Source organism: Oceanitalea stevensii (assembly GCF_014837105.1).
Classification (GTDB): Bacteria; Actinomycetota; Actinomycetes; order Actinomycetales; family Actinomycetaceae; genus Oceanitalea; species Oceanitalea stevensii.
Genome location: NZ_JACSPO010000007.1, coordinates 1 through 56,485, shown reverse-complemented (window position 1 = coordinate 56,485; position 56,485 = coordinate 1). Strand labels below are relative to the sequence as shown.

Here is a 56,485-nt window from a genome sequence, read left to right as displayed (position 1 = left end):
CCCGCATGGCCGGAGGGGCGCCGCGTGCAGAAGCTCTTCGGCCACACCCGGTGGCCGGGGCGATGAGCCTCAGTCCTGGAGCGCGAGGAGCTCGCGGACCGCCTTGACGCGCTTGTAGGTCTGGCGCCGCAGCGGCTCCAGCCGGTCCGCCTCCCGGGCCCGCTGCATCCGCGCCTCGAGCCGCGACAGGACGACCACGTGCGCGAGCGTCAGCTGCTCGGCGAGGGAGTAGTGGCCGCTCGCGTGGCCCACCGTCCCGTCGAGGGCGTCGTCGAGCCGCTCGAGGGCCGGGCCGGCGGGGCCCGCGTTGACGTGCATCTTGGCGAGGTCGAAGGCCACCGGGCGGGTGCCGGCGTACTCCCAGTCGATGAGCACGACCCTGTCGCCCACCCGCAGGACGTTGGAGGAGACGAGGTCGCCGTGCGTGAAGCTCACCTCGAGGAGCTCGTCGCGCGCGATGAGCCGGTCCACGCGGGCCGCGAGCTTGGGCGGGACGTGCCCGTCCTCGACGACGCCGCGCCAGCGCTCGTGGAAGGCCGGGTTGACGACGGCGGACAGCGGCCGGCTCGTCACCCCCACCGCCTCCTGGAGGACCATGAGCTCGGCCGCCACGACCGTCATCGTGGCTGCGACCTCGGCGGGGGTGCGGGGGGTGCGGCCCTCGACGACCTCCTCGACGAGGTAGGCGGTGCGCCCGGAGAAGAGCGTGCCGTGGTCGCGCATCGCCGGGGCCAGGCCCGGCCGGTGCGCGGCGACGAGCTGGGCGGCCCGCACGCTGCGGCTGACCCCGTGCTCACGCTCGGGGTGGCGCGAGCCCGCCTGGATGCGTGCGCACAGTGCCTCCTCGGCGTAGAAGGACCGCATGCGCACCTGGCGGCCGCGGTCGAACTTGCCGATGAGGACCGCGTCGGCCGCCACGGGCGCGGTGACGGGGACGGCCTCCGCCTCAGCGGCGGCGGGGACGACGCCCGCCGGGAGGCCGGGGTGCGGCGGGACGCCGTGGGCGACGGCACCCGTGGCCTCGAGGCGTCGCCAGCGGACCGCGACGGGCAGGGCGGGGCTGCGTCGCTCGACCACGGCGAGCGCACCGAGGGCGCGCCGCCAGCGGCCCGTCGTCTTCCTCCACATGTCGTCCTCCGTCCTAGCCCTCGAGGCCAGGGCGCGTCGTCGGGACCCGGGTCAGCACGGCCGCGCTCATCCGAGCTGGAAGGGCAGGCGGCGCAGCTCGGCGGTGGTCGTCCTCAGGGTCTCGCGCGCCCGCAGGCCCACGGCGTACTCGCGGTCCCGGCGGGCGACGAGCACCGCCGCGAGGAACCGCTCGGGGTGGGTCCCCCACGGCGGTGGCGGCGCGACGAGCGGCTCCACCCGGGCGGCGAGCTGGCGGCCCAGCTGGTCGCGCGAGGCGGGGTCCAGGGTGCCGGTGCGGTCGAGGAAGCGGCGCGCGGCCAGCGCCACGCCGTCGGGCATGGCGCGGATGTCGGCGGTGCGGGCCCAGTCCTCGAGCTCGGGGGGCATGAGGAGCGGCGGCGCCTTGCGGTCCGCACCCCGGGTGCGCACGGCGTAGGTGCCGGCGAGGAGGTCGCCCAGCCGCTTGCCGCGACCGTTGAGGAGCGCGGTCATCACGGCGACGGAGCCGGCCGTCAGCCACAGCTCCCCGAAGCCGGTGAGCGCGCGGATGAAGGCGTGCCGCATCCGGATGGGACCGCCGTCGTCGCGGACGATGCGGATGCCGGTGGCGACCTTGCCCAGGGAGCGGCCCCGGCTCAGGGTCTCGACGACGGTGGGCGCCACGACGATGACCCCGGCGATCGTCACGATCGACAGCATCGCGACCCGGGCCTCGTTGACGTCGGAGAGGCGGCCGAGGACACCGACCGCGAGGGCGACGAGCACGGCCGCGTAGGCGGCGGCGTCGATGAGCCCGCTGACCACGCGCAGGAGGAAGGCGGCGGGACGGACCTCCAGCGCCACGGCCTCACCGGTGATGATGAGGTCGTCGGCCAGGTGCGCCGCCTGCAGTGCACGGCCCGGGGAGTGCGCCGCGTGCGTCGTCATGTGTGGCAGGGTACCCGCGTGGACATCGACGCCTTCGCGGCCGTGCACCGCCCGGAGTGGGAGCGGCTGCGGGCGCTGTCCACGCGGCACCGGCTCACCGGCGCGGAGGCCGACGAGCTCGTCGCCCTCTACCAGGCCGCGGCCGGGCACCTGTCCGCGCTGCGGACCTCCGCGCCGGACCCGCTGCTCGTCTCCGAGCTCTCCGGCCTGCTCGCCACGGCCCGGGGCCGGATCGCGGGCGCCCACGAGGCGCGGCTGTCCGACGTCGCCCGCTTCTTCCTCCTCTCGCTGCCGGCCGCGTTCTACCGGGTGCGCTGGTGGACGGTGTGGGTGGGCCTCGCCTTCGTCACCGTCGGCGCGGTGAGCGGCTGGTGGGTGGCGACCAACCCGGCGGCGCTCGCGTCCATGGGGTCGCCCGCCGAGCTCGAGCAGTACGCGGAGGAGGCCTTCGCGGCCTACTACTCCAACTACCCCGCCGGTGACTTCGCCGGGCAGGTGTGGACGAACAACGCGTGGATCGCCGCGCAGTGCATCGCGCTCGGGATCACCGGCTTCTACCCCGCCTACGTGCTCCTGGCCAACGCGGTCGGGGTGGGCTCCTCGGGGGGCGTCATGGCCGCCCACGGGCACCTCGACGTCTTCTTCGGCCTCATCCTGCCCCACGGCCTCATGGAGCTGACCGCGATCTTCATCGCCGCCGGCGCGGGCCTCAAGCTCTTCTGGGCGTGGGTGGCGCCGGGGCCGCGGACACGCTCGCGTGCCCTGGCCGAGGAGGGCCGCTCGCTGTTCACCGTCGCGCTGGGGCTCGTCCTCGTGCTCGCGGTGTCCGGCGTCGTCGAGGGCTTCGTCACCCCGTCCGGCCTGCCCACCTGGCTCAAGATCGCCATCGGCGCCCTCGTGCTCGCGGCCTACTGGGCCTACACCCTCGTCCTGGGCCGACGCGCCGTGCGGGCCGGGGAGACCGGTGACCTCGAGGAGGACCTCGCCGGGCACACCCTCGCCCAGGCGGGCTGATCACCACGCCTGGACGACGGTGATGCCCTCCCGTCGCAGGGTGCGGTGGAAGACGGGGTCACGCAGGAGCCGCAGCTCCCACAGACGCTTGCGGCCGTCCGCGGCCGGCAGCCGCGCCGCGGCCGACCGGGGCGCCGGGTGCACCATGAGCTCCGACGTCCCCGGCGGCAGGCGCCGCAGCTGGGAGAGGACCTCGGCCCGCAGCTGCGCGTAGCTCAGCGTGAGCCGGCCCGGCAGCCACGCGCTGACGAGCACCTCGGGCAGCCGCACGCCGAGCTCGTCGGCGAGGGGCACGGCTCCACGGTGGGCGGCCCGCAGCCCGCGCGCCGCCAGCCCGAGCACCGGGCCGAGCCGCCGCGGCATGCGGAAGGCGAGCCCGTGGGCGGCGCAGAAGTCGACGGCGGTGTCCGCGAGCGAGCGCCCGTGCAGCCCGTACAGCGTGCCGGAGTGGGAGTCGAGGGCGGGAGGACGCAGGCCCGCGGACCGCATCCACTCGAGCTGGGCGCCCATCTCCCGGGCGACGTCGACGGGAGTGGCCCGGTGCTCGGCCACGCTCCCCTCCACGGGCAGGACGCCGTCGGGTCCGGTGAGGGAGTCGACGCCGTGGGCGAGGGGCCGCCAGCCCGCCCACTCGTGACCGGTGGACAGGGCGACGTGGAGGCGGGGCGCGTCGAGGCCGGCGGCGCGGAGCCGGCTGACGGCGTCCTCGGCGGCCGGCGCGACCGGGATGAGGGTCGTGGCCGAGACCAGCTCGTCCCGCATGAGGTCGACGATGACGGCGTTGATGTCGGCGTCCGCCCCGAGGTCGTCCGCCGTGATGACGAGCTGGCGCTTCACGTTCTCACGGTAAGGCGGCCCCCCGGCCCCCGCACCCCGTCCCCGGCGGGGGCTACAGGCGCCCGGCCGCCTTGAGGGCGAGGTAGGTGTCGGCGAGGGCGGGCGGGAGGTCGTCCGGCGTCGCCTCGACGACCTCGACACCGCGTCGCCGCAGCCGGGCCGCGGCGGCCGCCCGCTCCAGGCCGGCGCGCTCGGCGGCCGCGGCGTCGAAGACCTCCTCGTTCGTGCCGCGCCGGCGGCGGATCTCCTCGGCCTCGGGGTCCGCGGCGGAGGCGAGCACCACCTGGTGGTCGCGGGTCATCGCCCCGACGACGGGCAGGAGGTCCGACATCACCGCGGCGGTGTCGAGCGCGGTGAGGAGGACGACGAGCGAGCGCTGGGAGAGCGTGTCCCGCACCACCTGGGTCGCCGTCGGCCAGCTCATCTGGACGAGGGAGGCCTCGACCGTCGCGAGGCCCTCCGCGAGCGCCGACATGAGCCGGGGCCCCTGGACACCCGACACCCGCGCCCGGACGGTGGCGTCGACGGCGACGACGTCCACCCGGTCACCGGCCCGCGACGCGAGCGCGGCGAGCAGGAGCGCCGCCTCGATCTGCGCCTCCAGGCGGGGCGCCTCCCCGAGCCGCGCCGCGGAGAGGCGGGAGGAGTCGACGACGATGAGGACGCGGCGGTCGCGCTCGGGCCGCCACGTCCGCACGACGACGTCACCGCCACGCGCGGTGGCGCGCCAGTCGATGGCGCGGACGTCGTCGCCGATGACGTACCCGCGCAGGGAGTCGAACTCGGTGCCCTCGCCGCGGACGAGGACGGCGGCGCGGCCGTCCATCTCGCGCAGGCGGGCCAGCCGGGAGGGCAGGTGGCGGCGGGAGGCGAAGGCCGGCAGCACCCGCAGGCGCGCCGGGGCGGGCAGGGAGCGCTGCCGGGCGGCGAGCCCCAGCGGCCCGTGGCAGCGCAGGGTGACGAGGTCGGCCTCCCGGTCCCCGCGCCGGGTGGGACGCAGCGAGGTCCGCACCCGCCGCGCCTCACCGGCGGGGACCGTGAGGCGGTGGCGGTTGCGCTCCGCCCCGGCCGAGGGCACCCACGCGTCACGGACGAGCAGCCGGGCGGCACGGGTTCCGGTGTTCACCACGGTGAGCGTCGACGTCGCGGGCTCGCCCAGCCGCACCGAGTGCGGGACCTGCCGCTCGGGGCGCAGGGCCCGCGGCGAGGCGGCGAGGACGAGGTCGACCACGACGGCCAGGACGAGCAGCGCCACCCACGCGAGCACCGTCGTCGTGCGCGGCACGAGCAGCGCAGGCAGGAGGCCGGCGGCGGCGACGAGGACGGCGCGCCGGGTCAGCGCCATGTCGCCCCCTCCGCCGTCGGCACGGCGCGGGCGGGATCCGGCTGTCGGCGTGGGAGGTCGTGGGACGCGCGGGCGGGATCCGGCTGTCGGCGTGAGGGCCGGGGGCGCGCGGGCACGATCCAGCTGTCGGCGGGACGGGGGGTGGGCACGACGGTCAGCGGGGCACGGGGACGGTGCGCAGCACGCCGTCCAGGACGGTCTCGGCGGTCACGCCCTCGAGCTCGGCCTCCGCGCGCAGCTGGACGCGGTGACGCAGGGTGGCGTGGGCGAGCGCCTTGACGTCGTCCGGGGTGACGTAGTCGCGGCCGGTGAGCCAGGCCCACGCGCGGGCGGTGGCGAGCAGCGCCGTCGCCCCGCGCGGGGAGACGCCCAGGGAGAGCGACGGCGACGTGCGGGTCGCCCGGCAGATGTCGACGACGTAGCCGAGCACCTCGGGGGCGACCTGGACGCGGGCGACCTCCTCGCGGGCGGCCGCGAGGTCCGCCGGCCCGGCGACCGGCCGCACGCCCGCCCCGGTGAGGTCGCGCGGGTCGAAGGCGTGCGCGTGCCGGTTGAGCACCTCGATCTCGTCGTGGCGCTCGGGCAGCGGGACGAGGAGCTTGAGGAGGAAGCGGTCCAGCTGCGCCTCGGGCAGCGGGTAGGTGCCCTCGTACTCCACCGGGTTCTGGGTGGCGATGACCATGAACGGGTCGGGCAGCGGGCGCGGCCGGCCGTCGACGGACACCTGCCGCTCCTCCATCGCCTCGAGCAGCGAGGCCTGGGTCTTCGGGGGCGTGCGGTTGATCTCGTCCGCGAGCATGAGGTTGGTGAAGACCGGGCCCTCGCGGAAGGAGAACTCGGCGGTGCGCGAGTCGTAGACGAGGGAGCCGGTGACGTCTCCAGGCATGAGGTCCGGGGTGAACTGGACGCGCGTCGTGGCCATGTCCAGGCTCGCCGCGAGCGTCCGGACGAGCAGGGTCTTGGCGACGCCGGGCACGCCCTCGAGCAGCACGTGCCCGCGGCACAGCAGTCCGATGACGAGGCCGGTCACCGCCGCCTCCTGACCGACGACGGCCTTGCCCACCTCCTGCCGGAGCGCGGCCAGCCGGGCACGCGGGGAGTCGGGCGCCGACGCGGGGGGCGGCGGTGGGACGGGTGCCTGCGTGGGCGGCAGGGGCTGGGGGCTGGGGGTGCTCACGACGGGTGGACCTCGCTTTCCAGGGTGTCGAGCTCGTGGGTGAGCCGGGTGAGCCCGGCGTCGGACGTCGGTGGTGGGCCGTACAGGAGTGCGCCGACCGCGGCCTCCTCGCGCCCGGTGGCGCGGGCGACGGCGGCGACGAGGACCTCGGGCCGCGCCGAGGGCGGCACGCCGAGCCGGGTGGCCACCCGGGTGGCGCAGCCGGCGCGCAGCCCGGCCGCCGCGTGGGCGTGGTCACGGGCGCGGCGGTACAGCCGCCCCCGCCCGAGGGTGGTCTCCGCGGAGCGCACGACGACGGGCATCGGCTCGGTCACCACCCGCCCCAGCCGCCGCCCGCCCCACAGGAGGACGACGACGGTGAGCACGAGCAGCTGCAGGCCCAGCACCCGGACGGTGGGCGGGACGAGCGCGGCGGTGCCACCGGCGTCGTCGTCGCCCACGGTGTCCCCGACGGTCGGCAGGTACCAGACGAGCTCCTCGTTGCCGCCGAGCAGGCGCAGCACGAGGGCGGCGTTGCCGGCGTCGGCGAGGTGCTCGTTGCTCAGGAGGGTGGCGTCGGCGAGCACGGCGACGGCGCGGCCGTCCTGCTCCCAGGTGGCGAGGGCACCGGCGCCCTCGGCGGTGGGGAAGCACAGCTCGACGTCGTCGCCCAGGGCCACGACGCCGCCGACGCTGCGGGACAGGGTGCCGGCGGCCGTCGCGTCCGGGTCCGCGCACGCGGCGGGGACGGGGACGTCGCTGCCCACGGGGGAGGGCTCGACCCGGTCGGTGAGCGGCTCGAGGTCGGGCAGGAAGGTGGGCTGGCCGAGGACGAGGTCCGCGCCGGTGTCGCGCACGGCGGCGAGCTGGTCGTCGTCGAGGCGCCCGGTGGCCGTGACGAGCAGGGTGGTGCCGGGACCGGCGACCCGGACGGCGTCGGCGGTCGTCGAGACGGTGCGGACCCGCACGCCCTGCTCGCCCAGGATGGTCGCGGCGGCCTGCGCGCCGGCCGGCTGCGGGTTGTCCGGGGCGAGCGGCACCGCGGACGTCGACCCGCGGCCGACGACGATCGCCACCACCGCGGCGACGGCGACCAGCGCGGCGACGACGAGGAACAGCACCGGCCGCCGGCTGCGGACGCGCGCCTCCGGGGTGAGGACCTCCGTGCTCATCGCACCGCCGTCCACGTCGCGCCCACGGCCACCGGGCCGACCGGCCGGCTGCGCGCGACCGCGGCGGCGAGCTCGCGCAGGCGGGCGTCCTCCGCCTGCCCGGGCGTGGCCGAGCCGTAGCAGACGTCGTCGAACAGACGCCCGGCCCACACGAGCCCGTCCGCGCAGTCGGGCAGCAGGCGGGCGGCGGCGGTGCTCGCCTCGTGGGCGGTGAACCCCGGGCGGTCGTCGAGGACGGCGCGCTCGTCGAGGGAGCGGATGACGGCGCGGAAGCGCATGAGGACCGCCTGCGCCCAGTCGCGGCGCCGGGCGGCGGCGTCGGCGGCAGCGGTGAGGTCCTCGCTCGTGGCGTCGGCGTCGTCGAAGACGGCGTGGGAGGCGCCCGCCGTGCCGCGGCGGCGGGCCCGGACGGGGCCGGCGAGGTAGAGCACGACGGCGAGGAGGACGGCGGACCCGACGACGACGACGAGCGGGACGAGGCTGGACGGCGCGCTCACGTCGAGCTCGACCAGCCGCTGGAGCTGCTCGAGGAACCAGGCCCACGCGCGCTCGAGGAGGTTCGGCTCGTCGTGGTACACGCTGCGCGAGAGCTCCTCCTCCGCCCAGCGGCGTGCCTCGTCCGCGTCCGGCTCGACGGGGACGCCCAGCCGCACGCTCATCCGCCCTGCGCCGCGCGGGCGAGCTCGACGTCCAGGCCCTCCTTGCGCATCCGCACGTCGATGTAGAGGAGGGCGAGGACGGCGGCCATGACCGGGATGGACACCGCCGAGCCGACGAGCTGACCGATCGAGGACAGGATGAGCGGCAGCGTGATGTCGCCCTGCACCGCGAAGACGGTCCCGAGCATGGAGAAGGGCACCGACAGGATGCTCACGAGGATCGTCACGAGGACGACGGTGAGGAGCATGATCCCGAAGAGCCGCCAGAAGCTGCCGCGGGTGAGACGCCACGAGCGGGCGATGGAGGCGAGGACGCCGGTCCCCTCGAGCATGATCACGCAGGTGGCGAGCATGAGCCGGACGGCGAAGAACGCGAGGATGCCCGCCAGGAGCAGGAGGAGGAGGGGCACGAGGACGACGAGGACGAGGACGCCGTCGCCCGCGACCTCGCCGAGCGCGACGGCGAGGGCGATGACGAGCGCGGTCGCGCCGACGACGGCCACCACCCCGACGGTGCCGAGGAGGAGGGAGAGGACGACGAGCCGCCACAGGCGGCCCCGCGCCCGCTGCCACACCTCGGCCAGCGTGATCCTGCGGCCCAGCACGGACTCGCTGACCGAGAGAATCGCCAGGCCCTCGAGGACGAGGGTGGCGAGGCTGACGGCGGCGGAGCTGAGGAGCACGCCGACCATGGACCCGATGCTGAAGAAGGCCTCGAGCTCGACGACGCCCGCCTGCGCGGCACGCTCGATCCGGCCGAAGGCCGCCGCGGTGAAGCCGAGCTGGACGACGGCCCCGAGGCCGACGACGATGATCGCCAGCCCGAACATCACGAGCGGGTTGCTGCGGATGGCGCGGAAGGCGCCGTCGTAGATCTCCCCGAGGGTGAGCGGGCGCAGCGGGATGATGCCGGGCTGCACCGCCGTCGGGACGAAGCCGGGGCCGTAGTAGCCGCCCTGCCCGGGCGCCTGGCCGTACTGCCCGTACTGCCCCTGCGGCGGGAGGGGCTGGCCGTACTGCCCGTACTGCTCCTGCGGCGGGAGGGGCTGGCCGTACTGCCCGGGGGGCGGGGGCGCCTGCTGGCCCTCGGGCCCGGTCGGCGGCACCGGCGGCTGGCCGTACTGGCCGTACTGCCCGTGCTCGCCGTCCTGCCCTGGCGCGGGCACACCGAACGGCTGGGACGCCGGCTCTGGCTGGCCTGGTTCCTGGCTCATCGATCCCTCCGCACTCTCAGCGGTCATCGTGCCACGGACGGGTGCCGACCCGGGGCGGTGGTGCACGACATGGCCCGGGGCTCACCGGATTCTGCGTCGTGAGTGCGACGATAGTGGGCATGAACGCTCGAATTCTCGTGGTCGACGACGACACCGCGCTCGCCGAGATGATCGGCATCGTGCTGCAGGGCGAGGGCTACGACACCGTGACGTGCCCCGACGGCTCGCAGGCCCTGGAGATGTTCCGCGCCGAGGAGCCGGACCTCGTGCTCCTCGACCTCATGCTGCCGGGCATCGACGGCATCGAGGTGTGCAAGCTCATCCGCGCGGAGTCCGGCGTCCCGGTCGTCATGCTCACGGCCAAGTCCGACACCATCGACGTCGTCGCGGGCCTCGAGGCCGGGGCGGACGACTACATCCCCAAGCCCTTCAAGCCCAAGGAGCTCGTCGCGCGGGTCAAGACCCGGCTGCGCCGCACGACCGGACCGCAGACCGAGCGGCTCGCCATCGGGGACCTCGCCATCGACGTCGCCGGCCACCAGGTGACGAGGAACGGGGAGCCGATCGCGCTCACCCCGCTCGAGTTCGACCTCCTCCTCGCGCTGGCCCGCAAGCCCTGGCAGGTGTTCAGCCGCGAGGTGCTCCTCGAGCAGGTCTGGGGCTACCGGCACGCCGCGGACACCCGGCTCGTCAACGTCCACGTCCAGCGGCTGCGCGCCAAGATCGAGAAGGACCCGGAGAACCCGGAGGTCGTCGTCACCGTCCGCGGCGTCGGGTACCGGGCGGGCAGCACGCAGCGGTGAGGCTCGAGCCGCAGGAGGAGCCCGGCACCCGCGGGTGGGCCGGTCGCGTCGTCGACCGCTGGCGCTCCTCGCTGCGGCTGCGGGTCTCGACGACGACGGTGCTCGTCGGCGTCGCGGCCCTCATCCTCCTCGGTGCGGTCGTCACCGTCACCATCCGCGACGGACTCTTCGAGGCGCGCCGCGACGAGATCCTCGCCGACGCCACCGCCCGCACCCGCTCGGCGCAGCAGAGCTTCGACGCGGCGATCGCCAACACCGCGCCCCAGGTCCAGGAGCTGGCCTACGACCTCGTCGCGGGCAGCCGCGCGGGCGGCGGCGGGGTCGTCGGCAGCATGCTGCTGCGCAGCCCCGAGGAGTCCGCCCAGGTGCTCATCAACGACGCGGTGCTCCCCGAGCGCCTCCTCGACGGCGCCGTCCTCACCGAGGAGATGCGGACGGCCGTCGCGGCCGGTGGGCAGCACTGGCAGTCGATCTCCCTGCCGCTGAGCACGGGCGGGGGACCGGGCATCATCGTCGGCTCGGAGGTGACGCTCCCCGTCGCCGGCACCCACGAGCTCTACACCGTCTACACCCTCGCCCCGGAGGAGGACACCCTCACCCTCGTCATCCAGGTGCTCAGCGCCGGGGCCGTCGTCCTGCTCATCTTCCTCGGCGCGATGACGTGGTTCATCGCCCAGCGCGTCCTCGGCCCGGTCCGGCAGGCGGCGCGGACGGCCGAGCGGCTCGCCGACGGCCTCCTCGACGAGCGGCTCGACGTCCACGGGCGTGACGAGCTCGCCACCCTGGGGCGCACCTTCAACGAGATGGCCGAGAGCCTGCAGGACCAGATCGAGCGGATGGCCGAGCTGTCCCGCCTCCAGCAGCGCTTCGTCTCCGACGTCTCCCACGAGCTGCGCACGCCCCTGACGACGATCCGGATGGCGAGCGAGGTCCTCCACGCCAACCGGGACAGCTTCGACCCGGCCGTGCGCCGCTCCGCCGAGCTGCTCCAGACCCAGCTCGACCGCTTCGAGCAGATGCTCGCGGACCTCCTCGAGATCAGCCGCTTCGACGCCGGCGCCGCCCTGCTCGACGTCGAGGAGCGCGACCTGCAGGACGTCGTCGCCCACGCCGTCGAGATGGCCGCGCCGCTCGCCGAGCGCACCGGCTCACGGATCACCGTCACCGGTCCGGGCCGGCCCTGCACCGCCGACATGGACCCGCGGCGCGTGGACCGCATCGTGCGCAACCTCCTCGTCAACGCCATCGAGCACGGGGAGGGCCGGCCCATCGACATCGCGGTGGGCGTCAACGAGGTGGCCGTCGCCGTCGTCGTCCGCGACCACGGCGCGGGGATGACGACCGAGGCGGCCGGCCACGTCTTCGACCGCTTCTGGCGGGCCGACCCGGCGCGCGCCCGCACCACGGGCGGCACCGGCCTGGGTCTGTCGATCTCCCTGGAGGACGCCCGTCTCCACGGCGGCACCCTGGAGGCCTGGGGACGGCCCGACGAGGGCGCCGCCTTCCGCCTCACGCTGCCGCGGCGGGCCGGCCTCGTCATCTCCTCCTCCCCGCTCCCGCTCCACCCCGGGGAGGCGCCGGTCGCCCCCGCCGACGACGACGCCGGACCCACCTCCGTGCCCGACCTCGAGAACCTGGGGGGCCGATGACCACCGCGCCCACGCGCCGTCGGGTGGCCGCCCGTCTCGCGGCCGCCGTCACCGCCGCCGTCCTCACCGCCGCCGGCTGCGTGAGCCTGCCCGACTCCGGGCCGGTGAACGCCGCGGACCCCGTCCCGCAGGCGGGCAGCTCGGTGGCACTCCTCGCCTACGGGCCCACGCCGGACGCGACCGCCAACCAGATCGTCCAGGGCTTCCTCCGCGCCGTGGCCGCCGGCGCGGGCGACGAGTTCGCCGTCGCCCGGGAGTACCTCGCCGGGCCGGCCGCCGAGACGTGGAACCCGCGCGCCCAGGTGCGGGTCTACACCGCCCGCGACATCACCTACGCCCAGGCCGAGGACGGTGCGGTGCGGGCCAGCGCCGTGGCGGCCGCGAGCGTCGACGCCCAGGGCCGCTACACCGAGGCCGCACCCGACTCCGTCATCGAGCTCGACTTCACCCTGGCCCGCACGGCCGACGGGCAGTGGCGCATCGTCGACCTCGACGACGGCATCCTCGTCTCGCCCGTGGTCTTCGAGGCCCAGTACGACCAGTACCAGCTCTACTTCCTCAGCACCGACGGCGAGGCGCTCGTCCCCGAGGCGCGGTGGTACCCCGACCGCAGCGCCTCCACGCTCATCGTGCGCCACCTCCTCGAGGGGCCCTCGCCGTGGCTGGCCGGTGGTGTCACCACCGCCGTGCCCACCGGGACCCGGCTGGGGGAGGACTCCGTCACGGTCGCCGAGGGCGTCGCGGTCGTCGACCTCACCTCCGAGCCGCTGGCCGCCGACCCGGCCCAGCGCGCCCTCATGGTCGCCCAGATCCAGGAGTCGCTGCGCACGGTCCCGGCGGTCCAGTCGGTCGACGTGCGGGTGGGCGGCAGCCGGCTGCCCGTCGAGGTGGAGACGCCGCAGCTGCTGCGCAACCCCTACGTCACCGGCAACCCGCTCGTCGTCGCGGAGGGGCAGGTGCAGCGCTTCACCGGCTCCGAGCTCCTCCCGCTCGCCGCCTCCGACATCGTCGGGGACCCGCGCTCGCCGGCGCTCCCGTACGACGACTCCGCGGGGAGCCCCGTGGTCCTCGACGGCACCGACCGGCTCGTCCGGCTCCCCAGCGAGGACGACGGCGGGGCGCTGCTCCTCACGGGCAGCAACCTCGTCCCGCCCTCCGTCGACCGGCACGGCTGGGTGTGGACCACGCCGCGCACCGGGGACGGCAGGCTGCGCGCCGTCCAGCCCAACGGCGTCGTCGCCGAGGTCGACGCGAGCTGGCTCGAGGGCGCCCGGGTGCTCGCGGTCCGCATCTCCCGGGACGGCACCCGCGCCGTCGTCGTCCGGAAGCACAACGACGTCGCGCACGTCGAGGTCGCCGCGGTCCTGCGTGACACCGACTCCCGGCCGCTGGCGCTGGGCGACCCGGTACGCGTGGGGGAGGCGCTCACCGACGCGCTCACGGCCACCTGGGTGGACGAGCAGACGATCGGGGTGCTCGGGACGAGCGGCGGGGAGCCGGCCGTGGCCGTCCACCTCGTGACGATCGGCGGGCCGACCACCGACCTGCCGCCCGTCGCGGACGCCACCCGGCTCACCGCCGCCACCGGTGACCGGACGATCCTCGTCGGGACCGAGGCCGGGGAGCTGTACGAGCGCAACGGCCTGGGCTGGACCCTCACCGCCAGCGACGTCCGCGACCCCGCCTACCCCGGCTGAGACTGCCGGTCCCACCCCGCCGGCCGGGCGCCGCTGCTCCACAGGCCGCGTCCGCGCAGCGGGACGCAGCCTCGGCGCCGCGCAGCCGGAAGCCCGCAGCCACCCCCGCGCATGCTGGTCCCGTGGCACGCCCCTCGTCCGGCCGTCCCGCCTCCTCCGCACGCCCGGCGCGCGCCCTGGCCGAGGCGCTCGCCCTCGTGCTGCCCGCGGACTGCGCCGGCTGCGGCGCCTGGGACGTCGCGGTGTGCCCCGCCTGCCGCGAGCTCGTCTCCCACACCCCGGTGCGGAGCGACCGGGACGCGCCCATGCTCTCCCTGCCCGGGGACGCCGGACCGCTGCTGCCGGTCTGGTCCCTCGCCGACTACGCCGGCCCGGTCCGCGGGCTCGTCGTCGCGTGGAAGCGCACCGGCCGGGCGGACGTCGCCCGGGTGCTCCTCGAGCGCGCCGCCCACGGCGCCAGGGTGTGGGCGCACGACCCGGAGCTCGTGCTGGACGGCGCCGGCGACGTCGTCGTCGTGCCCGCACCCTCCGGGCTGCGGCGCCGGCTGCGTGGGGCGCTCGTCGCCGGGGACCTCGCCGACGCCGTCGCCGCCGGGGTCGCCGCGTCCGGTGCCGTCGCGCCCGGGCGGGCGGTGCGCTCGGCGGACCTCCTGCGGCGGCGGGGCGGCCGGCGCCACCAGTCCGGCCTCGGTGTCCGGGCCCGTGCCCGCAACCGGGGCGACGCCGTGCGGGTGCTCACCGGTCCCGGTCCGGGTGACGTCGTCGTCCTCGTCGACGACGTCCTCACCACCGGCTCCACCCTCGCCGCCTGCGCGCGGGCGCTCGCCGCCGCCGGTGCCCGCGTGGCGGGCGCGCTCGTCCTGGCGGCCACCCCGCCGCCGGGCCGGACGCCGCCGCCGCCACCCGCGCGACGGAGAGTGGGACCGGCATCCCAGGTCAGCGGAGCGAACCTCGACTAACGTTCATGTATGGACGCCCTCTCGCCCCGCCGGCCACTGCCGGAGGTCCGCGAGCTCCGAGGAGAGGAGGTGCCAGACAGCTTCCTCACCCGCCGCAGCCGGCGGGACGCACCAGGAACCGACTAGGTTTCACTCTCTCTACGGAGGTCACCATGGACATCGCCGTTGTTGCCCGTAACACCGAGGTCGCGGACCGCTTCCGCTCGCACCTGGAGGACAAGCTCTCGAAGGTCGAGCAGCTCGCCCCCCGCGCGCACCGCATCGAGGTGGAGATCACCAGGGAGCAGAACCCGCGGCTCGCCGACCAGGCCGAGCGTGTGGAGCTCACGGTGATCGACCGGGGCCCGACCGTCCGCGCGGAGGCCGCTGCGGACGACCGGTACGCCGCCCTGGACCTGGCGACGACGAAGCTCATGGAGCGCCTGCGCCGGTCACGCGACCGGCGCAAGAACCACCACCGGCGTGACGCCGCCAAGGCGCCGACGTCGCTGCCCGACACCCTCCCCGAGATCGTCGAGGAGGAGGCGCCCAGCGCGCCGACCCCGCCCACCGAGCCCGGGGTCGCCGTCGAGGCACAGCTCGGGGACTCGCCCGTCATCGTGCGCCAGAAGCTGCACGACGCCACCCCGATGACCGTCGACCAGGCCCTCTACGAGATGGAGCTCGTCGGCCACCCGTTCTACCTCTTCATCGACGAGGAGACGAAGCAGCCCTGCGTGGTCTACCACCGCCACGGCTGGACGTACGGGATCATCCGGCTCAACCACGAGATGCAGCCCCAGGACTGACGAGCACGACGACGGCGGGCCGCGGCCCACGTCGCGGCCCGCCGTCGCGCCCGGCCCGGTAGCGTCACCCGGGTGACGCGCACGCTGAGCCTCGCCCAGGCCCGCCGGGTGGCGATCGCTGCCCAGGGACTGGACCGCCCCAGGCCGCAGGCCGTGACGATGCGCCACCTCACCGGCACCCTCGAGCGCCTCGGGCTGCTCCAGATCGACTCCGTCAACGTCCTCGCCCGCGCGCACCTGCTCCCGCTCCTCGCGCGCCTCGGGCCCTACGACACGGCGCTCGTCGACCGCGCCTCCGGCCGGGCGCCGCGGCGGATGGTCGAGGCCTGGGCGCACGAGGCCTCCTACCTGCCGGTCGAGACCTACCCGCTCGTCGCGGGGACGCGGCGGCGCTGGGCGGGCATGGACCCTGCCGTCCTCGAGGAGCGTCACCCCGGCCTGCTGGCGCTCGTGCGCGACGTCGTCGCCGAGCGCGGGCCGCTCACCGGGCGCGAGGTCGAGGCGCTCGTCGACGCGCGCTACACCGAGCGCGGCGAGGGCTGGGGGTGGCGCTGGAGCGCGGCCAAGACGGCCCTCGAGACGCTCTTCGACGCGGGGGAGCTCACCGCCGCCCGCCGCAACGCCCAGTTCGAGCGCGTCTACGACCTCACCGAGCGGGTGCTGCCCCCGCACGTCCGCGACCGGCCCCTCCCTGCGCCCGAGGACGCCGTCCGCGAGCTCGTCCGCATCTCCGCCCGCGCGCACGGCGTCGGCACGCTGCGCTGCCTCGCCGACTACTTCCGCCTCGGGCAGCGCGTCACCCGCCTGGCGGTCGACGAGCTCGTGGACGCCGGTGAGCTCCTCCCGGTGACCGTCGCCGGCTGGGACCGGCCCGCCTGGGTGCACGCCGCCGCCCGGGTCCCGCGCCGCACGCCGGCGCGTGCGCTCCTCGCGCCCTTCGACCCGCTCGTCTTCGAACGCCGCCGCCTGCTCGAGCTCTTCGGCATGCACTACCGCATCGGCATCTACACCCCCGCCCACCTGCGCACCCACGGCTACTACGTCCTGCCCTTCCTCCTCGGGGAGCACCTCGTCGCCCGGGTCGACCTCAAGCACGACCGCGACACCGCACGGCTCCTCGTGCGCAGCGCCTTCCTCGAGCAGCCCCGGGCCGGTGACGCCGCCACCTGGCCGGCGCCCGCCGTCGTCGTCGCGGAGCTGGCCGCCGAGCTTGCGACGATGGCGCGGTGGCTGGGAGCCCACGCCGTCGTGGTCGACGACGCCGCGGCCGGTGACCTCGCCCGTCCGCTGGGAGCGGAACTGGACAGGGTTCGGCTGACGGACGCAGACGCTTACCATTGACGGCAGGCGTGCGCACCGACGGTGCGCCCGCCGCCGTCAACGGCGCCGACTGTCGAACCGGGAGTGGAACCGCGTGGCTTCGATCCTCAGCAAGATCTTGCGCATGGGCGAGGGGCGAGTGCTCAAGCAGCTCACCGCGATCGCCGACCAGGTCAATGCGCTGGAGGAGAGCGTCAGCGGTCTGACCGACGCCGAACTGCGCGCCGAGACGGACCAGTTCAAGGAGCGGCTCGCCGCGGGGGAGACCCTCGACGAGCTCCTGCCCGAGGCCTTCGCCACCGTCCGCGAGGCGGCCCGGCGCACCCTCGGCCAGCGGCACTTCGACGTCCAGGTCATGGGCGGCGCCGCCCTCCACCTCGGCAACATCGCCGAGATGAAGACCGGTGAGGGCAAGACCCTCGTCGCGACGCTGCCGGCCTACCTCAACGCGCTCACCGGCAAGGGCGTCCACGTCGTCACCGTCAACGACTACCTCGCCAGCTACCAGGCCGAGCTCATGGGCCGCGTCTACCGCTTCCTCGGGCTCACCACCGGCGTCGTCCTGTCCGGCCAGAAGCCCGACGAGCGCCGCAAGCAGTACGAGGCCGACATCACCTACGGCACGAACAACGAGTTCGGCTTCGACTACCTGCGCGACAACATGGCGTGGTCCACCGCCGAGCTCGTCCAGCGCGGCCACCACTTCGCCGTCGTCGACGAGGTCGACTCGATCCTCATCGACGAGGCCCGCACCCCGCTCATCATCTCCGGGCCCGCGTCCGGCGACTCCAACAAGTGGTACGCCGAGTTCGCACGGCTGGCCTCGCGCCTCAAGCGCGACGACGACTACGAGGTCGACGAGAAGAAGCGCAACGTCGGCGTGCTCGAGCCCGGCATCGCCAAGGTCGAGGACCACCTCGGCATCGACAACCTCTACGAGTCCCTCAACACCCCGCTCATCGGCTTCCTCAACAACGCCCTCAAGGCCAAGGAGCTGTTCAAGCGGGACAAGGACTACATCGTCACCGACGGCGAGGTCCTCATCGTCGACGAGCACACCGGCCGCGTGCTGGCCGGGCGCCGGTACTCCGAGGGCATGCACCAGGCCATCGAGGCCAAGGAGGGCGTGCAGATCAAGGCGGAGAACCAGACGCTCGCCACGATCACCCTCCAGAACTACTTCCGCCTCTACGACAAGCTCTCCGGCATGACCGGTACCGCCGAGACCGAGGCCGCGGAGTTCTCCAGCACCTACAGCATCGGCGTCGTGCCCATCCCGACCAACCGGGACATGCAGCGCATCGACCAGCCCGACCTCATCTACAAGAACGCCCAGGTGAAGTACAAGGCGATCGTCGAGGACATCGTCGAGCGCCACGCCACGGGCCAGCCGGTCCTCGTCGGCACGACGAGCGTGGAGAAGTCCGAGCTGCTCTCCGCCCTGCTCAAGCGCAAGGGCGTCCCGCACGAGGTCCTCAACGCGAAGAACCACGCCCGTGAGGCGGCCATCGTCGCCATGGCCGGCCGCAAGGGCGCCGTCACCGTCGCCACCAACATGGCCGGCCGCGGTACCGACATCATGCTCGGTGGCAACGCCGAGCACATCGCGATCGACATGCTGCGCCAGCGGGGTCTCGACCCCGAGGAGAGCCCCGAGGAGTACGAGGCCGCGTGGCCCGAGGCCCTCGAGGAGGCCAAGGCATCGGTGGCCGCGGAGCACGAGGAGGTCGTCGAGCTCGGCGGTCTGTACGTGCTGGGCACCGAGCGCCACGAGTCCCGCCGCATCGACAACCAGCTGCGCGGCCGCTCCGGCCGTCAGGGCGACCCGGGCGAGTCCCGGTTCTACCTGTCGATGGAGGACGACCTCATGCGGCTGTTCAACTCCGGGCTCGCCATGCGGGTCATGGACGGCTCCGCCTTCCCCGACGACATGCCGCTCGAGGCGAAGATGGTCTCCCGTGGGATCGCCTCCGCGCAGGCGCAGGTCGAGGGCCGCAACTTCGAGATCCGCAAGAACGTCCTCAAGTACGACGACGTCCTGTCCCGCCAGCGCACCGTCGTCTACGAGGAGCGCCGCCGGGTCCTCGAGGGCGAGGACCTCGAGGACCAGGTCCAGAGCTTCCTCGACGACGTCGTCTCCGGGCTGGTCCGCGAGTACACGTCCTCGCCGGACTCCGCCACGTGGGACCTGGAGACGCTGTGGGCCGAGCTGGCCCGCGTCTACCCCGTCTCCATCACGGCCGAGGACGTCACCGAGGAGGCCGGCGGGCAGAACCGGCTCAGCGCCGACATGCTCGTCGAGGAGCTGCGCTCGGACATCCACCTCGCCTTCCAGCGTCGCGAGGAGGAGCTCACCCCCGCCGTCATGCGCCAGCTCGAGCGGCGCGTCGTCCTGTCGGTCCTCGACCGCAAGTGGCGTGAGCACCTCTACGAGATGGACTACCTCAAGGAGGGCATCGGGCTGCGCGCCATGGGCCAGCGCGACCCGCTCGTGGAGTACCAGCGCGAGGGCTACCAGCTCTTCCAGGCGATGAACGAGGCCATCAAGGAGGAGGCGGTCAGCTACCTCTTCAACCTCGAGGTCAAGGTCCAGCAGCCGGAGGACGCGCAGGCGGGCAACGGCCAGGGCGGCGTGACCGCCGACGCGGCCGCGCAGACCGCTGCCGGCGCCCGGCTCGGCGCCACCGCGGCGAGCGGTGACGGCACGGCCGACGGCAAGCCCTCCGGGCGCCGTGCGGGCGCCAAGTCCGTGACCGCGAACCGGTCCACGGACGGCGCCCAGGGCGAGGACGCACCCGCGGCCCCCGCGGCCTTCGGTGGCGGACCGCAGATCGTGGGCCTCGAGGAGCCGCAGCGGCCCACCTCGCTCACCTACACCGCCCCGTCCGCCGACGGCGACACCCGGCCCACGGTCCGCACCGACGGTGCCAAGGGCGCGGCCGCCGGGAGCGGGGACGCCGCAGCCGCGCAGGCAGCCTCGGGCGGCGGCAACCGCGAGGCCCGGCGCCGCGCCGCCAAGGCCACAAAGAAGCGCTGACACCCACGAACGCCCCGCACTGCCGCGCAGTGCGGGGCGTTCGCGCGTGCCGGTGACGAAGGCCTCAGTGCGGGCGGAATAGAAGGACCGCAGGGCCCGTTGGACCCGGTGTACATGCAAACGCATCGAATATGAGGGGCTGGCACGCCATGCAGTTCGGAATCTTCACCGTCAGTGACGTCACCACCGACCCGACGACGGGTCGGACGCCGGACGACACGGAGCGGGTGCGCGCCATCCTCACCATCGCCGAGCACGCCGACCAGGCGGGGCTGGACGTCTTCGCCACCGGCGAGCACCACAACCCGCCCTTCGTCGCGTCGTCCCCGACGACGATGCTCGGCTACCTCGCCGGGCGCACGAAGAACATCACCCTGTCGACGGCCACGACCCTCATCACGACGAACGACCCGGTGAAGATCGCCGAGGACTACGCGATGCTCCAGGTCCTCAGCGAGGGCCGCATGGACCTCATGATGGGCCGCGGCAACACCGGACCGGTCTACCCGTGGTTCGGCAAGGACATCCGCCAGGGCGTCAACCTCGCCGTCGAGAACTACGCGCTGCTGCGCCGCCTGTGGGAGGAGGAGGTGGTGGACTGGCAGGGCAAGTTCCGCACCCCGCTCCAGGGATTCACCTCCACCCCGCGCCCCCTCGACGGCGTGCCGCCCTTCGTGTGGCACGGCTCGATCCGCACCCCCGAGATCGCCGAGCAGGCCGCCTACTACGGCGACGGCTTCCTCCACAACAACATCTTCTGGCCCCTCGAGCACACCGAGCGCATGGTGGGGTACTACCGCCAGCGCTACGAGCACTACGGCCACGGCCGCGCGGACCAGGCGATCGTGGGGCTCGGCGGGCAGTTCTTCGCCCGCAAGAACTCCCAGGACGCGTGGAACGAGTTCCGCCCGTACTTCGACAAAGCCCCCGTCTACGGCCACGGCCCGACGATGGAGGACTTCACCCGTGAGACGCCGCTGACCGTCGGCTCGCCGCAGCAGGTCATCGACCGGTACGCCACCATGCGCGAGCACGTCGGGGACTACCAGCGCCAGCTCTTCCTCATCGACCACGCCGGCCTGCCGCTCAAGACGGTCCTCGAGCAGATCGACATCCTCGCCGAGGAGATCGTCCCCGCCCTGCGGGAGATCAACGAGTCCAAGCGCCCGGCCCACGTCCCCTCCGACCCGCCCAGCCACGCCGAGCGCGTGGCCAAGGCCCGGGCCGAGGGCAAGGCCGGCGACGCGCACGTCGCCGGCGAGGACCGCTGGACCGGCCGCATCGCCGAGGACGAGGCAGCCGCCACCGCCACGCGCGGTGCCGCCTTCGGCCTGTGACCCCCGAGGAGAGAACAGACATGACCACCCGCACCATCGCCGTCGTCTCCGCCGGACTCAGCCGGCCCTCCTCCACGAGGATGCTCGCCGACCGGCTCGCCCAGGCCACGACCGACGCGCTCACCGAGCGCGGGGTCACGGCCGAGACCGTGACGATCGAGCTGCGCGACCTCGCCCACGACATCACCAACGCCATGCTCACCGGCTTCCCCACCGGCGAGCTGCGCACCGCGCTGGAGACCGTCACCGGCGCCGACGGGATCATTGCCGTCACCCCGGTCTTCATGACGAGCTACTCGGGGCTGTTCAAGTCCTTCGTCGACGTCATCGACAAGGACGCCCTGCGCGAGGCGCCGGTCCTCATGGGGGCCACCGGCGGGACGCCGCGGCACTCCCTGGCCACCGAGTACGCCATGCGGCCGCTCTTCGCCTACCTCCACGCCGACGTCGTGAGCACGGCCGTCTTCGCGGCCACCGACGACTGGGCCGGACAGGGTGACGGCGTCAACCCGCTGCCCGCGCGCATCCGGCGCGCCGGCCGCGAGCTCGCCGAGAAGGTGGCCGCCCGCCCGGCGCGCGCCGCCGCTTCCGACGAGTTCGACGCCGTCCCCGACTTCGCCGACCTCCTCGGCCGGTAGCCGCTCAGCCGATCTCCAGGGCGGTGGCCCGCCACCGCCCCCGGTGGCACTCCACCCGGACGGCGGCGGCCCGGATCCGCACACCGTCGTGGACGACGACGGCGGCCTCGTGGACTCCGGGCCGCACCTCCGTGCAGCGCACCCTGCGCACCCGGGCGCACAGCGCGGGGTCCGGGCGACCGAGGATCCGCACGGCCAGCCCGGCCCGCCGGGCCAGCGACTCGTAGAGCTCGGCGCTCAGCCAGCGGGCCAGCTGCGCGGTGGGCCGGCTGCCGGTCAGCACCTCGACCGCGGCGCGCACGAGCGTGCCCGCCCACGGGCCGACGGGCGGCAGGCCGCTGAGCTCGGCCCCTGCGGGGGGTGGGTCGGCGGCCTCGGCCGGTGTCTGCGCGCTGAAGCGCACCCGGTCCCACGTGCGGGCGTCCTCCAGGCCGGACACGACCGGAGGTGCCGGTGAGGCGAGTGGTGGGGCGAGCGTGGTCATCGCTGCTCCTCGGGGTCGGGGGCCAGCAGAGCCTGGCCAGGGTGGATGAGGTGGGGGTCCGCGCCGATGACGGAGCGGTTCGTCGTGTGCCAGCGCGGCCACTCGGCCGCGATCTCGGCGTCGGTGGCGCCCTCGCCCAGGTGCGCCTTCGCGATCGACCACAGCGAGTCGCCGCGCTCGACGACATGCCTCGCGGTGCCGCGGTGCGCCTCGCTCCCAGCGGCCGCGTGCGGGCGTGCCGTGGGGGTGTCCGCCGGTGTGCCGGTGCCGGAGACGGCCGCGACCGTGGGGAGGGCGGCGGTGCCCTGCTCGCTCGACGGGACGGCAGTCTCCCGGTCGTCCGACGGGGCGGCCGGGCCCCGGTCCTGCGGCGGTGCGCCCGACGACGGGACGTCCGGCCGCGGGGACGGCGTGCTCGGCGGGCCCGCGGGCCCCTCGTCCGCCGGCGCCGAGGGCTCCGGCGCGGACGCCGCACCCTGCGCCGGCTCCTCCGCACCGGGCAGCTCCTCCGGCGGCGCCGTGCGCGGGACGGAGAGGGAGCCCACCCCCGGCCGCAGGTCGTGGGGGACCGTGTCGTCCGCCGCGGGGCCGGCGCTCGCGGGGACGGCCGCCAGCGCCAGGCCGGCACCGACCCCGAGCACCGCGGCGCGACGCAGGACCGGTGCCCCCGCCACGCCGACGGCGGCTCGTAGGCCGCGGGCGAGCCGCGGGGCGCGCCGGCCGAGCTCGGCCAGCTGGGCGAGGAGGAGGGCGATGGCCGTCAGCGCGTACCAGGCCGCGACGAGCGTGCCGCCCGCCGCGCTCCCGAGCGCGACGGCCTCGTCCACGCGGGCGACCCCGCGCGAGCCGAGCTCCACGGACCAGCGGCCGAGCAGTGCCGACGCGACGAGCGCGACGGCGGCCAGGGCGGCGGTGCGGAGCATCCGTTGCCTCCGAGTGGTGTCGGACGATGACGTTTGATGTCGTTTGATGCGACTTGGGTCACATGTCTACGCCGCGACCGGGCCGCTGTCCAGAGGGGAGCGCCGGGTGTGGACGGGCACTACCGTGGGCCGATGCGGTGGGAAGCCCTCTTCGACGACCTCGAGCGCCAGTTCCTCCAGGCGGCGCGGCTGGCCGAGGACGAGGAGGTCGCCGACCTCGCCGAGGCCGAGCAGGCGCAGGTGTCCCTCGCGGACCGCCTCCGCGCCCGCCACGGCCGGGAGGTGGCGCTGCGGCTGCGCGACGGCAGCGACGTGCGCGGCACCGTCCTCGACGCGGCCGTGCAGTGGCTCCTCGTCGGCGACGCCGGCCGCCGCGTCCTCGTGCCGACCTCCGCCGTCGCGGCGGCCCGGTCACTGGGGGCGGCAGCGCCCGAGGCGCCGGTCGTCGAGCGGCGGCTGCGGCTGACGCACGTGCTGCGCGCCGTGGCGCGGGAGCAGAGCGAGGTCGTCGTGCGGACGACGGCCGGTGACTACCGGGGCCGCATCACCCGCGTCGCGGCCGACCACGTCGACGTCGAGGCCGGGCCGGGCGCCGCCGTCGCCGTCGCGCTCGCGCACGTGCTGGCGGTGCAGACCGCCTGACACGGGGGCCTCAGTCCCCGAGGTCCTCCCCGCGGGCCAGGGCCGACCGGGTGCGGGCGTACTGCCGCTGGATGTACTCCTCGAGGACCACGGCCTCCACCCGCCACACGCCGCGGCCGCCCACCTGGATCGCGGGAAGGTCGCCCGAGCGCACGAGGGAGCGGGCCTGGGCCACAGACACCGACAGCTCCTCCGCGACGTCCGCGAGGGTGAGGAAGCGCGCCATAGGCCCATTCTGTCACCGGCGCGGGGACCGGCGGTCCACCCTGTGCACAGGCGGGTCGGGACAGAACGCTGTGGAGAACGCGCCCGCGCCCGGCGTCGAGCGGGCACCATAGGCCCAAGCACGCGGAGGGGAGTGCGATGAGCGACGACGACGGAGCACAGCGGCTGAGACGTCCCAGCTGGCGCGACCCGCGCCTGGGGGTGGGTGTGCTCCTCGTCGCCGCCTCGGTGGCGCTCGGCAGCTGGGCGGTCGCCCGGGCCGACCGCACGACCGACGTCCTCCTCGCCGTCGAGGCGCTGACGCCGGGCGACCGGCTGGCCGACGCCGAGCTGCGGCCGCACGCCGTGCGTCCCGACGGACTCGCCGACGCCTACGTCGTCGCCGGTGAGGACCTGCCCGACGACGCCGTCGTCACCCGGGTGATCGGTGCCGGGGAGCTCGTCCCGGCGGCCGCCGTCGGCAGCCCGGCCGAGGTGGAGCTGCGCCCGGTCGTCGTCGGCCTGCCGGGTGCCGCCCCCAGCGGCGTCGTCAAGGGGGCGGCCGTCGACCTGTGGGTGACGGCGCCCGCCCTGCCCGGGCTGCAGGAGGAGAGTGCGGCCGAACCCCCGCGCCTGCTCGCCGAGGGGCTCCTCGTCTCCGAGCTCCTCGAGGCGGACTCGCTCTTCGCCGGTGCCGGCGGCTCCGCGGTCCAGGTCCTCGTCCCGCAGGAGGAGCTGCCCGACGTCCTCGCCGCACAGAGCGGGGAGGGGCAGATCGTCGTCGTCCCGGTCCCGGGCGGCGGCCCGTGACGACCGGCGTGCTCCTCGCCCTCACCGGCCCCGACGAGGCCGAGCTCGTCTCGCTGCTCGACGCCCCCGGCACCGGCCTGCAGGTGGTGCGCCGCTGCGCCGACGTGCCCGAGGTCGTGGCCGCCGGGCTGGCCGGACTGGGCTCCCTCGCCGTCCTGTCGGCCGAGCTGCCGGGCCTGGACCGGCCGGTGCTGCGCCAGCTCGCGGGCAGCGGGGTGCGTACCGTCCTCGTCGCTGCCGAGGAGGACGCCGAGCGGTGCCGGGCCCTGGGTGCGACGACGGTGACGTGGGAGGCCGCAGGGGCGGAGGAGTGGGCGCGGGTGGTCGCCGAGCTCGCCGGGAGCGAGCCCGCCGTGGTCGCGGCGCCGGCCCCGCCCGTCCCCGAGGACACCGGCGACCCGGCCGGGCGGGTCGCCGTCGTGTGGGGCCCGCGGGGGTCACCCGGGCGCACGACCGTGGCCGTCAACCTCGCGCAGGAGCTCAGTGACCGCGGCGAGGTGCTGCTCGTGGACGCCGACACCGAGGCACCGAGCGTCACCCAGGTGCTCGGTGTCCTCGACGAGACCGCCGGCCTCGCGGCTGCCGCCCGGCTCGCGGGGGACGGGCGGCTCGACGCCGGGTCCCTCCGCTCCCTCACGCGACGGCTGGAGCGCGGGCCCCGGCTCCTCACCGGCCTCACGCGGGCCGACCGGTGGCGCGAGCTGCCCGCCGCCTCGCTCGACGTCGTGTGGGAGCGGGCCCGGGAGCTGGCCGGGTGGACCGTCGTGGACGTCGGGGCGGGGATCGACGACCCCGTCGGTGGCCTCACCGGCGGGATCGCCCCGCGCCGCCACCAGGCGGCACTGTCGGCGCTGGGGGCGGCGGACGTCGTCGTCGTGGTCGGTGCCGCCGAGCCGGTCGGGATGCACCGTCTCGTCATGGCGCTCCAGGAGCTCAGCGAGTCGGGGGTCACCGCGCCGCACGCCCAGCGCGTGGTCGTCGTCAACCGGGTCCGTGGCTCGGCGACGGGTGCGAGCCCGGAGCAGGCCGTCGTCGAGTCCCTCGCCCGTTTCGCCGGCGTGAGCGCGCCGGTGCTCGTCCCCGACGACCGGCCCGCGCTCGACCGCGCCGTGCTGCGCGGCGCCACGCTCGCGGAGGTCGCCCCCGGCAGCAGGGCGCGCACGGCCCTGCGGGACCTGGCCGAGCGCGTCGCCGGCCCGGCGGCGGAGTCGCGGGCGGGCCGCAGGCGGCGGAGGACACCGGGGCGGGTTCTCCGGGCGGGCCGCACCGGCGCGGGATGACGCGCTTTCGTACGTCCGTGCGGAAGAATGTCGGCATGCGGATCTACTTGCCGGCCACGAGCGCGGACCTCAGCCGACCGGCCGGTCTGCCGCCGCGCTGGGCGCACGCGGTGACCGCCGAGCTGCGGCGCGCGCTGCCGGACGAGGACGACGAGGGTCTGGAGGCGAGCGCGATGCTCGCCGCGGCCGACGAGAGCGTCGTCCACCTGCGCGCCGCGTCCTCCGCGGTGCCCCGTCGGGTGGTCGTCGCTGCCGACGTCGCCGACTCCGGCGTCGTCGTCCCGGAGCGTGCCCGCCCGTGGCAGGAGGGCGACGACCAGCTTCCCAGCGCGGTCGAGGTGCGGTCGATCGTCCCGTGGTCGGACGTCGTGAGCATCCACGTCGACGAGCCGGGGGCGGAGGAGGCGGTGACCGCGGCCCTCACGGACGACGCCGCCGTGGACCGCGCCGCCGAGCACGGCCTCCTGTGGCACGACATCGTCGAGCGTGAGGTCCTCGCCCGCGAGCTGCGGGGCTGAGCCTCAGGCCCGCACGGTGAGCGTCGAGGCGCCGGACGGCAGCCGGCGGACCTCGATGCGGTCGGCGATGCGCTCCTTGAGCTCGCTCACGTGGCTGACGATGCCGACGGCGCGTCCCCCGGCCTGGAGCCGGCTCAGCTCGCCGAGCACGCCGTCCAGGGTGTGCGGGTCGAGGGAGCCGAAGCCCTCGTCGATGAAGAGCGTGTCGAGGGAGATGCCGCCGGCCTCGCTCGTGACGACGTCCGCCAGGCCCAGGGCCAGGCACAGCGAGACGTAGAAGGTCTCGCCTCCGGACAGGGTGTGCGGGTCGCGCGTGGTCTCGGTGACGTGGTCGTGGACGGCGAGGCCGAGCCCGGCCTTGCGGGAGCGCCCCTCCCGCTCGTCGATCCGGGTGAGGGAGTAGCGGCCGTCGGACATGACGGCGAGGCGGTCGTTCGCGGCGGCGACGACGTCCTCGAAGCGGCGCAGCAGGACGAAGGTCGACAGGGTGGTGGCGCGGGCGTTGCCCTCGCCCGCGGCCGCGAGCTCACCCATCCGCAGCACCGGCGCGGCGCGCTCGGTGACGGCGTGGTGCCGCGCGAGGACCTCGCTGAGGGACCGGTGGCAACGGCGCAGCCGGGTGAGGGAGTCCGCGGCCCGGCCGGCGAGCTCGGTGGCGGAGATGAGCGCGGTCTGCCGCTCCGCGTGCAGGGCCTGCGTCTCCTCGACCCTGGGCACCTCCTCGCCGGTGAGCGAGGCGATGGGTGCCTCGGCGAGGCACTCGCGCACCCGGGCGGTCGCGGCACGGTGCTCGGCGACCTCCCGCTCGAGCTCGGCCATCCGGGTGGCGGGGAGCTGGGCGGCGCCGGCCTCCGCGGCGTCGGCGAAACCCGCCTCGGTGAGCGCGGCCGCCAGGGCGGCGGCCGACTCGTCCTGCCGCCGACGAGCGGCGTGGTGCGCGTCGCGGGCCTCCACCACCCGGCGCGCGGTGCCCAGCCGGCTCTCGATGCGCTGGACCCGGGCCGCGACGGTGCCGGCCTCCGCCGCGCCACGGCCGCAGCGCTCCCGGTCGGAGGCGAGTGCGGCGCGCCGGCCCCGGAGCTCCTCGGTGGCGGCGGCGAGCGCGTTCTCCTCGCCGCTGACGGCCTCCCGCAGCGTGTCGGTCTCCTCGTCGAAGACGGCGAGCTCCTGCTCGTGCAGCGTGGCCAGGCGAACGGCGTCCTGCGCGTCCTTGAGCTCCTGCCCGGCCGCCGTGAGGGACTCCTCGGCGTCGGCGAGGGCGGTCCCGCCCGAGGCCTCCTGCGCGGCACGGAGGCGGGCCTCGGCCTGGGCGCGGGTCTCCCGGGCAGCGCCGACGGCGTCCTCGGCCCGTGCGCGCCGGGCCGCGGCGGCGTCGACGTCCTGCGCGGTGGTGTGCTCCGGGGAGCGTGGTGCGGGGGCGGGGTGCTCGGTGGCGCCGCACACGGTGCACGGCGTGCCGGGCTCGAGCTCCGCGGCGAGGCTGCCCGCCATCCCGGCGATCCAGCGGCTCCTGACGGTCTGCTCCTCCTGCGTGGCGGCCGTGGCGCGGGAGGTGGCCGCGGTGACCGCGGCCTCGGCGGCGACGAGGTGGGTGAGGCGCTGCTCGACGTCACGAGCGGCGTCGCGCACCGCGCGGCAGGCGGTGACCCGGGCCTCGGCGGCGGGCACGCTCATCGCCTCGCGCTGGATCCGGCTCAGCGCCTGCGAGAGCCGTTCCCGCTGAGCGGGCCGCGACGCGAGGACCGCACGGCGTCCCTCCAGCGCGGTGCGGCGCGCGGCGAGGGCGGTCTCGTCCGCCTCGGCCGCCGTCTCCCGGGTGGCCAGGCCGGCCTCGAGCGTGAGGAGCTCGACGAGACCTCCGCGCTCGCCGGTGAGGGTGGTGACCAGCTCCCGGAGGGCGCCGAGCGCGAGGTCGGTGAGGTCGGCGTCGGGGCCGTCGGCGGAGGCGGCGCACACCCGCGCGAGCTGCTCCTCGGCGTGCTCGACGGCCGCTCGTGCCGCGGCCTCGGCCCGCAGCGCCCCGGCGGCCACGGCGGCCCGTCGGGCGGCTGCGAGCTCCTCCCCGAGCGCCGTGACGGCGTCCGCACGCGCCGCGAGCTGCTCCTGCTCCGCGAGCAGCTCCCGGCGACGGCGGACCCGCCGCGCGAGGTCCTGCTCGGCGTCGAGCGCGCGCTGGGCCACCCGCTCGGCCGCGCGCGCCTCCTCGCGGCCCGCCTCCGCAGCGGCGTGCTCGCGCTCGGCGCGGGCCACGAGGGCGGAGGCGGCCTCCTCCATCGCCGTGGCGTCGAGCTCGGCGGCCGCCTGCTCGAGGACGGTGACGGACGCGTCGTCGTCGGGGAGCAGGGAGCCGAGGTTGCCCACGCACCCGGTGACCTCCCGGCGCGCGGCCTCGAGCTCCTTGCGCGCCTCGCGGGCCATGGCGACGAGCTGGTCCTGGACCCGCTGGTACACCTCGGTGCCGAAGACGTCCTGGAGGACGGCGGCGCGCTCGTCCGGCCTGGCGCGCAGGAAGGTGGAGAAACGCCCCTGGGGGAGCACGACGGTCTGGCTGAACTGGCTGCGGTCCAGCCGCACGATCCGCCGGACCTCGGTGCCGACCTCCTGCGTGGTGGTGGCGAGCGGTTCACCGGAGGGGTCCGAGACCGACTCCAGGCGCCACAGCTTGGCGGTGGCGTTCTGCCGGGTGGTGCCCTCGCCGCGACGCTTGGGGCGCTGGAAGGCGGGGGTGCGGCGCACCCGGTAGATGCCCGCACCGGTGGAGAAGACGACCTCGATGACCGGCTCCGCACCGGCGGCGTGCGCCGAGGGCAGACGGTCGTCGCGCGCGGGGCTGCCCAGGGTGCCGTAGAGGCCGAAGGTGATGGCGTCGATGAGGGTGGACTTGCCCGAACCGGTGGGTCCCTCGAGGAGGAAGAGCCCGCCGGCGGAGAGCTGGTCGAGGTCGACCTCGTGGTGCCCGGCGAAGGGCCCGACGGCCTCGAGGCTCAGGTGGTGGATGCGCATGTCAGGCGCTCCTCTCGGCGGCGAGCGCGGCCTCGTAGGCGGCGCGCAGCACGGCGGTCTCGGCCGCGGTGGGCGCCCCACCGGTGACCTCCTGGACGAACTCGGCCGTCACCTCGAGCGGGTCCCGCGCGGCGGTGACGGCGCGGGCCGGGCCGCCGGTGAGCGGCACGGCGGGACGGTGCTGGACGACGAGCGCGTGCGGGAACCGGGCCCGCACCCGGGCGTAGAGGTCGCGGGGCCGCGCCGTGTCGGTGACCGCGACCCGCACCCAGTCCTGCGCCTGGGCGTCGAAGGCGGGGGAGAGGAGCTCCTCGAGGCTGCCCGACGCCTCCGACAGACGCCGCGGGCAGGGCGTGGGCACGAGCTCGACGTGCCCGACGCCGCCGGCCCCCAGCTCGAGGAGCACGCTCGACTTCGCGTGGTGCATCTCGGAGAAGGAGTAGGCCAGCGGCGAGCCGGAGTACCGGGCGAGCGTGCCCGGCTCCCCGGCCACGGGCTGCGGCCCGACCCGCTGCGGACCGTGGAGGTGGCCCAGGGCCACGTAGTCCGGTGACGGACCGTCCGTGCCGGCGCCCGAGAGGACGTCGAGCGGGACGGCGTCCACGCCCCCGACCCGGATGTCCCGCTCGGACTCCGAGGCCCGCCCCCCGACGACGAAGGCGTGGGCCATGACGACGGCGGGAACGCGCGGGCCCGTGGCACGCCGGGAGGCGAGGTCCGCGCGCACCCGTCGCATGGCGGCCGCGGCCACCGCCTCGTGCGAGCGCGCCGGGACGGCGGGGGCGCCGTCGTCGTCCTCCTCGGCGAGACGGTGGCGGGTGGTGTCCGGGTCGAGGTAGGGCAGGGCGTAGACGAGCGCGCAGGACCCGCCGTCCGCGGACGGCAGCTCGAGGGGCCGGGCGAGGTCCTCCACCCGCGCCCGCACCGCCAGGCGCTCCCGGAAGAGCGGGGCCGCGAAGCCGAGCCGGGTGGCGGAGTCGTGGTTGCCCGGGGTGAGCACGACACGGGTGAGCTCGGTGAGCCGCAGCAGGGCGTCGGTGAGGAGGTCGACGACGGCGACGGGCGGGATCGCGCGGTCGTACACGTCACCGGCGACGAGGACGGCGTCGACGCGCTCCTGGCGCACCACCTCGACGAGGTGGTCGAGGAAGGCGGACTGGTGCTCGACGAGGTCCACCCCGTGCAGGGTGCGCCCCAGGTGCCAGTCCGAGGTGTGCAGGATGCGCATGGTCCGACGGTAACCGCGGCCACCGACATCGCCGTGGAGCCCCGCGGGACGGCGCCTCCCGGGCCGCCCGGGCAGGTGTCCCTGCCCCTTCGGGCAGGGAGGATCAGCCACGGCCGGCGGTACGATCGAGGCGGTCCGATGAGGGGTCACGGGGATGTCGATGTCCGAGGACGTGTGCGAGAGCTGCGGGGCTGCGAACCCGCAGGGAACCCAGTTCTGCCGCGCCTGCGACACCTACCTCGGGTGGGACACGGGCGCGACGACCATCGGCGGGCACCCCGCCGTCGCGACGGTGCCGGACACCATCGACACGGTCGAGACGGCCGAGGCCGTGGCCCCGGCGTCCCAGGGCGAGACCGCGACCGCCGTCCGCACCGCACCGGCGGACGCCCGGGCGCCCGAGGTCCACGCCGTCACCACGGAGGTCACGCTCGTCCCCGAGCAGCCGGGAACGGTGACCGCACGGGTGTCCAACCGGTCCTCGGTGGTGGACGGCGTCGTCGTCGAGGCGGAGGAGACGCCGGACTGGCTCGAGGTGAGCCTCGCGCCGCTGCGTCTCATGCCCGGCGACGAGGGCACCCTCGATGTCGGCCTGCGGATCCGCGACGGTGCGCTCGTCCCCGCCCAGCGGCTCACCGTCCACCTCCACGTGTGCTCCGAGTCCGCACCGGACCAGCGGGTGCCCGTGGCGGTCACGGTGACCGTCGCCCCCTACGGGCCGCCCGCCACCCTGGACGTCCAGCCACGTCTCCTGCGGCTCACCGACGAGGCGCGTGCCCGCTTCGCCGTGCGGATCGACAACCGGCGGGCCAACTTCCCGCAGAGCTTCGAGCTCTCCGGCGCCGACCCCGAGGGCGTCGTGCGCTTCGGTTTCGTGCCGCGCGTGGTCCAGGTGCCGGCCGGTCAGCTCGTCGAGGTGCGCGGCCACTTCATGGCCCCGGCTCCTGCCCCCGGGCAGGACGCGACGCGGCAGCTGACGGTCACGGCCGCCAACGACGGCGGGGAGTTCACCGCGACCTTCACCCTCGTCCAGCACACCTCGCCCGAGCCCGAGGTGGTGCCCGTCGGGGTCAGCCTGTCAACCCGCGAGCTGCGGGTGACGAACGCGGTCGCCGCGGACTTCGAGGTCCATGTCGACAACCGCGGCGGCCGGGAGGCGGTGGAGCTCGCCCTCGGGGGTCGGGACCCCGCCCGGGCCCTGGTCATCACCCTCGCCCCGCAGCGGCTCCTCGTCCCGGCGGGCCAGGTCGCCGTGGCCCGCGGACACGTCCAGCTCACCGAGGTGGTCCCGCGCGGACGGACGGTCGTGCGACCCTTCTCGGTCGTCGCCGGGGACGGCGTCACCGAGCACGAGGCACCGGGGTCGCTCGAGGTGACGATGACGCCGTCGCCGATCACGACGGCGGAGCTGCACGTGACGCCGCGTCACCTCACCCGCGCCGACACCCGCCACGGGACCTTCGCCGTCGCCGTCGACAACACCGCGGGGCAGGGACCGCTCGCCGTGCGTCTCGGGGCGGTCGACTCCCACGGCACGGCCCGGGTGACCTTCACGCCGCCCGTGGTGACCGCGCCTCCCGGAGGGGTCGGACAGGCCCGGATGACGGTCGACGCGCCACTCCCGCAGGGTGGGGAGTCGGTCACCCGGGAGCTCGAGGTCAGTGCCGACGACGGCGAGGGGCGGCTCCTCGCCCAGGCCGCCTTCACCCAGACCAGCTCCGACCGGCGGCCCCTGCTGCGCACGCTCCTCGTGCTCGGCGGTGCCGCGTTCGTCCTGCTCGGGTCGCTCCTGCCGTGGAACCTCCTCACGTCCGCCGACGGGCTCACCATCGTCGGCACGGCGCCCCTCGCGGCGCTCGGCGACGTCGCGGACATCTCCCCGGACGAGGGGACGCACCTCGTCGCGGCGGCGGCACGCGTGCTGCTCGCCGTGCTCGCCGTCGCCATGGCCTTCGGCGTGACGGGCAAGGGCAGCCTCACGCGCAAGACCGCCCTCCTCGTCGTCCTCCTGTCGGTCGCCTACGTCATCGCGGCGATCACCGTGCGGGGGGCCGTCCTCACCCTCTCCCTGGGGCTACTCCTCGTCTGGGCCGGCGCCGTCGCGGGGTACATCGGTGGGGTTCTCGCGCGCCCGGCGTAGCCGCCGCCATCGCCGGGGGCGGGCCGGGCGTCCGGGAGCCGCACGCTCGGCGGGCCGCGTCCCACCCGTCTGCGTGTCACCGCCGCGACCGGCACGCCACTGCGCGACGACGGCGTCCGCGTCCGCGGGGGCGACCGGCAGCACCGGCCCGCTCGGGGACCGGATGTAGTCCGCGACCCGCCGGTTGAGCGCACGCACGGTGTCCCGGACGGCGGCCTCGTCACGCAGGGGGCGCACGGTCTCGGGCAGGGCGGCGAGCTCCTTGCGCAGCAGCAGCGCCGGGGGCAGGAGGCCGTCGAGGGGCAGGTCCTCGCTGCGCAGCTTCTGGCGGATCCACCAGTCCTCGTGGAGCGGCTCGTCGATGCCGGGCAGCGGCTTGCCCGCGCCCGGCAGGCTGTCGAAGGCGCCGCGTGCCGCGGCGTCGCGGACGAGGCGGTCCACCCAGGTCTCGACGGGGACGTCGTGAGGCCGGCGCTCGGTCATCGCCCCATCCTCCCGCGCCCCACCCGGAGCGACTACGTGAGCGCGCTCGTGTCCGCCCCGGCCACCTCGGCGATGACGGCCGCGAGCTCGCGGGGACGTGACCACATCGGCCAGTGGCTGGTGGGCAGGTCGATCCACGTCGTGTCGGTGAGCTCGGGGATGCCCGCGAGCCAGGCCATCGTGCCCTCGGCGGCGTAGGTCCGGTAGGCCTCGGCGGTGAAGCTCGTGCAGACGAAGGTGCTCGGGACGTCACGGCGTGCGTCGTTGACGAGGTCCGCCGTCCCGCACAGCACACCGCCCGGTTGGGGGACGGCACGGGCGCGGAAGGTCTGCAGCTGCTCCTCGCTGAGGCCGTCGAGGTTCTCCTCGGCCGCGAGCGACTCCCAGTCGAGCGGCATGTCGACGCCGGCGAAGTCGGGGTCCATGGCGCCCACACCCGGTGCGGTGTCGACGTAGACCATGGCGGCGAGGCGGTCGGTGAGGCGGTCGCTCGCGGCGTAGCCGGAGAAGCCCGCGCCGCTGTGGACGGCGAGCACGGTGGGGCGCCCGGTGGCCTCGACGGCGGTGCAGATGGCGTCGACGTGGTCCTGGAAGGTGATGCCCGAACGGTCGGTGTCCGCGGCCTCGAGGCCCGGCAGCGTGAGCGCCTCCGCCTCGCACCCCGCCCGGCTCAGGTCGGCGAGGACGTCCTCCCAGGCCCAGGCGCCCAGCCAGAAGCCGGGGACGAGGATGACGGGGTGGGCCATGGCGTTCTCCGCTCGTCGACTGCCGCCGAGCGTAGTGCCGAGGTGTGCGCCGGGGAAGAGCCCCGGAGCCTCAGTCCTCCTGGGCGGTGAGCATCTGGAGGACCTCGTCGTGGAGGAGTCCGTTGGTGGCCACGGCGTTGCCGCCGAAGGGCCCGGGCGCGCCGTAGAGGCTGGTGAACCTGCCGCCCGCCTCGGTGACGATCGGGACGAGGGCCGCCATGTCGTAGGTCTCGAGCTCCGGCTCGGCGGCGAGGTCGACCGCGCCCTCGGCGACGAGCATGTAGGACCAGAAGTCGCCGTAGGCGCGGGTGCGCCAGCAGCGCTGGGCGAGGGTGAGGAAGGCGCGCAGCCGGGCGGACTCGGCCCAGCCGTCCAGCGAGGAGTAGCTGAGCGAGGCGTCCTCGATGCGGGACACGCTCGACACGTGGAGCCGGCGCGCCGAGGACAGCGAGCGGCCGGTCCAGGCGCCCGAGCCGAGGGTGGCCCACCAGCGGCGGCCCAGCGCGGGGGCGGAGACGACGCCGAGGACGACCTCGTCGTCCTCGACCAGCCCGATGAGCGTCGCCCACACCGGCACGCCGCGGACGAAGTTCTTCGTCCCGTCGATGGGGTCGATGATCCACTGGCGGGCGGACCGGCCGGTGGTGCCGAACTCCTCCCCGAGGACGGAGTCGCGCGGCCGGGTACGGCCGAGCTGCGCACGGACGATCTCCTCGGCGGACTTGTCGGCGTCGGAGACGGGGCTGAGGTCCGGCTTGGTCTCGACGACGAGGTCGAGGGCCTGGAAGCGGGCCATCGTCTGGGCGTCGACCTGGTCGGCGATCACGTGGGCCAGGCGCAGGTCGTCGTCGTACCGGAGACGCGTGATGGGCATGGCGTCACGCTAGCGGCGACGCCCCGCCGCCCGGGGACGCGCGCCGACGGCCCCGCACCCCGGGCGAGATCCAGCTGTCGGCGGGTGGGGGCGCCTGGGCCGGGGCGGGACCTGGCCGGGGCCCGGCCGGACCGGGGCGGGAGCCGGGGGCGGGGCTACAGGGGGGTGCGGAGGCCGGAGGCGCGGCGGACGGGGGTCTGGACGGCGCGGCGGACCGCCGCCGCGCTGCCGAGGACCCGGACGTGCTCGCGGGCGCGGGTGACGGCCGTGTAGAGCAGCTCGCGGGTGAGGAGCGGGGACGCGGCCGGCGGGAGCACGAGCGAGACCCGCGCGAACTGGCTGCCCTGCCCGCGGTGGACGGTCATCGCGTGGACGGTCTCGACGGCGGGCAGCCGGTGGGTGCGCACCCGCAGCGGGGCGCCGGGGTCCCCGAGGACCGCGACCAGCCCCTCGCCGTCGGCGACGACGACGCCGGTGTCCCCGTTGTAGAGGCCCGTCTCGCGGTCGTTCGCGGTGACGAGGACCGGCCGGCCCGGGTACCAGGGGCTGCGGGGGTCGAGCGCGTCCGGGTGCGGGCCGGCCGCCTCGGCCACCCACTGCTCGACGAGCGCCGACCAGTGCGCCACGCCCGCCGGCCCGCGCCGGTGGGCGACGAGCACCCGGTGGGAGCCCAGCGCGCGCAGGGCGCCGGTGGCGTCACCCTCGCGGGCCGCGTGGACGAGCGCGCGACCGGCAGCGGCGGCGTCGGCACGCAGCGAGGCCAGCTCCGCGTCTCCCGGCAGGTGGTCCTCGGCGAGCTCGACGAGCTCGACCGACGGGTGACCCGCGCGCAGCAGCCGCAGCGTCTCCTCCGCGTCCCCGGCGCGGATCGCCGCGGCGAGCGGGAGGATGGCGCTGTCCTCCTCCTGCCGGTGGACCGTGAGGAGACGGACGACACCGCCCGCCCCGGACGCCTCCGGGGTGCGGGCCACGAGGTCGCCGAGCACCGCCCCGGCCTCGACCGAGGCGAGCTGGTCGGGGTCACCGACGAGGACGAGCCGCGCGTCCGGCCGCAGCGCCTCGAGCAGCCGCGCCATGAGCGGCAGCGACACCATCGAGGTCTCGTCGACGACGACGACGTCGTGGGGCAGGTGGCGGCCAGGTCCGTGCCGGAAGCGGGTGGAGCTGCCCGGCAGCCAGCCGAGCAGCCGGTGGAGGGTCGAGGCGCTGAGCGTGCCGACCCTTTCGCGGTCCTCGTCCCCGAGCTCGTCGACGACCTCGTGGACGGCCTCCTGCAGCCGGGCCGCGGCCTTGCCTGTGGGGGCGGCCAGCGCGATGCGCAGCGGCCCGGCGACGTCCTGGAGGACGGCGATGAGGCGGGCGACCGTCGTCGTCTTGCCGGTGCCCGGACCGCCGGTCAGCACCGTGAGCCGGCCCGCGACGGCGGCCGCGGCGGCCTGCCGCTGCAGCGCGTCCCCGGCGTCGGGGAGGAGGCGGTCGAGGGCAGCGGCGAGCCGGGCGTCGTCGACGGCGGCCGGGGGCGCGGCGAGGCGCGCGTCGGCCTGGCGGCGCACGACCATCTCGTCGCGCCAGTAGCGGTCGAGGTAGAGGCGCCCGCCCACCCAGCGCACGGGCCGGTCGGCGGGGCCCTCGACGCCGACGGCGACGAGCGGGCTCGCCCCGATCGCCGCCTCCCACGCGGCGGGCTCGGGCCACGGGAGCTCACCGGGGGGCGTCTCGGCGTCGGCGGCGAAGGACGCGGCGTCCTCGAGGTGGAGGCACACGGAGCCCGACCGCACGGCGCGCGTGGCGAGCGCGACTGCGAGGAGCACGCTCTCGTCGCGCTCGCCGACGAGCGAGCCCAGCCGCCGCGCGACCTGGACGTCCGCCGCCGCGACGACCCCGGCGGTGTTGAAGCGGGCGAGCAGCGGCGGGGCGTGGACCGCGAGCCGGGCGTCGCCGTCGTCGAGGAGCGTCATGAGGCCCTCCCCTCGAGCAGCGCGGAGAGCGCGACGACGAGTGAGGCGGGCGGCCGCCACGCCATGACCCCGTAGGGGGTGCCGTCGGCGGCGGGCGTGCCCGGTCCCGCCATGCCGCGGACGAAGAGGTAGAGCCCGCCGCCGAGATGCCGCTCGGGGTCGTAGCCGCGGTGGCGCCAGCGCAGGTAGCGGTGCAGCGCGGCGAGGTAGAGCAGCAGCTGCAGCGGGTAGTGCGAGCGCATCATCGCCTCGGCGACGGCCTCGGGCCGGTAGTGCCACAGGGTGAGCGGCTCCTCGGGCGGCGCCAACCGGTTCGTCTTGTAGTCGACGACGAGGTACCGCGTCGCGTCACCGGTCCCGTGCCGCAGCACCGCGTCGATGCTGCCGGTGAGGTAGCCGTGCAGGCGCTCGGGCCCGAGGGCGGCGAGCTGGTCGGCGTACGGCGCGAAGACGTCGTCGGGCGGCAGGTGGCGCCGCAGGAGGAGGGCGAGGTCGACGAGCGTGGCGGCGCTCGCGGCCGGGGAGTCACCACCGGCGAGCGGCAGCTCGAACTCGAGCTCGGCCAGCCGGTCCGAGGGCGCGAACCCGGCGAGCGTCGCGTCCCCGGCGAGGGGTCCGAGCGGGGTGGCGAGCACCTGCTCGAGGGCGACGGCGAGGGCCTCGGGGTCGAGCCCCGGCACCCGCGCGGTGCCGCCCTCCCGGCAGCGTTCGCGCAGCTCGGCGGCGAGGTCCGGTGCCGTCGTGTCGACCTGCTCGAGGACCTCGTGGACGACCGTGCCGAACCCCGTCCCTCCGGGCAGCTCGGCCATGGGGGAGGGCAGGGCGCGCGTGGGGTCGGGGCCGCCGGGACCCGTGACGAGGACGTCGGCCTCGTCCTCCACACCGGTCCCTTCCGGCTCACTGCCCACCGGCTCGTGGTGCGCCGCGGCCGTGAGGCCCGTGTAGGACGTGCGCCGCCACGTGTGGTCAAGGCTGCGGCCCAGGCGCGCGACGGACAGCTCCGGGCGCGCGGGCGGCGGGGGCTGCCAGGTGACGGGCTGTGGCCGCGCGGTGACGCGCTCGAGGGCCACCGAGCCGCCCGAGCGGGCGACGACGCCGGCCAGCGCGTCGGTGACGGCGTCGTCGGCGCGGACGGGCACCCGCGCCGGCGGCTCCTGCCCGGGGGCGTGCCCGCCCAGGAGGAGACGGGTGAGCGGCCCGGCGGGGGAGTTGGACGAGGGCGCCCAGTGGACGACGACCTGCGCCGCGGCCCGGGTGAGCGCGACGTAGAGGAGGCGCAGGTCCTCCCCGCGCTCCTCGGCGAGGTGACGGTCGCGGGCGTCGTCGTAGCCGGGGTCCTCCTGGCCGCCGACGTGGAGCAGCCGGGTGCCGGCGTCGTCGTGGTAGCGGAGCACCGGCGGGGTGCGCGACTCGTAGCGGTCCCAGCCGAAGGGGACGTAGACGACCGGGAACTCCAGGCCCTTGGAGGAGTGGACCGTGACGACCTGGACGGCGTCGGCGTCGGTCTCCAGGCGGCGGCTGCGCTCCTCGGCGTAGTCGCGGTCCGCCTCCGCGATCCGCGTGCGCAGCCAGTCCGTCAGCGCGGCGACGCCGAGGTCCTCCTCGACCGCCGCCAGGTGCAGGGCCTCCCCGACGTGCCGGACGTCGGTGAGGACGCGCTCGCCGCTCGCCGTGGCCATGAGCCGCTCGGCGACGCCCGCGGTGGTGACGGCCTCGACGAGCGCCGCGACCCCCCGCTCGGTGAGGAGCCGGGCCCAGCCGCGCACGGTGTCGGACAGCTCCTCGCGGGCGGCGTCCTCCGCCGTGCCGAGTCGGGCGGCGTCCCAGCCGAGGAACGGGGTGAGGGCCAGCGCCGCGGCCCGTCCGCCGTGCCCGGGCTGCTCGAGCGCGGTGAGGAGCGTGAGCCAGTCGCGGGCGGCGTCGGTGGCGAAGACGCTGAAGAGCCCGGAGACGACGGCGGGCACGCCCGCGGCCGCGAGGGCGTCCCGCACGGCGTCGGCGTCGGCGTTGCGGCGGGCGAGGACGGCGACGTCGCCGGGGTGCAGCGGTCGCCAGCCCTCGCCGTCGTGCAGCTGGGTGGCACCGAGCTGGGCGACGACGTCCGCGGCGACGTCGTCGGCCACGAGCCGGCGCACGTCACCCACCCGCGGGTTCTTCGTGCCGGCGAGGCGGAAGGGCTCGCGGGTGACCTGCCGCAACCGCACGGGCGGCCCGCCCCGCAGGCGCCGCTCCCCGGTGTGGGCCGCGGCGACAGATCGCACGACGATCGCCTCGTCCCCGAGCGCGGCGCCGTCGAGGAGCGCCTCGAGGCCGGTGAGGAGCGGGGCGTCGCTGCGCCAGTTGCGCCCCAGGGTGGCGGTGCTCGTCGCGACCTCACGGGCCTGGAGGTAGGTGACGACGTCGCCGCCGCGGAAGGCGTAGATCGCCTGCTTCGGGTCGCCGATGAGGACCAGGGTGCGGTGCCCGTGGAAGGCGGTGCGCAGGATCTCCCACTGGACGGGGTCGGTGTCCTGGAACTCGTCGACGAGGACGACGGCGTAGCGCTCGCGGACCCGCGCCGCGGCGGCCGGTCCGTGGACGGGGTGGGTGAGGGCGTCGCGCAGCAGGGTGAGGAGGTCGTCGTAGTCGAGCAGGCGGCGGCTGCGCTTGCGGTCGCGCACCTCCTCGCGCACGGCCCGGGCGAGGGCCAGGCGGTGCCCGGGCAGGGTGTCCGCCGGGGCGTCGGTGGGGCGCAGGGCGGCCTGGTGGTCGCTCACCGCCTCCTTGCCGACCGTGCGGGCCTCGTCCGGGCTGAGCGCCGGCTCGCGGGACCCGGCGTAGAGGCGCAGGTAGACGTCGTCGAGGACCTCCTCGCGCAGGTCGGCGACGTCCGGGACGAAGGTGTGGTCGGGGTCGAGGTCCGCGGCCACCCCGAGGGAGGTGAGCATCTGCTGGCAGAAGCCGTGCGTCGTCGTGATGGTGGCGGCGTCGAGCTGGGACAGCGCGCGGGTGAGCCGCAGCCGGCGGGTGGCGACCTCGGCGTCGTCGACGGCGGCGAGGTGGGCCACGACCTCGTCGCGGCTCGCGCGGGCGGTGGCGGGGTCGCGCAGGGCGCGCTCGGTGGCGAGGAGCCGGCCACGGACCCGGTCGCGCAGCTCGGAGGTGGCCGCCCGCCCGAAGGTGACGAGGAGGAGGTCGGCGAGCTCGATGCCCTGCTCGGCGACGTAGCGCGTGGCGAGGGCGGCGATGGTGAAGGTCTTGCCGGTACCGGCGCTGGCCTCGAGCACGGTGGTGCCGTCCGGCAGCGGGCCGCACACGTCGAAGACGGGCAGCTCGGTCCCCAGCTCGGTGGTGGTCACGGCTTGTCCACCTGCTCGTGGGCGAGGAGCGGCTCCCACACCCGGCGGGCGAGGACGCCGAGACGGCTCGGGTCCTGCGGGTACCAGGCCCGCTCGGACTCGGTGGGCGTGCCGAGGATGTCGTCGAGGCTCGCGCCGGTGCCCCAGCAGATGACGTGGTGCTCGTCCGCGCGGAGGAACTCGTCACCGTCCCACGCGCGCCGGGCGTTGACGAGGGCCATGTCCGCGGAGTCCCCGCCGGCGCGGGAGGTGGCGTAGGTGCAGGCGACGGGGACCGGGACGGGCAGCGGCTCGCGCAGGGCCAGGGCGTGGAGCTGGACGAGCTGGTCGAGCAGCTCGACCGCCTCCTGCGGCGTGGGCGGGCTGAGCCGGGCGACGTAGGCGCCCGGCCGGCGGTGGTCGGGCCGCGCCACCGTGGCCGTGCGCCACGGCCGCTGCGGGTGGGCGGCGACGAGGGCGAGGAGCTGCACCCAGGCGCGCAGGCGGTGCTTGGGCGCCAGGCGGGAGTACGTGGCCCGCAGGACGGTGCCGTCGTGGACGCCGGGGACCGTCCCGGTGAGCGTGGTGCCGGAGGGCAGCGGGACGAGGACGTCGACCGTCTCGGCCGGCTGCGCCCGTTCGGCCGCCGCGGCGCTCGCGATCGGCACGACCCGGCTGCCGACGTCGAGCAGGGCGGTGCGGCCGAGCTCCTTGGGCGGGGTGACCCCGCGGCGCCACTCGGCGTTCATCACCTGCTGGTCGGGCACGCCCGCGAGCCGCGCCTGGAGGAAGCGCTCGCCGATCGCCCAGCCGTCGAGGGGCGCGAGGGTGAGGGGCAGGCGGTCGGCGACCTCGGCGTTCTCCCCGGCCACCGACAGGCCCAGGCGGTGGCGCAGGAAGTACTTGACCGGGTGCTCGAGCATGGCGACGAGCTCGGCGAGCTCGAGGGTGGCGGGGGCGGGCAGCGCGGGCAGCGGCTCGGTGAGGAACGGGACCCGCTCGACGCGCTCCCCGCGCCCGGCGAGGGCGGCGCGGTGGGCGACGGCGTCGAAGCTGAACGGGACACCGGGGCGGCCGAGGGCGCCGGGGGTGAAGTTGCGCTCGTCGACCACCTGGAGCGGGTGGTGGCGCAGGACGTGCTCGCGGACCGTGCCGGTGGGGGCCGTCGCGGCGGTCTCCAGGGCGTCGAGCAGCTCCCCGACGGGCACGGCGGGCGGCCGCCCGGCCCCGGTGCGCTCGTGCGCGCCGGAGTACAGGAGGACGAGGTGGTCCTGCGCGGCGGTGACGGCGTCGAGGAAGAGCTGGCGGTCCTCGCTGCGGCGGTCGCGCTCGCCGACGCAGGGCTCGCGCAGGAGGAGGTCGTCGCCGTCCTGGCGGGTGCCGCGGGGGAAGGCGCCGTCGTCCACGCCGAGGAGGCACACGACCCGGTGCGGCACGGCGCGCATCGGCTCGAGGGAGCACACGGTGAGGGCGCCGGTGCGGAAGCCGGCCCGGGTGGGCCGCCCGGCGAGGCGGTCGGCGAGCAGGGCCCGGACGTCCGGCAGCCGCAGCGGCGCGTCGGTGGCCCGGGCGCGCTCCTCGGCGAGCACGCGACGGGCGGAGACCACCTGCCAGGAGTCGGCGGGCGCGGTGTCGGCGAGGAGGGTGACGGCGCGGTCGAGGGTGTCGAGCCAGTGCGTGAGCGGCCGCGTGCCGTCGAGCTCGGCGAGGAGCGCGGTGAGCCGGTCGACGAGCTCGGCGAGCCGTCCGGCGAGGTCGATGTCGGTGCTGTCGACGTCGTCCAGCGGCAGGGCGTGCCCGACGTAGCGGTGGTCCTCCTCCGCCATGGCGGCCCCGAGCAGGAGCCGGTCCAGGGCGACGTGCCACGTGCCCTGGAGCAGCCCGGGCAGCTCGAAGCGGGCGCGGCGCCGGGCGTCCTCGCCCCACCGCACGCCGGCGGTGGCCGACCACTCGCGGACGCGGTCGAGGTCGTCGTCGGTGAGGTGGAAGCGGCGGCGCACCGGCTCGGTCGCCGCGAGGTCGAGCACCTCCGAGGCGGTGACGCGGCCGTCGGCGAGGCCGAGGAGCGTGGCGAGGAGGCCGAGGACGGGGTTGGTGCGACCGGGTGCGCGGTCGGCGAGCCGCACCCGCATCGTGTGCCCGGGGTGGACGTCGGTGACGCCGTCGGGGGCGAGACCGAAGCTCGCGGTGACGAGCGGCGCGACCGCCTCGACGTCGGGGCACATGACGATGACGTCACGCGGCTCGAGCGTGGGGTCGGCGGCGAAGAGCCCGGCGAGCACCTCGCGGAGCACCTCCACCTGGCGGGCCAGACCGTGGCAGGCGTGCACCTGGACGCTGGTGTCCTCCGGGGCCAGCCGGTGGGGCGGGGCGTCGGGGGCGTCGGCGGCGAGGCGGTCCTGGAGGGCGGCGAGCAGCGTGCCCCCGGGGCGCGGCGCGGGGTGGTGGGCGTCGGTGACGCCGTCCCCCAGCAGGCGGGTCTCCAGCTCGGTGGCGTCGCGTGCGGTGGAGGCGAGCAGCGGGTGCTCGGCGCGGACGCGCTGCTCGCGGCGTCGGCGGGAGGCCGGCTCGCCCGCCTCGGCGACCCTGGCCCACAGCGCGGGGGAGGGGTGCGGCAGCCACAGGTGGACCTCGCGGTGCCGGGCGAGCGCACGCAGGACGCGCAGCTGGTCCTCGGGCAGGCGGGTGGGACCGAAGACGCTGAGCCGCTCGGGCAGGTCGACGGACGCCGGGTCCGCGACGACGGCGCGGAGCGCATCCTCGAGCCGCTCGGCCGGCCCGGGCTCGCCGACGTGCGCGCGCAGCCGGCGCCACAGCTCGACCTGCCAGGCGAGGTCGGCGGGCACGGTCCCGCCCGCGCCGTCGTCGTCGTGTCCCTGCGCCCAGGCCCGCACCATGTCCGGGCGCTGCGCGGCGTAGGAGGCGTAGAGGCGGGCGAGGTGACGGGCCGCCCCGAGGCGGCGCCCGTGGCGGTGGTCGTCGGCCTCGTCGGCCCCGAGGTACCGGCCCAGCGGCGCCAGCCACGGCTCGCCGGCGTGGGCGTCGACGACCTCGAGGAGGGGCCAGGTGAGGCGGTCGGGCGCCCACGGGTCCTCCTCCGGGGCGCCGGGCAGGCCGGCGAGGACGCCGGTGACGAGGCGGGCGGGGGAGCCGAAGCCGACGTTCGCACAGATGCCGGGCTCGCCGTCGGGACCGGCACCGAGGTGGTGGGACAGCCGCTGCGCGAGCCAGCGCTCGACCCCGCGGGTGGGCACGGCGACGACGTCCGGCGTGAAGGGGTCCTGGGGGGCGTCCGCGAGCAGCGTCGCGAGGGGCGGCACGAGCGCGTCGGCGCGCTCGGAGCGGTGCAGGTGCAGCACGTCCCAGCCTCCCTCCGTCGGTTCGGTGCCCAGCCTAGGTGGGCCCACCGACATCGCAGGCTACGGCGCGTGGTCGAGGGCGCTGGCCGAGCGGGCCGACAGGAGCCGGCGGAAGGAGTCGAGCCGGGCCTCCCCGGCGGGTCCCGCGTCCCCGCGCGCCACCCACGCGTCGAGCTCGCACTCGAGCGCACCGGCCTCGTGGTCGCAGCCGCGGGGGCACTCGGCGGTGACGGCGGCGAGGTCGGGGAAGCCGCGCAGGAGGTCGTCCGGGCCCACGTGCGCGAGCCCGAAGGAGCGCACGCCCGGGGTGTCGATGGCCCAGCCGCCGCCGGGCAGCTCGAGGGCGACGGCGCTGCTCGACGTGTGCCGCCCGCGCCCCGTCACCTCGTTGACGATCCCGGTCGCCCGGCCCGCGCCGGGCACGAGCGCGTTGATGAGCGTGGACTTGCCCACGCCGGAGTGGCCCACGAGGACGGAGTCGTGGCCGGTGACGATCTCCCGCACGGCCTCCAGGCCCCGCACCTCACCGTCGACGACGGCGGTCGCCACGGCGGGCACCTCGAGGGCGGCGTACTGGGCGAGGAAGGGCTCGGGGTCGGCGAGGTCGGCCTTGGTGAGGACGAGGACCGGCTGCATGCCGGCGTCGTAGGCGGCGACAAGGCAGCGGTCGACCATCCGCGGTCGCGGGGGCGGGTCGGCGAGCGCCGTGACGATGAGCATCCGGTCGGCGTTGGCGACGATGACGCGCTCGACGCCCGCGGCCTCGCTGTCCTCCGCGGAGCGCCGCAGCGCGGTCTCCCGCTCCTCGACGCGGACGATGCGGGCCAGGGTGTCGGGGGTGCCGCTCGTGTCCCCGACGACGCCCACGCGGTCCCCGACGACGACGGCGTTGCGCGCGCCGCGGCCCAGCTCGCGGGCCTTCATCGCCACGAGCCGCACGCCGTCCTCGGTGAGGAGCGCGTAGCGGCCGCGGTCGACGGCGAGGACCCGGGCGGCGACGGCGTCCTCGTGCTGCGGACGCTGCTTGGTCCGTGGCCGGGAGCCGCGCTTGGACGGTCGGACCCGGACGCGGTCGTCGTCCGTGCCGGTGTCCCGCCCTCTGCTCATCGCCCCTCCACTCAGCCGCGACCGCCCGTCGCGACCATGTCGGTCCACATCCGGGTGAAGTCGGGCAGCGTCTTGGCCGTCGTCGCGACGTCGACGACCTCCGTGCCGGGGACGCGCAGCCCGACGATCGCGGCGAAGGTGGCCATCCGGTGGTCGTGGTAGGTCTCGAGGCGCGCGCCGTGGAGCCGGCCCGGCTCGATCTCCAGGCCGTCCTCCGTCTCGCGGGCGTGCCCGCCGAGCCGGTTGATCTCGGTGACGAGGGCGGCGAGCCGGTCGGTCTCGTGGCCGCGCAGGTGCGCGACGCCGCGCAGGCGGCTGGGGCCGTCGGCGAGCGTGCACAGCGCGGCGATGGTCGGGGTGAGCTCGCCGGCGTCGTGCAGGTCGACGTCGAGCGGGTCGATGGCACCGGTGCCGGCCACCGTGAGGCCGGCGGGGCCGAGCTCGACGGACGCGCCCATCCGCACGAGCAGCTCGCGCAGCCGGTCACCGGCCTGGGAGGTGTGGGTGGGCCACCCGGGCACGCGCACCCGGCCGCCCGCGACGAGGGCCGCGGCGAGGAAGGGCCCGGCGTTGGAGAGGTCCGGCTCCACCGGGACCAGGCCGCCGGCGACGGGACCGGGGTGGACGAACCAGCGGGCCGGCTCGCCGTCGTCGCCGAGCGAGACGTCGACGACGACGCCGCGCTCGCGCAGCACCTCGACGGTCATCGCGGCGTGCGGCTGGCTCGGCATCGGCCCGACCCGGCGCAGGTCCAGGCCCTGCTCGAGGTGGGGGGCGATGAGGAGGAGCCCGGAGACGAACTGGCTGGAGGCGCTCGCGTCGACCTCGACGACACCGCCCGGCAGGCCGCCGGTGCCGTGCACGGTGAAGGGCAGGGCCCCGCGGCCGTCGTCGTCCACCTGCGCACCGAGGTCGCGCAGCGCCTCGATGAGCGAGCCCATCGGGCGCTGGCGGGCGCGCGGGTCCCCGTCGAAGGTCACGGTGCCGTCGGCGAGGGCGGCGAGGGGCGGCACGAAGCGCATGACAGTGCCGGCGAGCCCGCAGTCCACCTCCGCGGGGCCGCGCAGGGGAGCGGGGTCGATGAGGAGGTCGGCGCCGTCGGCGTCGGGACGCCCGTCGGCGTCGACGTGCTCCACCCGCGCCCCCAGCGCGCGCAGCGCGTCCACCATGAGCGCGGAGTCGCGCGAGTGCAGCGGACGGCGCAGCTGGGTGGGCTCCGCGGCGAGGGCTGCGAGGAGCAGGTAGCGGTTGGTCAGCGACTTCGAGCCGGGGACCGGGACGACGGCGTCGAGCGGGCCGGCGGCCACGGGGGCCGGCCAGGCGAGCTCGGACGTGGTCTGGGTTGACATGCCTTCGAGGGTAGCGGGCACGCCCGACGGCCCGGGAACCCCGCCCGGGCCGTGGGGTGTCGCGGCGTCAGCTCAGCTTGGCCTTGATGTCGGCCTTCGTCTCCTTCGCCGCCGCGCGGACCTCCCGCATCTTGGCCTTGTGGCCGCGGGTGTTCGTGGCCCGCCAGGCGAGGGAGGGCTTGCCGTCCCGGTCGAGGCCGGCGATGAGGAGACCACCCACGAGGCTGGCCCCGGTGAGCAGGCCGCGGCGCATGTCCTTGCGGCGCTCGCGAGTGCCGGCCGTCCACACCGGGTTGTTGACGAGGGTGACGGGCACGGTGACCGCGGCCAGGGTGAGCGCGGCGGTGCGGGGCCGGCGGTTGGTGGCCAGCATGAGTCCGGCGAGCGCCGAGACACCGCCGGTCACCCGCACGAGCAGGCGGGTGTCGGAGGCGATGGAGGGCGGGATGCCGACCTTCTCCAGAGCGGGTTCGACCTTGCGGAAGCGCTCGACGTGGGAGTCGGGGTGCATGAGCGCGTCGACACCGGTGGCGACGAAGGACGACGCGAGCAGCGGGCGGGCGAGGCGGCGGGAGATGCTCATGGACCATTGCTACCGCAATCCTCGCGTCGCGGCGAGTGGTGCGACTCACCGTCGTCACCGTCCGTGGAATGCGTGGCGGCTCTCTCCGGTTGCACCGGCATGACCTGCCCACCGAGCACCCTCGACCGGCCACAGGACCCCCTCCTGGACCGCGCCTCCGGGCCCGGCGGACTAGGCTCATGGGTGATGACCGAGGACCGAGACCTGGACCGCGCACCCGACACCGAGAGTGACGCGGAACGTGCGGCGCGCTTCGAGGCGGAGGCGTTGCCCTACCTCGACCAGCTCTACGGCGCGGCGATGCGCATGACGCGCAACCCGGCGGACGCGGAGGACCTCGTCCAGGAGGCCTTCACCAAGGCCTTCGCCGCCTTCCACCAGTACCGGCCCGGCACGAACCTCAAGGCCTGGCTGTACCGGATCCTCACGAACACCTTCATCAACACCTACCGGAAGAAGCAGCGCCAGCCCCTGCAGTCGGACGCGGACAGCGTCGAGGACTGGCAGATCCACCGCGCTGCGTCGCACACCTCCCAGGGCCTGCGCTCGGCGGAGATGGAGGCGATGGACCGGCTCCCGGACTCCGAGATCAGGGACGCGCTCATGGAGCTGCCGGAGGACTTCCGCATCGCCGTCTACCTCGCCGACGTCGAGGGCTTCGCCTACAAGGAGATCGCCGAGATCATGTCGACCCCCATCGGGACCGTCATGTCGCGGCTGCACCGCGGGCGTCGCCAGCTGCGCGAACGGCTCGCCGACCACGCCCGGGAGCTGGGCATGAAGACCGAGGCGACATCATGACCGACCACACCGACCCGCTCCAGGACATCTCCGCCTGCCGCTGCGAGGAGCTCCTCGAGCACCTCTTCGAGTTCGTCGACTCCGAGATGGACGACCACGACCGCGAGCGGCTGCGTCGCCACCTCGACGAGTGCCCCACGTGCCGCGAGGCCACCGACGCCGAGACCCGCGTGCGGCTGCTGCTGCGCCGCTCGTGCCAGGAGGTCGCGCCGTCGACCTTGCGGCTGCGCGTCATCACGCAGATCAGCGTGCTGCGCTCGGGCGGCTCTCCCGTCTGAGGGACCTCGCCCGCCCCCCGGGCATGCGAAAGGGCCGGCCACCAGGGCCGACCCTTTCCCGTGGCAGCGTCAGCTGTTGGGGCGCTTGCCGTGGTTCGCACCGCTCTTGGCGCGTGCCTTGCGCTTGCGTCCGCGCTTGCTCATGTCTACTCCCGAGATGACGACCGGCCACCCGCTCCGGGTGGGTACAGCGGTCCATCGTCCCACATCCCCGGGCCCCGCGTGCGACGCGGCGGACGACGACGGCGTGGCAGGGTAGGTCCATGCTCGCCGCCTACGCCGCCGGCCAGGACGCCGATGACCCGCTGAGCGGGCTCGCCGTCGGGGAGATCACCGATCCTGGAGCGCCGCACCCGGACTGGGTGCCCGTCCGGGTGCGTGCCGCCGCCCTCAACCACCACGACCTGTGGTCCCTGCGCGGCGTCGGGCTGCCGGCCGACCGGCTGCCGATGGTGCTCGGCTGCGACGCCGCCGGCATCGACGCCGGCGGCCGCGAGGTGATCGTCCACGCCGTCGTCGGCGACCCGCTGTGGCGCGGCGACGAGACCCTGGACCCCGCGCGCACGCTCCTGTCGGAGAAGTACCCCGGCACGCTCGCCGAGACGGTGTGGGTGCCGCCGGGCAACCTCGTGCCCAAGCCGCCGGAGCTCGGCTGGGCCGAGGCCGCGAGCCTGCCGACGGCCTACCTCACCGCCTACCGGCTGCTGTTCACCGCCGCGGACCTGCGCCCCGGGCAGCGGGTGCTCGTCCAGGGGGCGGGCGGCGGGGTGTCGACCGCCGCCGTCATCCTCGCGCGCGCCGCGGGCCTGGAGGTGTGGGTGTGCGGCCGGGACGAGGAGCGCAACGAGCGGGCCCGGCGGCTGGGTGCGCACGCCGTCTTCCCCACCGGGGAGCGGCTGCCCGCCCAGGTGGACGCCGTCGTCGAGACGGTGGGGGAGGCGACGTGGGCACACTCGCTGCGCGCGTTGCGGCCCGGCGGGACGATCGCCGTCGCCGGGGCGACGACGGGTGCGGCGCCGCCCGCCGACCTCAACCGGGTGTTCTTCCGCAGCCTGCGCGTCGTCGGCTCGACGATGGGCACGAGCGAGGAGCTGCGCCGGCTCGTCGGGCTGCTCGTCGCGAGCGGTGCGCGCCCGCACGTGGACGCCGTCGTGCCCTTCGCGCAGGCCGCCGACGCTTTCGCCCGGCTCGCCGCTGGTGAGGTCTTCGGCAAGCTCGTCCTCGAGCTGCCCTAGGCGGCGTCCTCCTGCGCGGCGTGCCTCAGCACGCCCAGCCCGAGCGTCGCCACGCCCTGGTAGCAGAAGGTCTGGGCGCCCAGCTGGACCCGGCTCAGGCAGCGGGCGCCCCAGGTGAGCAGGTGCTCGTGGACGAGCGCGTGGCGGGTGCCGGCGTCCGCGCCCGGGTCGGCGAGCAGCGCGGCGTAGGCCTGGAGGGCAGCGACGAGGTCACCCGGCCCGGGCGACGCGGCGCCGGGGACGCGGGCCAGGAGCGCGGCCAGCGACGGCGCGGCGGCGGCGGGCGGGGCCGTCGGCGCCACCGGCGGGCGACCGGGGTCGCCGACGACGAGGCGGTGGTGGTCGGCGAGCAGCCGCTCGGGGGGCTCGGCGGACAGCCGTGACTCCGCCAGGAGGGCGGCACCGCGCTGGGACTCCGCGTCGTGCACCGGCCAGGAGATGTCGTGCAGCGCGGCGAGGGACGGCGGGGAGCCGAGGGCGCGGGCGACGGCCGACACGGCCTCCTCGACCGCGTAGGGCCTGCCGAGCACCTGCTGACTCATCGCCGATCTCCCCTCCGGCGACAATCCTCGCGTGCCTGCTCCGGGCCGGGGTGGGCCGAACGGCCCTGGCGGGGGTCAGCCCACCGGCGGCCGCTCGAACCAGGTGACCCTGTCCGGGGAGGGCAGCGGGAGGCCGTCGTCCGCGTAGGAGAAGATCTCCAGGCTGCTCAGCCGGCCCTCCTCGACGAGGAGGAGGAGGCCCGCGACGGGGGCGCCGTCGTCGTCGTGGACCTCGCCCTCCACCGGGAACGTGCCGTGGAGGGGTGCGCGCGGGGCGGCGTCGTCGGTGACGACGAGCTCGAGGGTGCCGCAGCCGCAGGTGCAGCCGGGGCGCGTGAGGACGCTGCTCAGCTGTGCCCGCAGCGCGGGTGCCGCGGGCACGTCGTGGGCGAGCATCGCGCCGAGCAGGGCGCGGGCGACGTCGGGCAGGGGGCGGCACGGCTCGTTCTCCACGTGCGGAATCTAGCGATAAGACGACGACGGCGCGGGGATGCTGCACTACGCTGGAACGCCGCGGCTCGGCCGCGTGCACCCCCTGAGAAAGAAGGAGACCGCCGGTGTCCCCGACCCCGACCCCGACCAAGCCACGCAAGCCCACTGCGGCTGAGAAGGCCAAGGCCGAGGCGGACAAGCGCACCGTGGTGGCCCGCAACAAGAAGGCCCGGCACGACTACCACATCGACGAGACCTTCGAGGCGGGCCTCGTGCTCACCGGCACGGAGGTGAAGTCGCTGCGCATGGGCCGCGCCTCCCTCGTGGACGGCTGGGTGGAGTTCGACCGTGGCGAGGCCTGGCTGCAGGGCGTGCACATCCCCGAGTACAGCCAGGGCACGTGGACGAACCACACCGTGCGGCGCAAGCGCAAGCTCCTGCTCCACCGCGCCGAGCTCGACCGGCTCGTCGGCAAGAGCAAGGACAAGGGTCACACCGTCGTCCCGCTCGAGCTGTACTTCATCCGCGGCCGCGCCAAGGTGCTCCTCGCCCTCGCCCGAGGCAAGAAGGAGTACGACAAGCGCCACGCGCTGCGCGAGCAGCAGGACAAGCGCGAGGCCCAGCGGGCGATGAGCCTGCGCGCCAACCGATGAGCGTGGCGCGGCGCGCGGCCTCGCTGCTCCTCCTCGCGCTGCTCTGCGTCGCAGCGCTCACGCTGCTCGTCGCGTCACCCGCCCGCGCGGACGACTCCGTGGGCCACATCTCCCGCCTCGACGTCGGGGCGGTCGTCGAGGCCGACGGCGGCACGGTCCGCGTCGAGGTCGACCTCACCTACGACTTCGGTGACGACGAGGCCCACGGCCCCTTCCTCGTCCTCGCCGAGCTGCAGGAGATCGAGGGCGACCCCGACCGCTACCGCCGGCTCACGGTCAGCGACATCACCGCGGAGTCGGCCACCGGCGCCCCGGCGGACCTGCGCGTCGAGCACGACGGCGGCGCCGTCCAGCTCTACATCGGCGACGAGGACGTCGAGGTCACCGGCGCCCACGACTACCGCGTCACGTACACCGTCGACGGCCTGCCCAACCCGGAGGTCACCGGACCGGACGGGACCGTGCGGGACGAGCTGTACTGGAACGTCGTGGCGCCGGGCGGCTTCGACGTCCCGATCGAGGACGTCACCGTCGCCGTCACCGGCCCGGTGCCGCCGGAGGCCAGTGCCTGCTACGTCGGCCGCACCGGCTCCGACGACGCCTGCGACGGCGCCGGCGAGACCCGCGGCGAGCGCGTCGACTTCTTCCACGAGCGCCTGGGCGAGGGCGAGGGCCTGAGCGTGGCGGTCGGCTGGCCCGCCGGCACGCTCGTCGGCGCCGAGCCCGTCTACGAGCCGCGCCGGACCTGGTCCAACACCTTCCAGCTGGGTCCGCTCACCGGTGGCGCGGCGGGACTGGCCACGGTGCTGGGGGCAGGTGCCGCCGTCGTCGTCGCCTCGCGGCGCGGACGCGACGAGGCCTACCTCGACCTCACCCCCGGGCTCGCCCCGGCCGGCGGGGACCCGGTCGCGGTGGGCCCGGCACGCCGCCGCCAGCCCGTCGCCGTGCGCTTCACCCCGCCCGACGACGTCCGGCCCGGAGAGGTCGGGACGCTCCACGACGAGGTGGCCGACGTCCGCGACGTCTCCGCCACGCTCGTCGACCTCGCCGTGCGCGGCTACCTCCGCATCGAGGAGGTCGCGCCGGAGAAGTCGGGCGACGACGTGAGCGACTGGCGGCTCGTCCCGCTGCGCAGCTGGTCCGACGGGCTCGAGCGCTACGAGCGCGAGCTCCTCGACGCGCTCATGCCGGAGGGTGAGCCGGTCACCCTCTCCGAGGTGGGTGCCACGTACGCCACCGCCGTCGCAAGGACGCAGGAGGCGCTCTACCGCACCGTGACCGAACACGGCTGGTTCCGCGGCTCACCGCACACGGTGCGCAACCGCTGGCTGCTGGGCGGTGTGGGGCTCGTGGGGCTGGGGATCCTCGTGACCCTGGTGCTCGTGCTCCTGCGCTGGCCCGCGGTGCTCGGGATCCCGCTGCTCCTCGTCGGGGTCGTCGTCGCCGTCGCCTCCTCCGCAGCGCCGGCACGGACTGCCGCGGGGACGGCGGTGCTCGCGCAGACACTCGGGTTCCGGCAGTACCTCGCGACCGCCGAGGCCGAGCAGATCCGCTTCGAGGAGGGCCAGGACGTCTTCTCCCGGTACCTGCCCTACGCGATCGTCTTCGGGCTCACCGAGCGGTGGGCACGGATCCTCGCCGACGTCGCGGCGCAGGGGCGGCGGGTCGAGAGCCCGGACTGGTACGTGCCGCTGACCCCGGGCATCGGCTGGTGGACCCAGCCGGCGATGTTCGCGGGGTCGGTCGGGGCCTTCGCCGAGGCCGCGTCCTCCGCGGTGAGCTCGGCCGGGTCGAGCGGCAGCTCCGGTTTCTCCGGCTCGGTCGGCGGTGGCGCCGGAGGGATGGGCGGCGGCAGCTGGTAGGGCGGTTCGCAGGCCGGTGGCGGATACTCGAGGCCTGACGCACACCACTGCCGAGCAAGGGGAACTGCCATGTCGATCAAGCTCCGCCACGTCCCGCCGCGCCTGGCCGCGGGGGCCTTCATCCTCAACTCCGGCCTGAGCAAGCGCGGCCTCGACGAGGAGTCGGCTGCCGGGCTGCAGGCGATGGGCGCGAACGCGGTGCCCCAGCTCAAGGACATGTCCCCGCAGGACTTCGGCAAGCTCATCAGCACCGCGGAGACCGCCCTCGGTGCGGCGCTGCTCCTGCCGGTGGTCCCGAGCGGGCTCGCGGGGCTCGGCCTCACGGCGTTCTCCGCGGGACTGGTCCGGATGTACCTCAAGACCCCGGGCATGACGCAGGAGGACGGTGTCCGTCCCACGAGCGACGGCACGGGGATCGCCAAGGACGTGTGGCTGCTCGGCATCGGGCTCGGGCTCGTCATCGACGCGCTCACCTCGCGCAAGAAGTAGCCGCGGCGCGGCCCGTGGTCGCCGGCCGGAATAGATCTGACGCAGGTCCGGTTGGGACGTATGATGGGACTGCCGGCTCCGGCCGGTGATTGACAACTCCACAGGGGATGATCGGTTTCGACGACGGACGTCGTGCCAGAGGAAGCGGGTCGAGGATGCAGAGTTATCTCGATAACGCCCTCTGCAAACCAATAGGTGCCGATTCCAAGCGCACCGACTTCGCCCTCGCCGCCTGAGCGAGCCGCGTAAGTCCGTCAGCCCGGGTTAGCTCTCGACCCGGTTCCTGGCGTCAGCTAGAGAGCCACTGCTCGTAGCCCTCGTCACCGGGGCTACGGGGACTTCCAGGTGACTGGGCCCGTCAGCTGCTTGTCTGCGTGACAGCTGGGGCCGAGAAAATCGCAGCAGACTGCACCCGGAGAAGCTCTGGTTCTGCGCCGTCGGACGCGGGTTCGATTCCCGCCATCCCCACCATCCCTGGGGCCGACGCCCGCCCCCTCGGCGGCGGCCTTCGGCATGTCCGGACACCGGCGGTCCGCGGAGCGGTCGGTCCCTGTCCGGGTCGCGTCCCGGCTCGCACGGTGACCTCACCGGTCGTCCTCCGACCTCGCCCTTCTGCCCGGGCCGAGCTGAGGTGAAGCGGGGAGCTCACCGCGAGTGCCCGTGCGTCCGCGCCGGAGACCTACCCTCGGCCTCATGGATGACGCGATCCGCGTGCGCGCGGCGACCAGCGAGGACTGGGCGGGTATCTGGCGCGCCCTCGAGCCCGTGCTGCGCGCAGGCGAGTCGTACACCTACCCGGCCGACATCACCGAGAGTGACGCCCGCGCGATGTGGACCACCGGGGCGCGGGTGCTCGTCGCCGTCGACCGCGGGGGAGCCGTGCTGGGCACCGCGAGGTACCTGCCGAACCACCCGGGTGCCGGTGCGCACGTCGCCAACGCGAGCTTTGTCGTCGCCCCCGAGGCCGGCGGGCAGGGCGTCGGCCGCGCCCTCGCCCACGCCGTCCTCGACGCCGCCCGCGCCGACGGTTACCGCGCCATGCAGTTCAACGCCGTCGTCGAGACGAACGAGCGGGCTGTGCGGCTGTGGACGTCGCTCGGGTTCACGGTCCTCGCCACGGTGCCGGCGGCCTTCGAGCACCCGCGGCACGGGCTCGTCGGGCTGCACATCATGCACCGCACGCTCTGAGCGACCGCCGCGCGACGTCCCGGGCTCGGCCCCCGAGGGCCACCGGGGTGCTCAGCCGGCGAGCACCTCGCGCAGCTTGGCGGCGAAGGCCTCCGGCTCGCCCGTCTGGCCGTACTCCCCGCCCATGAAGCCGCCGTGGTTGCTCGGGAAGACCGCGAGCTCGACGCCGAGCTGGGCGGCGAGCGACTCGCTCGTGCGCCACGTCATCGTCCCCTTGCTCTCGATCCCGGCCGCCGGCACGACCCGTGCCGAGGAAGCCGTGAGCGCGGCGATGTCGGGCTGGTAGCGGACGATGGCTGACGCGACGTCGGACAGCAGCGGGTCGTCCCTCGAGCCGTCGTCCTCGGTCGGCATGCCGAACATCGCGGGGTCGGGGGTCTCGGTGCCGAAGCCCTCCGGGAACTCGCCCTGCAAGGAGGTCATGGCGATGAAGGCGGCCATCCCCCAGCCCCAGCCGCGCTCGTTGTAGGTGGCCTGCACCCGTCCCCAGGCCCCGAAGGCGCGGTCTGCGTCCGGGAGAAGGGGCAGGGCCGGCGGCTCGTGCGCGACGACGGTGCGCACGTCGTCGGGGAAGGTCGCCGCAAGGCACAGCGCGGTCACGGCACCGCCGCTGCTGCCGAGAAGATCGACCGGCCCGGCGCCCAGCTCTGCGACGAGCCGGTGGACGTCGTCGGCCTGCTGCTCGGGCGTCTGCACCAGGCTGCCGTCGCTGCGCGTGCTGCGCCCCAGGCCGCGCGGGTCGTACGTGACGACGGTCCGGTCGGTGAAGAACGAGGCGAGCGTGGTGAAGCCGACCGCGTCCATCGGCTGACCGATGAGGACGAGCGGGGGAGCGCCGTCGGCGGTCGGGAGGGGACCGCGGACGTCGTAGGTGAGTGTCGCGCCGGGCACGTCCAACGTGCGGGTCTCGGCGGTCGTCGTGGTCATCTCGTGTGCTCCTCGGGTCGGTGGTGGTGGCCAGTGCGGCCCACTGCCTCCTACCGACCAGTCATCGCCACGGAACTCATCGGCGACGGTGGCCGCTCCTAGAACGGCGGCTCCTCCGGGGCCCAGGCCTGCTCCGGGTCATCCTCCGAGGCCCACGTCCGCTCCCGGCCCTCCCGAGCCCGTCCCGCCGAAGGAGCCGCGTGGGGTGCCACCCAGTGGCTGAGAGGGTCGTCCCCGACCGAGGCGGCGGCGAGGGCGGCGTCGACGAGTGCCGGGTCGACGGGTCGTCCGCTGCGGGTGGTCTCTTTGACGAGCGTGCGGAGGGCGTGGGCGGTGTGGCGGGGGAGGGTGATGGTGGTGCCGTCGGGGCGGCGGAGGTAGCCGTGTCCGGTGGGGGTGGTCCAGGCGTAGGTGCGGTCGGTGGTGTAGGCGACGGTGTAGGCGCCGATGGTCTTGGCGCGGTGGTCGCCTGTGCACTGGGGTCCGAGGTTGTCGGCGGAGGTGACGCCGCCGTCCTTCCATTCGTGGATGTGGTCCAGGTCGGCGGAGCGGGCGGGGTGGGTGCAGCCGGGGACGATGCAGGTGCGGTCGCGGTGTCGGACGTGGTCGGCGATCGCGGCCGATGGCTGGTACCGGGTGCGGCCCACGTCCAGGACCTGCCCGGTGACGGGGTCGGTGAGCAGGCGGCGCCAGGTGCCGCCGGTGGCGAGGGCGCGGGCGATGATGGGTGGGATGGGTCCGTAGCCGTCGAGCTCGGCGACGGGCTCGGGGTCGCGGTCCAGGGCGGTGGCGCCCGGGTTGCGGGGTTCGGGCTGCAGGACGTTGATCGGGACGAGGACGTTGATGTCGGCTCGTCCGCCGCCGATCATGCCGACCCGGATGGTGGGCAGGGTGCACCCGGGGAGTCGGTGACCGGGCAGGGGTGGCCCGTCGGCTACGCGTAGCGGAGTCGGGGTGGATGGCGAGGTCGGCTCGCCCGTGCCGGGTGGTGCAGTAGCGGGCGGCGGCGATCCGCTCTCGCTGTGTGGGGCAGCAGGGTCGGGTGGTAGTGCATGCAAGGTGTCCGGTGGATCCGCGTCCGGCGGCGATGTTGCCGAGTTTCCTGGTGGGTCGGCGTCTGGCGGCGATGCTGCCGTGCTGTCTGGTGGGTATGCGTCTGGCGGTGGTACGGCTATGGGTTCGGGTGACCGGGCATCCCCGAGGCTCGCGCCGGCAGTGGTCAGCGGTGCGCCGGTGAGGGCCGGTGGCTCGGTGACGGACGCGGCGTCCGGCCGGGGCTCGTCGGTCGGTGCTGTGGCTGTGCCGTCGGTGCGGTCTTGGCAGCCGCAGGGGCAGTGGAGGTGGGCCTGGGGTCCGATGAAGCCGAGGGTGAGGGCGGTGTGGCCCATGA

The 56,485-nt window shown here is 75.5% G+C and carries 50 protein-coding genes and 1 other RNA gene (1 of these 51 cut by a window edge); 24 read left to right on the top strand and 27 right to left on the bottom strand.

The genetic code is table 11. The features are described from left to right. Nucleotides 1-66 carry the end of a DUF4262 domain-containing protein gene (locus H9624_RS12235; protein WP_251840171.1) on the top strand. Its footprint begins 375 nt before the window's first position, so the window shows 66 of its 441 coding nt (coding positions 376-441); its start codon lies beyond the left edge, outside the window; it ends in the stop codon at nt 64-66. Between the two features lie 3 nt (nt 67-69). On the opposite strand, the gene H9624_RS12230 is transcribed toward H9624_RS12235, so the two are convergent. Beyond that, on the bottom strand, nt 70-1,128 hold the full coding sequence (locus tag H9624_RS12230) for a phosphotransferase (protein ID WP_251840170.1): 1,059 nt from the start codon (nt 1,126-1,128) through the stop codon (nt 70-72). Nucleotides 1,129-1,194: 66 nt separating this feature from the next. Continuing rightward, nucleotides 1,195-2,055 (bottom strand): RDD family protein, encoded by an 861-nt coding sequence (locus H9624_RS12225; protein WP_251840169.1) that lies wholly within the window; start codon nt 2,053-2,055, stop codon nt 1,195-1,197. An 18-nt stretch (nt 2,056-2,073) separates the two neighbouring features. Here H9624_RS12225 and H9624_RS12220 point away from each other — a divergent pair, with 18 nt between their 5' ends. Beyond that, complete coding sequence (locus H9624_RS12220; RefSeq protein WP_251840168.1) at nt 2,074-3,069, top strand: stage II sporulation protein M; 996 nt, start codon at nt 2,074-2,076, stop codon at nt 3,067-3,069. On the opposite strand, the gene H9624_RS12215 is transcribed toward H9624_RS12220, so the two are convergent. The 6 genes from H9624_RS12215 to H9624_RS12190 form a co-directional block, all read right to left on the bottom strand. Continuing rightward, entirely contained in the window at nt 3,070-3,906 is an 837-nt protein-coding gene (locus H9624_RS12215; protein ID WP_251840167.1) for a carbohydrate deacetylase, read from the bottom strand. It lies immediately after the preceding gene. Nucleotides 3,907-3,958: 52 nt separating this feature from the next. After that, nucleotides 3,959-5,251, bottom strand: coding sequence for a DUF58 domain-containing protein (locus H9624_RS12210; RefSeq protein WP_251840166.1), 1,293 nt, complete (start codon nt 5,249-5,251; stop codon nt 3,959-3,961). Between the two features lie 154 nt (nt 5,252-5,405). Beyond that, nucleotides 5,406-6,428, bottom strand: a complete 1,023-nt coding sequence (locus tag H9624_RS12205) for an AAA family ATPase (RefSeq protein ID WP_251840165.1) — start codon at nt 6,426-6,428, stop codon at nt 5,406-5,408. Further along, complete coding sequence (locus H9624_RS12200) at nt 6,425-7,579, bottom strand: DUF4350 domain-containing protein (RefSeq protein ID WP_251840164.1); 1,155 nt, start codon at nt 7,577-7,579, stop codon at nt 6,425-6,427. Before H9624_RS12200 ends, H9624_RS12205 begins: the two co-directional genes overlap by 4 nt. After that, a complete protein-coding gene (locus tag H9624_RS12195) occupies nt 7,576-8,238 on the bottom strand; it encodes a DUF4129 domain-containing protein (RefSeq protein WP_251840163.1) in 663 nt (220 codons plus the stop codon). Before H9624_RS12195 ends, H9624_RS12200 begins: the two co-directional genes overlap by 4 nt. After that, nucleotides 8,235-9,452, bottom strand: coding sequence for a DUF7847 domain-containing protein (locus H9624_RS12190; protein WP_251840162.1), 1,218 nt, complete (start codon nt 9,450-9,452; stop codon nt 8,235-8,237). Before H9624_RS12190 ends, H9624_RS12195 begins: the two co-directional genes overlap by 4 nt. A gap of 119 nt (nt 9,453-9,571) precedes the next feature. Here H9624_RS12190 and mtrA point away from each other — a divergent pair, with 119 nt between their 5' ends. From mtrA to H9624_RS12145, 9 genes are all read left to right on the top strand, one after another. Next, on the top strand, nt 9,572-10,255 hold the full coding sequence (mtrA, locus tag H9624_RS12185; RefSeq protein ID WP_251840161.1) for an MtrAB system response regulator MtrA: 684 nt from the start codon (nt 9,572-9,574) through the stop codon (nt 10,253-10,255). Further along, complete coding sequence (mtrB, locus tag H9624_RS12180; RefSeq protein ID WP_251840160.1) at nt 10,252-11,904, top strand: MtrAB system histidine kinase MtrB; 1,653 nt, start codon at nt 10,252-10,254, stop codon at nt 11,902-11,904. The genes mtrA and mtrB overlap by 4 nt, the downstream gene beginning before the upstream one ends. Next, nucleotides 11,901-13,601 carry an LpqB family beta-propeller domain-containing protein gene (locus tag H9624_RS12175; protein ID WP_251840159.1) on the top strand — a complete coding sequence of 567 codons (1,701 nt, stop codon included), beginning with the start codon at nt 11,901-11,903 and terminating at the stop codon, nt 13,599-13,601. Before mtrB ends, H9624_RS12175 begins: the two co-directional genes overlap by 4 nt. A gap of 122 nt (nt 13,602-13,723) precedes the next feature. Beyond that, nucleotides 13,724-14,560, top strand: a complete 837-nt coding sequence (locus tag H9624_RS12170) for a phosphoribosyltransferase family protein (protein ID WP_251840158.1) — start codon at nt 13,724-13,726, stop codon at nt 14,558-14,560. Between the two features lie 152 nt (nt 14,561-14,712). Further along, nucleotides 14,713-15,348: a ribosome hibernation-promoting factor, HPF/YfiA family gene (hpf, locus tag H9624_RS12165; protein WP_251840157.1), complete on the top strand. Its 636-nt coding sequence runs from the start codon at nt 14,713-14,715 to the stop codon at nt 15,346-15,348. 72 nt (nt 15,349-15,420) lie between these two features. Next, nucleotides 15,421-16,689, top strand: coding sequence for a winged helix-turn-helix domain-containing protein (locus H9624_RS12160; RefSeq protein ID WP_251840156.1), 1,269 nt, complete (start codon nt 15,421-15,423; stop codon nt 16,687-16,689). Nucleotides 16,690-16,762: 73 nt separating this feature from the next. Continuing rightward, nucleotides 16,763-19,705 (top strand): preprotein translocase subunit SecA, encoded by a 2,943-nt coding sequence (secA, locus tag H9624_RS12155; protein ID WP_251840155.1) that lies wholly within the window; start codon nt 16,763-16,765, stop codon nt 19,703-19,705. A 149-nt stretch (nt 19,706-19,854) separates the two neighbouring features. Further along, nucleotides 19,855-21,042, top strand: coding sequence for an LLM class flavin-dependent oxidoreductase (locus H9624_RS12150; RefSeq protein ID WP_251840154.1), 1,188 nt, complete (start codon nt 19,855-19,857; stop codon nt 21,040-21,042). Between the two features lie 20 nt (nt 21,043-21,062). Then, nucleotides 21,063-21,680, top strand: a complete 618-nt coding sequence (locus H9624_RS12145; RefSeq protein WP_251840153.1) for an FMN reductase — start codon at nt 21,063-21,065, stop codon at nt 21,678-21,680. A 4-nt stretch (nt 21,681-21,684) separates the two neighbouring features. Here H9624_RS12145 and H9624_RS12140 read toward each other — a convergent pair whose 3' ends face one another. Continuing rightward, complete coding sequence (locus tag H9624_RS12140) at nt 21,685-22,164, bottom strand: Rv3235 family protein (protein ID WP_251840152.1); 480 nt, start codon at nt 22,162-22,164, stop codon at nt 21,685-21,687. After that, nucleotides 22,161-23,087 carry a LysM peptidoglycan-binding domain-containing protein gene (locus H9624_RS12135; protein WP_251840151.1) on the bottom strand — a complete coding sequence of 309 codons (927 nt, stop codon included), beginning with the start codon at nt 23,085-23,087 and terminating at the stop codon, nt 22,161-22,163. Before H9624_RS12135 ends, H9624_RS12140 begins: the two co-directional genes overlap by 4 nt. A 132-nt stretch (nt 23,088-23,219) precedes the next feature. On the opposite strand from H9624_RS12135, the gene H9624_RS12130 reads away from it, so the two are divergent. Continuing rightward, nucleotides 23,220-23,729, top strand: a complete 510-nt coding sequence (locus H9624_RS12130; protein ID WP_251840150.1) for a DUF2642 domain-containing protein — start codon at nt 23,220-23,222, stop codon at nt 23,727-23,729. A gap of 10 nt (nt 23,730-23,739) precedes the next feature. On the opposite strand, the gene H9624_RS12125 is transcribed toward H9624_RS12130, so the two are convergent. Then, nucleotides 23,740-23,955: a helix-turn-helix domain-containing protein gene (locus tag H9624_RS12125; RefSeq protein ID WP_251840149.1), complete on the bottom strand. Its 216-nt coding sequence runs from the start codon at nt 23,953-23,955 to the stop codon at nt 23,740-23,742. A gap of 137 nt (nt 23,956-24,092) precedes the next feature. Here H9624_RS12125 and H9624_RS12120 point away from each other — a divergent pair, with 137 nt between their 5' ends. The 3 genes from H9624_RS12120 to H9624_RS12110 are packed head-to-tail and all read left to right on the top strand — an operon-like array spanning nt 24,093 to nt 26,541. Beyond that, nucleotides 24,093-24,743, top strand: a complete 651-nt coding sequence (locus H9624_RS12120; protein ID WP_251840148.1) for a hypothetical protein — start codon at nt 24,093-24,095, stop codon at nt 24,741-24,743. Next, a complete protein-coding gene (locus H9624_RS12115; protein WP_251840147.1) occupies nt 24,740-26,023 on the top strand; it encodes a CpaE/TadZ family protein in 1,284 nt (427 codons plus the stop codon). The genes H9624_RS12120 and H9624_RS12115 overlap by 4 nt, the downstream gene beginning before the upstream one ends. A gap of 35 nt (nt 26,024-26,058) precedes the next feature. Beyond that, a complete protein-coding gene (locus H9624_RS12110) occupies nt 26,059-26,541 on the top strand; it encodes a DUF6912 family protein (RefSeq protein ID WP_251840146.1) in 483 nt (160 codons plus the stop codon). A 3-nt stretch (nt 26,542-26,544) separates the two neighbouring features. Here H9624_RS12110 and H9624_RS12105 read toward each other — a convergent pair whose 3' ends face one another. Next, on the bottom strand, nt 26,545-29,544 hold the full coding sequence (locus tag H9624_RS12105; protein WP_251840145.1) for an AAA family ATPase: 3,000 nt from the start codon (nt 29,542-29,544) through the stop codon (nt 26,545-26,547). Between the two features lies 1 nt (nt 29,545). Then, nucleotides 29,546-30,772 (bottom strand): exonuclease SbcCD subunit D, encoded by a 1,227-nt coding sequence (locus H9624_RS12100; protein ID WP_251840144.1) that lies wholly within the window; start codon nt 30,770-30,772, stop codon nt 29,546-29,548. A 154-nt stretch (nt 30,773-30,926) separates the two neighbouring features. On the opposite strand from H9624_RS12100, the gene H9624_RS12095 reads away from it, so the two are divergent. Beyond that, on the top strand, nt 30,927-32,912 hold the full coding sequence (locus H9624_RS12095) for a hypothetical protein (protein WP_251840143.1): 1,986 nt from the start codon (nt 30,927-30,929) through the stop codon (nt 32,910-32,912). Here H9624_RS12095 and H9624_RS12090 read toward each other — a convergent pair. From H9624_RS12090 to H9624_RS12050, 9 genes are all read right to left on the bottom strand, one after another. Further along, entirely contained in the window at nt 32,847-33,395 is a 549-nt protein-coding gene (locus H9624_RS12090) for a DnaJ family domain-containing protein (protein WP_251840142.1), read from the bottom strand. The two genes, H9624_RS12095 and H9624_RS12090, sit on opposite strands and share 66 nt — an antisense overlap. 32 nt (nt 33,396-33,427) lie before the next feature. Then, nucleotides 33,428-34,141, bottom strand: a complete 714-nt coding sequence (locus H9624_RS12085; RefSeq protein ID WP_251840141.1) for an alpha/beta fold hydrolase — start codon at nt 34,139-34,141, stop codon at nt 33,428-33,430. A gap of 70 nt (nt 34,142-34,211) precedes the next feature. Then, a complete protein-coding gene (gene hisN / locus H9624_RS12080; RefSeq protein ID WP_251840140.1) occupies nt 34,212-35,015 on the bottom strand; it encodes a histidinol-phosphatase in 804 nt (267 codons plus the stop codon). A gap of 155 nt (nt 35,016-35,170) precedes the next feature. Then, nucleotides 35,171-36,973 carry an exodeoxyribonuclease V subunit alpha gene (gene recD / locus H9624_RS12075; RefSeq protein WP_251840139.1) on the bottom strand — a complete coding sequence of 601 codons (1,803 nt, stop codon included), beginning with the start codon at nt 36,971-36,973 and terminating at the stop codon, nt 35,171-35,173. Beyond that, a complete protein-coding gene (locus H9624_RS12070; protein WP_251840138.1) occupies nt 36,970-40,311 on the bottom strand; it encodes a UvrD-helicase domain-containing protein in 3,342 nt (1,113 codons plus the stop codon). Before H9624_RS12070 ends, recD begins: the two co-directional genes overlap by 4 nt. Further along, nucleotides 40,308-43,649, bottom strand: coding sequence for an exodeoxyribonuclease V subunit gamma (recC, locus tag H9624_RS12065; protein WP_251840137.1), 3,342 nt, complete (start codon nt 43,647-43,649; stop codon nt 40,308-40,310). The genes H9624_RS12070 and recC overlap by 4 nt, the downstream gene beginning before the upstream one ends. A gap of 60 nt (nt 43,650-43,709) precedes the next feature. Then, the gene (gene rsgA, locus H9624_RS12060) at nt 43,710-44,756 is read right to left on the bottom strand and encodes a ribosome small subunit-dependent GTPase A (protein WP_251840136.1); all 1,047 of its coding nucleotides are present in this window, start codon (nt 44,754-44,756) and stop codon (nt 43,710-43,712) included. A gap of 11 nt (nt 44,757-44,767) precedes the next feature. Then, the gene (aroA, locus tag H9624_RS12055) at nt 44,768-46,105 is read right to left on the bottom strand and encodes a 3-phosphoshikimate 1-carboxyvinyltransferase (RefSeq protein WP_251840135.1); all 1,338 of its coding nucleotides are present in this window, start codon (nt 46,103-46,105) and stop codon (nt 44,768-44,770) included. Nucleotides 46,106-46,172: 67 nt separating this feature from the next. Further along, nucleotides 46,173-46,688, bottom strand: a complete 516-nt coding sequence (locus H9624_RS12050) for a DoxX family protein (RefSeq protein WP_251840134.1) — start codon at nt 46,686-46,688, stop codon at nt 46,173-46,175. 186 nt (nt 46,689-46,874) lie between these two features. Between H9624_RS12050 and H9624_RS12045 the strand changes: the two genes are divergently transcribed. Further along, on the top strand, nt 46,875-47,489 hold the full coding sequence (locus tag H9624_RS12045) for a sigma-70 family RNA polymerase sigma factor (RefSeq protein WP_251840133.1): 615 nt from the start codon (nt 46,875-46,877) through the stop codon (nt 47,487-47,489). Further along, nucleotides 47,486-47,767 carry a mycothiol system anti-sigma-R factor gene (gene rsrA / locus H9624_RS12040; protein ID WP_251840132.1) on the top strand — a complete coding sequence of 94 codons (282 nt, stop codon included), beginning with the start codon at nt 47,486-47,488 and terminating at the stop codon, nt 47,765-47,767. The genes H9624_RS12045 and rsrA overlap by 4 nt, the downstream gene beginning before the upstream one ends. 69 nt (nt 47,768-47,836) lie before the next feature. Here rsrA and H9624_RS17035 read toward each other — a convergent pair whose 3' ends face one another. Continuing rightward, nucleotides 47,837-47,911 carry a 50S ribosomal protein bL37 gene (locus H9624_RS17035; protein WP_372435141.1) on the bottom strand — a complete coding sequence of 25 codons (75 nt, stop codon included), beginning with the start codon at nt 47,909-47,911 and terminating at the stop codon, nt 47,837-47,839. A gap of 119 nt (nt 47,912-48,030) precedes the next feature. Here H9624_RS17035 and H9624_RS12035 point away from each other — a divergent pair, with 119 nt between their 5' ends. Further along, nucleotides 48,031-49,002 carry a zinc-binding dehydrogenase gene (locus H9624_RS12035; protein ID WP_251840131.1) on the top strand — a complete coding sequence of 324 codons (972 nt, stop codon included), beginning with the start codon at nt 48,031-48,033 and terminating at the stop codon, nt 49,000-49,002. Here the strand turns inward: H9624_RS12035 and H9624_RS12030 are convergent. Next, on the bottom strand, nt 48,999-49,544 hold the full coding sequence (locus H9624_RS12030; RefSeq protein WP_251840130.1) for a hypothetical protein: 546 nt from the start codon (nt 49,542-49,544) through the stop codon (nt 48,999-49,001). The genes H9624_RS12035 and H9624_RS12030 overlap by 4 nt on opposite strands. 75 nt (nt 49,545-49,619) lie before the next feature. Continuing rightward, on the bottom strand, nt 49,620-49,997 hold the full coding sequence (locus H9624_RS12025; protein ID WP_251840129.1) for a hypothetical protein: 378 nt from the start codon (nt 49,995-49,997) through the stop codon (nt 49,620-49,622). Nucleotides 49,998-50,101: 104 nt separating this feature from the next. On the opposite strand from H9624_RS12025, the gene smpB reads away from it, so the two are divergent. The 5 genes from smpB to H9624_RS12000 all read left to right on the top strand — a co-directional run bounded on the left by smpB (nt 50,102) and on the right by H9624_RS12000 (nt 54,168). Then, the gene (gene smpB / locus H9624_RS12020) at nt 50,102-50,629 is read left to right on the top strand and encodes an SsrA-binding protein SmpB (protein ID WP_307784959.1); all 528 of its coding nucleotides are present in this window, start codon (nt 50,102-50,104) and stop codon (nt 50,627-50,629) included. Next, nucleotides 50,626-52,491, top strand: a complete 1,866-nt coding sequence (locus H9624_RS12015; RefSeq protein ID WP_251840128.1) for a DUF2207 domain-containing protein — start codon at nt 50,626-50,628, stop codon at nt 52,489-52,491. Before smpB ends, H9624_RS12015 begins: the two co-directional genes overlap by 4 nt. Before the next feature lie 69 nt (nt 52,492-52,560). After that, a complete protein-coding gene (locus H9624_RS12010; protein ID WP_251840127.1) occupies nt 52,561-52,980 on the top strand; it encodes a hypothetical protein in 420 nt (139 codons plus the stop codon). 103 nt (nt 52,981-53,083) lie between these two features. After that, nucleotides 53,084-53,451: a transfer-messenger RNA gene (gene ssrA / locus H9624_RS12005) on the top strand. 222 nt (nt 53,452-53,673) lie between these two features. Next, on the top strand, nt 53,674-54,168 hold the full coding sequence (locus H9624_RS12000; protein ID WP_251840126.1) for a GNAT family N-acetyltransferase: 495 nt from the start codon (nt 53,674-53,676) through the stop codon (nt 54,166-54,168). 51 nt (nt 54,169-54,219) lie between these two features. Here the strand turns inward: H9624_RS12000 and H9624_RS11995 are convergent, their stop codons facing one another. Together H9624_RS11995 and H9624_RS11990 are read right to left on the bottom strand one after the other, a co-directional pair. Beyond that, on the bottom strand, nt 54,220-55,095 hold the full coding sequence (locus H9624_RS11995; RefSeq protein ID WP_251840125.1) for an alpha/beta fold hydrolase: 876 nt from the start codon (nt 55,093-55,095) through the stop codon (nt 54,220-54,222). Nucleotides 55,096-55,193: 98 nt separating this feature from the next. Then, entirely contained in the window at nt 55,194-55,964 is a 771-nt protein-coding gene (locus H9624_RS11990; RefSeq protein ID WP_251840124.1) for an HNH endonuclease signature motif containing protein, read from the bottom strand. Nucleotides 55,965-56,485: the final 521 nt, after the last annotated feature.

Excerpts from the sequence above, each read along its gene's own strand:
- H9624_RS12135 (WP_251840151.1), bottom strand. The coding sequence starts at position 23,087 with ATGCTCCGCACCGCCGCCCTGGCCGCCGTCGCGCTCGTCGCGTCGGCA.
- H9624_RS12015 (WP_251840128.1), top strand. The coding sequence starts at position 50,626 with ATGAGCGTGGCGCGGCGCGCGGCCTCGCTGCTCCTCCTCGCGCTGCTC.
- H9624_RS12120 (WP_251840148.1), top strand. The coding sequence starts at position 24,093 with ATGAGCGACGACGACGGAGCACAGCGGCTGAGACGTCCCAGCTGGCGC.
- H9624_RS11990 (WP_251840124.1), bottom strand. The coding sequence starts at position 55,964 with ATGATCGGCGGCGGACGAGCCGACATCAACGTCCTCGTCCCGATCAAC.
- rsgA (WP_251840136.1), bottom strand. The coding sequence starts at position 44,756 with ATGAGCAGAGGGCGGGACACCGGCACGGACGACGACCGCGTCCGGGTC.
- H9624_RS12095 (WP_251840143.1), top strand. The coding sequence starts at position 30,927 with ATGTCGATGTCCGAGGACGTGTGCGAGAGCTGCGGGGCTGCGAACCCG.
- mtrA (WP_251840161.1), top strand. The coding sequence starts at position 9,572 with ATGAACGCTCGAATTCTCGTGGTCGACGACGACACCGCGCTCGCCGAG.
- recD (WP_251840139.1), bottom strand. The coding sequence starts at position 36,973 with ATGACGCTCCTCGACGACGGCGACGCCCGGCTCGCGGTCCACGCCCCG.
- H9624_RS12000 (WP_251840126.1), top strand. The coding sequence starts at position 53,674 with ATGGATGACGCGATCCGCGTGCGCGCGGCGACCAGCGAGGACTGGGCG.
- H9624_RS12150 (WP_251840154.1), top strand. The coding sequence starts at position 19,855 with ATGCAGTTCGGAATCTTCACCGTCAGTGACGTCACCACCGACCCGACG.
- H9624_RS12010 (WP_251840127.1), top strand. The coding sequence starts at position 52,561 with ATGTCGATCAAGCTCCGCCACGTCCCGCCGCGCCTGGCCGCGGGGGCC.
- H9624_RS12045 (WP_251840133.1), top strand. The coding sequence starts at position 46,875 with ATGACCGAGGACCGAGACCTGGACCGCGCACCCGACACCGAGAGTGAC.
- H9624_RS12105 (WP_251840145.1), bottom strand. The coding sequence starts at position 29,544 with ATGCGCATCCACCACCTGAGCCTCGAGGCCGTCGGGCCCTTCGCCGGG.
- H9624_RS12030 (WP_251840130.1), bottom strand. The coding sequence starts at position 49,544 with ATGAGTCAGCAGGTGCTCGGCAGGCCCTACGCGGTCGAGGAGGCCGTG.
- H9624_RS12145 (WP_251840153.1), top strand. The coding sequence starts at position 21,063 with ATGACCACCCGCACCATCGCCGTCGTCTCCGCCGGACTCAGCCGGCCC.
- aroA (WP_251840135.1), bottom strand. The coding sequence starts at position 46,105 with ATGTCAACCCAGACCACGTCCGAGCTCGCCTGGCCGGCCCCCGTGGCC.
- H9624_RS12035 (WP_251840131.1), top strand. The coding sequence starts at position 48,031 with ATGCTCGCCGCCTACGCCGCCGGCCAGGACGCCGATGACCCGCTGAGC.
- H9624_RS12195 (WP_251840163.1), bottom strand. The coding sequence starts at position 8,238 with ATGAGCGTGCGGCTGGGCGTCCCCGTCGAGCCGGACGCGGACGAGGCA.
- H9624_RS12085 (WP_251840141.1), bottom strand. The coding sequence starts at position 34,141 with ATGGCCCACCCCGTCATCCTCGTCCCCGGCTTCTGGCTGGGCGCCTGG.
- H9624_RS12090 (WP_251840142.1), bottom strand. The coding sequence starts at position 33,395 with ATGACCGAGCGCCGGCCTCACGACGTCCCCGTCGAGACCTGGGTGGAC.
- H9624_RS12230 (WP_251840170.1), bottom strand. The coding sequence starts at position 1,128 with ATGTGGAGGAAGACGACGGGCCGCTGGCGGCGCGCCCTCGGTGCGCTC.
- H9624_RS12100 (WP_251840144.1), bottom strand. The coding sequence starts at position 30,772 with ATGCGCATCCTGCACACCTCGGACTGGCACCTGGGGCGCACCCTGCAC.
- H9624_RS12050 (WP_251840134.1), bottom strand. The coding sequence starts at position 46,688 with ATGAGCATCTCCCGCCGCCTCGCCCGCCCGCTGCTCGCGTCGTCCTTC.
- H9624_RS12225 (WP_251840169.1), bottom strand. The coding sequence starts at position 2,055 with ATGACGACGCACGCGGCGCACTCCCCGGGCCGTGCACTGCAGGCGGCG.
- H9624_RS12210 (WP_251840166.1), bottom strand. The coding sequence starts at position 5,251 with ATGGCGCTGACCCGGCGCGCCGTCCTCGTCGCCGCCGCCGGCCTCCTG.
- hisN (WP_251840140.1), bottom strand. The coding sequence starts at position 35,015 with ATGCCCATCACGCGTCTCCGGTACGACGACGACCTGCGCCTGGCCCAC.
- H9624_RS12130 (WP_251840150.1), top strand. The coding sequence starts at position 23,220 with ATGCGGTGGGAAGCCCTCTTCGACGACCTCGAGCGCCAGTTCCTCCAG.
- H9624_RS12125 (WP_251840149.1), bottom strand. The coding sequence starts at position 23,955 with ATGGCGCGCTTCCTCACCCTCGCGGACGTCGCGGAGGAGCTGTCGGTG.
- H9624_RS12200 (WP_251840164.1), bottom strand. The coding sequence starts at position 7,579 with ATGAGCACGGAGGTCCTCACCCCGGAGGCGCGCGTCCGCAGCCGGCGG.
- H9624_RS12190 (WP_251840162.1), bottom strand. The coding sequence starts at position 9,452 with ATGAGCCAGGAACCAGGCCAGCCAGAGCCGGCGTCCCAGCCGTTCGGT.
- hpf (WP_251840157.1), top strand. The coding sequence starts at position 14,713 with ATGGACATCGCCGTTGTTGCCCGTAACACCGAGGTCGCGGACCGCTTC.
- H9624_RS12110 (WP_251840146.1), top strand. The coding sequence starts at position 26,059 with ATGCGGATCTACTTGCCGGCCACGAGCGCGGACCTCAGCCGACCGGCC.
- H9624_RS12175 (WP_251840159.1), top strand. The coding sequence starts at position 11,901 with ATGACCACCGCGCCCACGCGCCGTCGGGTGGCCGCCCGTCTCGCGGCC.
- H9624_RS11995 (WP_251840125.1), bottom strand. The coding sequence starts at position 55,095 with ATGACCACGACGACCGCCGAGACCCGCACGTTGGACGTGCCCGGCGCG.
- rsrA (WP_251840132.1), top strand. The coding sequence starts at position 47,486 with ATGACCGACCACACCGACCCGCTCCAGGACATCTCCGCCTGCCGCTGC.
- H9624_RS12140 (WP_251840152.1), bottom strand. The coding sequence starts at position 22,164 with ATGACCACGCTCGCCCCACCACTCGCCTCACCGGCACCTCCGGTCGTG.